Here is a 57,671-nt window from a genome sequence, read left to right as displayed (position 1 = left end):
TGACCGTCTGGCACGACACGGCCGACCAGGCGCCACGGGGAGCCGTCGGTCGCAACGCTCGTGGGGCACCTGTCAGGCCGGTGGTGCGGTATCGCGATGTCGCTGTCGGAGTAGTTTGACGTGAGGGGGCACTTCGCGCCGCGCGTGCAGCCGTTCCGCTCCGCTGTGAACACGTGATAGACGTCCGGGGACGTCGGCAGGGCCGTGCGGAAGAGCGCCGAGACCCTCCTGCCGTAGGCGTCGGGGCTCTCAGTGCCATACCGGCCGTGCCAGAGGTTCACTCCGTACACGAAAGCCGACCGCGCCTCCCGCTCGACCCGCCAGCGCAGCCCCGAACCGTACTGCGGATTCAGGGGGTTGGCGCGATCGCCCGCCGGTACGGCACCCTCCATGTCGAATACGGATTCCCGCACCCCCGCGAACGCCTGGGGGACGGCGATTGCCCAGTGGGCAGATCCGCGGTCGTCGAAGCGGAACGCCTTCCGGTGCTGGTGCTGGGTTCCGGGCTTACGGTGCTTCGTCAACGGCTTGTTGCGCTTCATGGGTGGTGTACCTCGCTCCTGGATCTGAAGGCGGGTGTATCCCGACTCGACACGCCAAGGGGATTGAAAACGGGGGAAGTTCACGACCCGCAAGCAATAAAGTACACGCCTATCTAGAGATAGGCAACGCTTCGTGGTCCTTGGTCATACTTCCGGGCAAGGGTGAGCGTTCCACGGCCCCGGGGGCCGTGGAACGCCGCTACGGCTACTCGGTGCCGCTGGACGAAGGCTCGTCGGCGCGGCGCGTCCGGGTAGTCCCCGTCCTGCGTCGCGGCATCGTGAACGTGAAGACAACCAGTGCCGTCACGGCCACCCCGGCGGCGGCCACACCCTTCCCCGCGCTGTCCGCCTCGTACAGCCAGACGCTGCTCAGCGCGATCACGGCGCTGGGCAGGCCGAACAGGATGATCCAGCGCCTCCAGGCGTGGCGATTAGTGCTCTGTGTACCGCCGACCTGCATGAGTTCCTCCTGAGTTGTTGAGCCGGCCGCCGCCGGTGGGTGGCCGGCGGGGCCGGTTCGGTGCGAGCGCACCGAACCGGCCCCGCGCGGATTAGAAGCGCAGACTCTGCCCGTCGAAGTGTGCGCTCTTCGGCAGGACGCTGTTCGGCAGAATCCCCGAAACCACAGGTGAGTCCAGGCCGGGGACGTCGGCGAGCGAGGTGTACCGGTCCAGCGGCTTGGCGGCGATCCGGCTCTCCTCCCACTGCTGGCCCACGGTGTACCCGAAGCCGAGGTGGACGTTCAGGGTGCGCATCGTGGCGAATCCGAGCCGCTCGTAGTAATCCTCCAGGCCTGTACGGAAGTTCAGGGTGAGCAGTCCGTATCCGGCGCGGGTGAAGCGCCGTGCGGCGTGCTGGACAAGTTCGGTACCTACGCCACGACCGCGGTGGTCGGGGTGTGCCGCTACGGCGGAGATGTTGCCGATGCGTTCGAGCAGGCTGATCAGGGGGCCGCGCAGCGCGGGGTGGTCGAGACCGTCGTGCATGTAGACCCAGTTCGGAGCGCCGCCCAGGAGGGCGCCCAGCGGCCTGCCGTCTCGATCCTCGGCGAGGATCGCAAGGGAGCGGTGGTGCGACAGGGGGCCCGAGGGGGGTCGGCTGAGTGCCTGGCGCATGTCGTTGAAGTTCGTGGGGTCCTTGGCGCCTTCGGGGTCGGCGGCAGTCGCCAGCTCGATCACGGTATCGATGTCCTGCGGTCCGGCGTCGCGGATGCTGATGGGTGGACGGCTGCGCTTGGCTTTCATGGAGGGCTCCACGGGGTCCCGGAGGCGCGTGGCCTCGATGTCACGGGGGTCAGGAAGGGGGCGGGCGCTGACGCGGCCCGACGACTGAAACCAAATTACACGCACACATAGAGATATGCAACGCCTGATTGTTGGGTGTGCCCTTCACATGGTCGGCGCAGCGTCGGCCTGTTCGAGGATGCTCCCCTTGAGTGCGGCTTCGAAGCGGTCCCGGGCCAGTCTGCTTTCCACGGCTTCCTCGATGGCTCGCCAGACCAGGCCTTGGGCAGGGTCCTGAGGAACGCGTGGCTCTCCTCGGTTGCCTCGGATCGCCGCGACCTTGTCCCCTTCGGGCGGACGGGACCTGTGCACGAGAATGCAGGTGGGCGTTCCGTGTCCAGGGATATAGACCCCCGAGGTGTCGATGATCCACCGGGCGTCGTAGCGCGGCAGGAACTCCTCGATGTACCGCCGGCCGAACTCCCGCTTCATGAATGCGTTCGAGGTCAGCTGGGCCACATAGCCACCGGGGGCGGCCAGGCGCTCGAGCATCAGGGCCGTGAACGGTAGCGCCAGGGAGTACTTGCCCGTCGCCACCTGCGGATAGGCGGCGCGGACGCGGTCGCGCACGAAGGCGTTCTTCGGCGTGATGTACGGCGGGTTCGCCACGCACGCGTGGTAGGCGCCGGCGCGCAGCAGGGGCTCGTCGACGTCGAGCAGGGAGTCGGCCGCGGCCACGTTGACGGGCCAGTTGGGGAGGGCGTCGAGCCGGATGCGGAGGAGGGCGGCGGAGCTCGCCAGGAGTCGGTAGGCGGTCAGCGCGGCAGCGTAGGGGTCCAGGTCTACCCCGGTGACCGCGGCCAGGGCCCGCTCCACGGCCTGGGGCCCGTCCCCGGACAGAGTCCGGCGCCGCCCCCGGAGCGGCGGGACGCGGACCCTGTGGAAGGCGGCCATGACGATGTGCCCGGTTCCGCAGGCGGGGTCGATCATCCGGGCGTCGGCCGGTCCCCACTCCTCCATCGCCGGCTCCAGGGACAGCCGCAGTAGCAAGCGGGCGATCCACGGCGGGGTCTGGCACAGGGCGCGGCCCTTGCGTGCCTCCTCGCTGAGCAGCTGATAGGTGTCGCCCAGGGCGTAGCCGTCGACCAGGTGCTCGTCCTCCAGGCCGGGGTGGCCGGCCCAGAACTCATCGACGGCGGACCAGACTGCGGCCCCGAGCGGCTGCGACCACACCGGCAGCACCGCGGGGTTGGCGAACGGCGCCAGCGCGGGGTGGCAGGACGCGAGGGTCTCCAGGGACTTGAGGAGTCCGTCCGGTCCCGGAGGGCGCGAGTCGAGGGGGAGCAGGCCGTGGTCGTGGGCGTGCCGGGCGAGTCCGCCCGCGTGGATCCACAGGGCGGCGGACCGGCGGTCGCCGGTGTCGCGGGCGACCTCGGCGGTGAGCCGGTCGTAGGCGGCGGCTGGCAGGGTGCGGCTGGTCATGACCCCTCGCTGGGGGTGAGATGCGGCTTCCGCTCGCCGCTCATCTGGTTCCACACGGTGGTGAAGCTCTTGCGGGCCTTGTCGTGGACGCCGGCGGGAGCGATCGCGTAGAAGTCCTCGACCGCGCCGTATGTCTTGCCGTCGGGGCGCATCCGTGTGCGGACTCGGTCGATGCCGAGGCCGTGGGCGCTCGTGGAGTGCTCGACGGGCCGGCCCAGGGCCAGCGCGGCGTTGCGCAGGAAGGTGCCGGCCTCGGCGCGGGTCCCGGTGCGCACGGTCTTCACCGACCGGAACACGGTGCCTTTGATGCTGCTGTCGCGGCACGCGGGCTGGTCGCACCGGTCCCCGTGCTCCTGGCGGCACGTCGGGCGCCGGCCTGCGGTGTAGGCCCGTTGCACCCGGTAGACCGCCCAGTCCTCCTCGTCGAGCCGTGCCCCGAACTGTCCGAGGGCTTCGGTGTTCTGGTCGTCGGTGACCCGCCGGAACAAGGTGTCGTCCTTGTACAGGCTGCTGTTTTCGTTCAGGGCCATGGACACGTACTCCAGGCGGAGCACGCGGGCTGCGAGGTCGGGGTATTTCCGCAGCCGCTTCAGGTGGTCAGGCTGAGGTGAACAGACCCCAGAAAAGGGGCATACCGGGCAGTATGATTTGGCTATGTCCACGCCGAGCTGTTCCTTGACGTACCCCTGAACCGTCTTTCGGTCCCAGCCGAGGCGAATCAACGGAAAATCCAGGGCGAAGGCCGCATGCCCCGTCTTCGCGTCCCGCTGCGCCTGGTGCTTGTTGGCCTTGACGGCGCGCTTGTGTTCGTCCGCGTTGTAGCCGAAGAGCTTGCCGACGGTCTCGCCCTCCGCCTCGCTCTGTTGGAAGGACTCGATCGCGAAGGCCTTGAACTTCTGCGCGCATTTGTGGCCCCCGGAGTACTGGGGGACCGTGCCATTGGCCTCCAGTTCGTCCATGAGGGTCCACCTGCCGCGGCGGAACTGCTTCCAGGGCTGCCTGGTGTCGGAGAGCACCTGGACGCCGGCCTCCTCCAGGTGCCCCGCCCGGGCCACCTGCACGTGCCGGATGCGCCGGGCACGCAGCAACGGCAGCACATGCTCCTGGACGGCCGCGATCGTGTCCGGAAACTCGAAGCCGGTGAGCGCGGTGATCACGGAGAAGTCGGAGAAGTCCTCGGCGATTCCGAAGCGGACCGGATCGTTGAGGATCGCCAGCAGAAGGGCCGTCGAATCGACGCCCAGGCCGTAGGCGAGCGACTTACGGGACGTCGAGCGGAAGTCCTCCAGCGCATTCGCAGAAGCCACCTGCAATACGGCGCCCGAAGGGGAAGGCGCGGGAACGGGTGTGTCGAACAGGGTCAGAGACATGAGACGTACCAAAGGGATCGGGCGGGGGCGAGCCGCGCGGGCTCGCTCCCGCTGGGGGGAGTCAGGTCTGGGGCGGGCGGCGCCGGCCCGGGGTGTCGCGTCTGCGGATCCAAACGAGGTGCACCGCGAGTCCTACGTGGCTGCGCGGGGCTCGGGCCGGGGGCGACGTACAAGCCTCCGTCTGCGTGAACGGGGGGATCTCAGGCGCCCGGCGTCCGCCAGGCCTGGGTGAGCTTTCGCCGAAGGTCGGATTCGTACTCATCGGCCTCCACCCCGTGGACCCTCTCGTAGGCGGCAAGGTCTGTGGGACTGGCGATGTGCTGCCCAAAGTACTCAGGGAATGCCTGTGAGAAGAGGCGCATGTAGAGGTGTGCGGCGCCGGAATTGAGCGGGGCGGGCAAGCTGCTTTCCATGAGCACCGCCATCATCTCGGCGGCCGTCGCGGATCGGGGGTTCTTTCCCTCGGCGAGGCGGTCAAGCAGTTCTGCGGCGTGGGCCCGGTAGAGCCGCTCGGAGGTGTGGAACCGGTTGTGGGTCGGCCGCAGGAGAGGGAAGGCGCGCCAGATCGCGCCTTGACCGCTCTCCTGGTGGCGGTGCTGGGCTGCCTCGATCTCCTGCTCTGCCCACCCCATCGTGGCGGCGAACGGAGCCAGCTGCGTGTCGAGGCTTTGCCGGATGTCGCCAACGGCCTGCGCTGTAGTGGAATTTGCGGTGTTCACGGTGTGTCCGTTCTGATGTCGGTGGAGCCCGACCCGGTCCCACCCGGCAGGCGGGAGCGGGCGGCACGGCCAGAGGCGGACGGGCCGCCGGGAGGACCTGCATCGCGCCCCTCGGTGTAGGCGGCCGACGCGTCCCCCTCGGGGTCAGACCTGCGGCGGAGCGGCGCGCACGGCGGCAACGCCCGCGCGGGTAAGCCAGGGGCGGTACTTGGGGCCGGTGTGACCGTCGTCGCCGTCGTTGGGCTGGACGCCGCCGCCGGTGTCTCGGTACTCGACAAGTCCGAGCCGGGCCAGGGCGACGGCGGTCGGCCATCCGACCTCCGGCCCCAGCGCACCGTCTTCGTTGGCGGAGTCGATGGCGGCGCATTGCGAGCTGTTCAGGAGCGCCCGCCGCCCTGCCCCGGTGATGATGTACGGTCCGCCGCCCGGATCGTCCTGAGCTGCTGCGGGCGCCAGCCGGTATCCGTCGGCGTCGTCGCGGTAGACCAGATGGTCGTCCAGGTAGACCTGGAGCGTCGCGCGGCTGCCGACGGACGTGAGGTGCCCGTCCGGGTGTCCGCACGCGGCACGAAGGTGTTTGGGCGCGGGAGGGTACGGCGCGCTGGTCATCGCGTTCTCTCCAGGGCGAGGACCGGCCCCGCGATGGCGGCCGCCCCCTGCGGGCTCCAGGCCGACGGCTTCGAGTTGCGACAGCCGGAAGGCCCCTCGCAGCATGTCGCGGCGCGCGGGTTGATCCACTGACACAGGGGGCACGCCCACATCAGCCCGGCAGAGACCGCCGCCGAACGGATCGCAGTCTTCTGGCCGTTGTCGCCGCCGGCCAGCAGTTCCTCCAGCACCGTGGGGTGCGGGGCGCGTGCGGTGCTGTCGTCGAGGACGACGGTGTCCTCGACGACGATGCGCAGCGGCACGGTGTCGTCCGGGCGGACGACGTGCTCGGGGTCGGCGCTGTCGAGGTGCACCGAGACGCGCACGGCGCCGTCCACGGGGTCCAGGTAGGTGAAGACGACCACGCCGGCTACTTCGACGCATGCCGGACCGTACTCGTCTGCCGGGTGGAAGACCGCGGCCCGGTTCAGGGCGTCGGCCTCAGCGGCGCCGGGAAAGTCGAAGTCCAGCGGTACGAGGCGGGAGCGCTGCGGTCGGGTGAGGTCCTCGGCGTAAAGGTCGTAGCCCTCGTCCGGCCGATCGCCCCGGCCCCGACCGTAGTAGAGCTCGATGGCCTTGACATTGTCGGCCGGAGGCTGCTCGGGGATGCCCTCCTGGCTGCTCAAGTTGTCCCAACTGCCGCGGACGTGGTCGGCGAGCTCGGCGATCGCAACTCCCTCCGTGGAGTAGGGGGCGGTCTCGTCCGCGTGGCGGTTCCAGATCCGCAGCTGCCAGATCTGCTCACCCGGGCGGGGGCCCAGAAGCGCGGAGACGGCCGGGGAAGGGTCGCCGGTGGCCTGGGCCACCAGCTCAGTGCGCGCGCGGGAGGACAGCTCCCGGTACGGCTGGGAGAGGCCGGCGGCGGCCGGGGAGTCGGCCAGGGTGGCGGCGATCCGGACCAGGGATTCGATGTCGGATGGGCTGAAGCGTTCGGCGATCATGGTTCGTCCTCGTCGAGTCAGGGGCCCGGCGGACACGTGGGAGGCGGGCCGCAGTGGCCGCCGGGCTGAGAAGGGGTTTGCGCCGGGCAAGGCCCGGGCGGGGTCGCCTGGCTACAGGCGGAGGTGGTCTCTGGAGGTGCGCTCGGGGCCGATCTGGATTCCGCTGAATTGCGGGTGGTCGCACGGACTGGTGCTGTCGCCCACCCCGTTGAGATAGACGTGAAGGAGTTCGTCGCGCGACTGGACCGGAGACCACAGGCGCCCGGCCGTGCACCGGTCAAGTTCGTCGCACGGGTGCGAAGATGCGGCCTCGAAGTGATCGGCGTAGCGAAGGTCCAGCCGGTGGGTATCGACCGAGAGCCGGGCGTAGGTGTGGCGGCGGTCGCGGTGCTCAACCGGGACGAGGTAGTCGGCCACGAGCCCGCCGAAGTGCTCGCGTGCGCTCGCCATCATCCGGGCTCGGGCATCGGCCTCGTGGTCGCCCCGGAGGAGGTCGGCGAGCGGGTCGCCGTACGGGATGGGCGAACCGTCCATCGCGAAGCTCCCGCACGTCGGGCAGCTAGCGAAGCGCATCCCCGCGCCCTCGCAACAGGTCGAGAGGCGTTCTCCACAGCAGCGGCAGTGATGGCTATCGCGGGCCAAGTCGTTGGCCAGGCGCATCCGGCAGAAGGGGCACTGGAGGCTACCCGTGGTCCGGTCGTGAGGACGTCGGGGGGCGGGCGGAGCGGAAAGCTTGTGCGTCGGACAGGGCGGCATGGGAGAGCTCCTCGCGGAACGCGGGACGAAGGAAAGGGCCAGGTCCTGAGGTGGGCGGCGATGTGAGCCAGCCCCGACCGGTAGTGACTACAATACAGGCAATTGCAGAGTTAAGCAACGCACATGATGGAGTTGTCCGCTTCGGCTGTGGTGAAGAAGGCCGACAGCAGCGATTCGCACAGGTGCCGGACACCGCCCTGCTCCCACTGGGCATACGTCTCGGGAAGCGAGGCCGACCACCACCGCACCGCCACGACATCTCCCTCGATGCCGACCGTGACCCCGTACCCGTCGGATCGGCTCCAGTCGGCCATCCGCGTATGAGGGGTGAGGAGTTCGACGACCGCCGCGTTCCGATGGACTGTTGCTTCCTTGGCGTTCCGTGCGGACATCCGTACGGCGCTGGCTTCCGCCGGGGTCACCGGGCGGTAGACGGTGCTGGTGCCGTCGGCCTCGGAGATGACGATGGCCCCGCCTTGCGCGGGAAGGACCCTCTCACGGCCGGCCCTGGCGGCCAGTTCGAGCAGCTGCGCGTCGGAGACGACGGAGTCCTGCCGCTTCCCGGGAACCGCGGACGCCCGGTAGCGCTCGCTCTGGACCAAGTCCACGGCGTGGCGGACGTCGAGCATGGTCCGCGCGAGTTCGAGTCCGCCCGGTTGGCCGTGGGCAGCGAAGCGCGCGAGCTCGCTGTGGATCCGGGCGGCCTGCTCGGCGGAAGGTGCGGTGTCCTCACTGCCGGTCACCTCCCGGAGGATGAAGTCGATCATCTGCGCCACGTACGGCGCGGTGAAGGCGGTACGGCGCAGCAGCCGCAGTTCCAGCTGGCCGTACGTGCAGGGAGTGGCTGGGTCGAGTGTCGAATGCATGGGGGCGCCCGTTCTGTGCTGGGGATCAGTGAGGTGGGGTGGGCCTGGGCGGGGACTGGGCGCGGAGGAAGTCCGTCCAGGCGTCGTGCTCGGCCTCGGTGAGCACGGGGACCGGGACGATGGGGGCGCGCCCGAAGCACTGGTCGCAGGGCAGGACGTCGCCCCCGCCGGCGCCGGCGCCGGTGGTTTGCGGGCCTGGGAGCCAGGTGCCGCACAGCGCCGCGATGTCCGGCGCGGGCGGCTGAAAGGTCAGGTGCAGCTGCTGGCCGTCGAGCACCGGACGGATCTGAACGGCTGGCGGGATCTTGGGCCCGGAGCCGAAGTGGCGGGCGAGAAACCGCAGCACCTGCCCTTGGGCGGCCTGCTCCCGTTCGCTGAGCGTCCGTATGTCGGAGGGCGGGCCTGTGACCGTCCGGAGGGGCGGTCGAAGCTCTGCGGTCAGGCGCACGGTGAGTGCCTGCGCCTCGGCGCGGAACGTGGTGGCATCGCCCCGGGGGTCGTGGCTGCGAGGGCCGCACCAGAGCCAGGCGGCCGGGACGAAGACGGCGAGTTTGGCCAGGAGGCTGTAGGAGCTGTTCACGGCCCAGGCGAGGTAGTCCGGGCAGGGGTGGTGTGAGCAGGTTCCGGCCGGGGCCTGGCACAGGCGCAGCTCGAAGCGGATGCCGAGCGCGGTCGCCTGGGTGCGGACGATCCCGAGTTTCGCGGTTCCGTCCGCCGGCCGGTTCCGGTACCACCAGGCGGGTTCGGTGCCCAGCAACGGGCCCGGTTCGGTGCTGGGGCCGGCACCCTGCGCCTCGGCCGCCCGGGCAGCGGCCAAGGAGGAGTACGCCGAGAGGATACGGCCGTCGTCGATCAGGAGGTAGGTCATGGGGACTTCCTGCTGGAGCCCGGGCGTGGGCCGAGCCCACGCCCGGGGAGCTGGCGCGTCAGTGCGCGGACTTCGGGGACGCGGCGGTCAGGCTGCCCTTGGGCGCCTTCCTCACCGAGACCTCGCCGCCCTTGGGCAGCTTCTTGGTGCCGTCGACCAGGTCCTTGAATCCCTGACCGGCGCGGAATCGGGGCACCGAGGTCTTCTTGACCCGGACCCGCTCGCCGGTCTGCGGGTTACGGGCGTAGCGGGCCGGACGATCGACCTTCTCGAACGAGCCGAAGCCTGTGACCGAGACCCGGTCGCCCGCGACGGTCGCCCGGACGATCGCGTCCAGTACTGCATCGACGGCATCAGTGGCCTGCTGCTTGCCACCGAGCTTCTCGGTGACCACTTCCACGAGCTGTGCCTTGTTCATGTCGGAACTCCGTTGCCTGCGAGTGGAGGACCGGAGGGCGCCCGGCGGGCGCCCTCCGGTGGGGATGGGTGCGGGAGGTTCAGCGGCCGGAACGGAGCCGGAGGGTGCTCTCGTAGTCGGCCAGGCGGGCCTTGGCGATGACCTTGCGGTCGTGGGTGCGCAGAACGAGGCCTTCGGGGCGTCGCCCGGCCTCGCTGTCCAGGGCCACGTTGGTCGCCGGGATGCGGGAGGTGAGGAAGGCGTGCATCGCCTCGATTCCGGTCGGCACCTCGGAGGCCGGGATCGTGCCGAGACGGGGAGTGAGTTCGATGCGTTCCTCGGAGGCCAGGTCCTGAAGTTCCTCCTCGGTGAAGAACTGCTGCCCGTCGTGTTCCCGCCAGGTAGCGACCTCGGACGGGGTGAGGCCGAGGACCTCCCCAGGAACGGTGGCTGCGTCGAACATGCGGAAGCCCACCTGGCCCTGCCCGCTGTACTGACCCGCGTTTCGGCCGATCTTGCCGCCGTAGACCTCCAGGTACAGGACGACGGCCTGGGCGCCGCCGCCGCCCGGGGTCCACAGCGAATCTGCGACGGGCCGAAGCGCCTCGACCAACCCGTCCTTGGGGTTCGCGATCAAGTCGCCGCGTGCATGGAGGAGATGTTCGCGGGAGCCGATGACGTAGTCGCCGTTGGAGAAGGCGATGATCCGGGCGTTGGCACCGTCGACCTTCTCCGTGACGAGCACGTCCTCTTCGAATGCATCGACGACCTTCTCCGTGAGCGTGCCCCGCTGGCCCCGCTCGTGGAACGTGAGGATCGAGGGGTACTTGGTGGCCGAGTTGAGTGCCTCAAGGCTGAGGCTGCGCATGTCAATCATGGCTACACGGACTCCAGTTCAGGTGTGGCGAGCCGCCCGAACGCGGCTGCCGGAGAGGGAGGGGGATGTCAGCCGTTCAGCGGCTGCCTCGACCCAACAACCAATAAGCTACACGTCATTACAGAGATGTGCAACGCATATCGTCGGGTTGACCAAATGGGTGGTGCTGTGTCAGGCTGACATAACGACAGCGGGTTGCAGTGCCTGGCGAGTTCACGCCGCGCTCCCCGCAACAGTGCTCACCCTCGCGCCCTCCGCGCATCCATCCCGGGAGAAACCGTGAAGACGTCCGCAGCCCCGTCCGCCCCCACCCAGCAGACCTCCCCGGTGTCCGGCATCCAGGCCGCCAACCGTGCCGCCGGCGTCCTCATGGGCGCCGCGACCGGTGACGCCCTCGGCGTCCCGTACGAGTTCGCGGCCCGCCTCACCGACGACCAGCGGCCCGCCATGATCGGCGGCGGACTCGGCCCCTACAAGCCGGGCGAGTACTCCGACGACACCCAGATGCACGTGTGCATCGCGAGTGTCGCCAGCACCGGCGCTGACCTGACCAGCCTCCCCGCCCTTGACCAGATCGCCCGCAACTTCCAGCTGTGGCGCGAGAGCGGGGCCACCGACATCGGCGGCCAGACCAGCGCCGTGCTCCGCGTGGCGAAGCGAGGGGTCGGCTCACCGTGCGAGCTCATGGCAGCGGCAGCCGACGCCTACACCGCCCGCACCCGCTACAGCGCAGGCAACGGGAGCCTCATGCGGACCGGCATCGTGGCACTCGCCTACCTTGACGACCCCACGGACATGGTCAAGGCCGTCACCCTGGTCAGCTCCCTGACCCACAGCGACCCCGAGTGCATCGAGGCGTGCATCCTGTGGTGCTCGGGCATCCGCACCGCCGTCCTCGAAGGCACCTTCGACGGCGTCCGCCAGGGCCTCAACCTGCTCCCGGCCGACCGGCGGGACCTGTGGGCCGGACGGCTTGACGAGGCCGAGAACAACCCGCCGCACCACTGGCCCTCGAACGGCTACGTCGTCACCGCCCTCCAGGCGGCCTGGTCGGCCATCACCCGCACCCCGGTCCCCGAACTCGCACCGGAACGCGGGTCCTTCCCCGCCCAGCATTTCCAGCTGGCCACTGAGGCGGCCGTACGGGCGGGCAACGACACGGACACCGTGGCCGCGATCGCGGGCACGCTGCTGGGTGCGCGATGGGGACTGTCGGCCATTCCGCTCGCCTGGCAGCAGGCGGTCAACGGGTGGCCTTCCCTGACCGGGCCCGACCTTGTCCGTCTGGCCGTCCTGACCGCCCGCAAGGGCTTCGACGACGCCGACGGCTGGCCCTCGGCCCCCCGGGTGGAGATCCCCGCCTACGCCGGGGAGGCCTACGTCCTTCCCCACCCGCAGGACCCGGGCGTGCTGCTGGGCAACCTGCCCCTGACCGAGTACCAGGGCGAAGCCCCGGTCGACGCTGTCGTCTCGCTGTGCCGGGTCGGGCAGGCCCCGATCCTCTCCGGCACCGACGTCGAACACGTCCGGGTGTGGCTCGTAGACAAGGAGGGAGCCAACGCCAACCTCCACTATGTCCTCGACCAGACCGCGCGCGAGATCCTCCGGCTGCGCCAGCAGGGCAAGCGGGTGCTCCTCCACTGCGTCGCGGGCCGCTCCCGGACCCCGGCCGTGGCCGCCGCCTACAGCACGCTGCTCGGCACGCATCCCCAGACAGCGCTGGCCCAGATCTACAGGGAGCTCAAGCACTGGACTCTCCTGTCGCACTGGCAGCTGCACGATGCCGTATACGAGCTGGTCGGATGCACCCCGTACCGCCCCCGGCCCCGCCTCAGCTGGAGCCGCAAGCCCCGGTAGACCGGTGCGCTGCGCGACACGAGCCCCGGGTGTGCGTTGGGCTACTTGGGTTCGAAGTTCCCGGGTCCGGGTCGGCTCAGGACGAAGGCGTTCACCGTCCGGCGGTACCAGTGGTAGGAAAAGACGCGCGGTGTACCGCCGTCATCCGGCGCCCGGTCGGCGTACGGGATCTGGCCCCGGTTGTGGTAGGCGGCCATGGTGTCGCGCAGCACGGGCTCGCCACGCGTGGCATTCCCGAGGATCGTGCCGAAGTCGTCGATGTCCAGCAGGTCTTGGGGGTCGCCTTCGGGCAGGGGGTTGAGCAGTACGGGGCCGGAGCCGGTGAACGCGGCCCATACGTGCGGGCGGGCCTTCTCCACCCAGGCGTCCACGTCGTCCTGGTCCCACGCGCGAGGGCGCCGGCGCCTCGGCTCCGGGAAGCCCGGGCGGACTGCCGTGTCACCTTCACGCTTCTCCGTGACCGTGATCCAGCTCGCCACGGTTCCGCGTGGCACCCCGAACCGCTGGGCGATCTCCTCGACCTCCAGCTCGACGGGCTCCTCACTCCCCGAACGGCCCTTGCCCCCTGACGGCCGTGTGGTTGCCGGCCCGGTCGTGGCCGGCGTCTTCGCCTCGACAGCAGGGGCGGCGTCTTCCGCCACTGGCCGGCGCCGGCTCGTAGCCCACGCCCGCGGCCGGTTGGCGCGCACCCACTCATCCACCGCGGCGGCGTCGTAGCCGGCCGGATCAGTGCTGGCCTCCGGGAAGCCCGCGGCCTGAGTCCACGACCCAGCGGTGCGCCCGATGACGCCGTACTTCGAAGAGATCCCGGAAAGAGTCAGGGTTCCCCCCTGCTGCACGGCGTTCCCTGCCGGCGCAGCAGGCTGCTGCGTGACGGAGGTCTGCTTCGCCTCCGGCTCCTCGGCCTTGGTCTGGCGCCGCATGCGCTGGCGGGGCCGGTTCACCCAGTCGTAGGCGGTCTTGCGGAACCAGCGGCGGTCAGGCACCTCGGGCCGCTGTCCATCCCCGGGCAGGCGATCGGGCTGGGGCATCTTCCCCTTGGAGAGGTAGCCCCGCAGGGTGGGCGTGGGTACGGGCTCCTTCCGGCCGAGGGCCGTCGCCTCGAACCTGCAGATGTCTGCGAGCGACACGAGGTCCCGGTCGCCGCCCTTGGGCAGCCCGAACGGATTGTCGGAGTCCTGCCCCTTGGCCCAGTGGACGGGGAAGTTGTCCTTCAGCCAGGCATCCACGTCCTCGGCGTTGCGCACCAGGGTGTCGCCGACCATGCCGACGGTCCAGCCCTCGGGAAAGCCCGGCATGGAAGTCCAGTTGTAGACCTGGGTCGTCGCGACCGTGTAGCGCGTCGCGATCTCCTCGACGGTTACAACCGTCTCTTCCTGCTGTGCGGCGTCGGCTGGGATCACCGGTGTCACTCCTTGTCGGTCCGGCGGCGAACGCCGGGGCGGCGGCCCCGCGGACGGAGCAGGTCGTAGATGGATCGGGGATGAAGCTGCCGGCACCGCCGGCTCCTTTCCTCGCCGGCCCCGGATCGTGCAGGGGGACAGGCGAACCTAAAGTACAGCCCATTATGGAGATAAGCAACAAGGGGTGGTCCGAGTGGACCAGCTATAGCGGACGGGCGGTGGGGGGGGGGGGGGGGGGGCCCGGCCCCCCGCCCGCCCCCCCCCCCCCCCCCACCGCCCATTGGTCGTCAGTGGACGAGTTCAGGTGTCCTCGTCCTGGCTTTCTTCGCAGCCATCCTTTCGTCCTGGTCACGCTGATGTTCGCCGAATGTCCAGTCGCCTTGGAGCTTGAGCAGATGGCGGATCCGATTGGCCGGGATTCCGACAAGAGGCGACTCGCTGAGCACCGAAAGGAGGTCGGACTCTGTCTGATCTGAATATCCGGCGACAATGAGTTTCTCCACATCGGGAAACACGTCGGCATGCCGCTCGGTCGCTAGATCGATGAGGTGGTCCTCGCGGCCGCCGAGACTGTAGCACCAAAGGAAATTTGCGGGCGGCTCGGGCACCACAATTCTATTGAAGCGGCTGATCTCCTTGGTGTAGCAGTAGAACCGAACTCCGGGAGAGTTCTCCATGATGCGCATCCATGCGAGAAGGTAAGAGTCCGAATAGAAGTCTCCAGAATCGTGCAAGCGAATCCACTTTCCGGAATACCGCTTATGGCTCAGCTCCTCCGTCATGCGCTCCTCCCATTCCTTCGGGGAGTCCTTGCAGAGAAGGAGATTTCTAATGTGAGCCGCACGCACGTTCTTAAATCTGTAGGCTCCGACCCTGGCGTAGCAGAATTTCTGGCAAATGCCTGCCTGTTGGCATACATTGAAGTTGCTGCCATCGGGAAGTTTTACGGCAAATGCTGGAAGGGTCCAGTTGAAAATACCCTCCTTCCGTAGTTCTGAGTTCTGAGTCAGAAGCCATTTCCGGGGGCTCTTCTTCGGTGCGCTGGTGTCGGTCATGAGTCACTTCTCCGCGTCGGGATGGGCGGGGGCAGGTGAGGTGGTGAACCGGCCGGGGCAGCCGATGTGCGGCCGGAGGCATGCGTGGACGCCGAGTGCGGTGACGCCGCCGTCGGCCCGCGCCATCAGCGCGAGCCCCTTAGCGATGGCGTTGCGTCCGCCGGCTCTCTGGCTGCCGCCGAACTGGGCATCGTCGCCATGGGCGGTGATCAGGTCGACGTTCTCTTCACGGAGCCGGGCGATCTCGTCGTCGGGCAGCTCCCGCATCTCCGCGATGAAGAGCGGGACCATCAGGAGAAGCCAGTTGGTCCAGTTCGGCGGCGCCGCGGTGGGTCGGTCGGTGGAGGCGACCACCAGGCCGAAGGGGCCGTGATGCTCCGGTTCGGAAGAGCCGCTCGCGTTGTTCATGACAGGTGTCTCCGGGGGGAGTGCGCCGGCAGGAGGTCGTTTCATGCAGGGGCGCCCCCGGCTCTGTGCGAGCCGGGGGCGCCGGGTGGAGCGGGAGGAGCGGGCAGAAGTCAGGCGCCGCGTGCGGAGCAGACGGCAGTGTGGGCAGGGGAGTAGCGGAATCGGGGAGACCCGCCGAGCGCGGTGCGGGCCTGGAGGAGGTAGTCGCCCAAGTCCTCGAGCGAGTTGATCCCCTCGGTGGGGACCGGCTCGTCGCAGCACGGGCACGAGGCGACGACGTCGAAGACGAGGCGGCGACGGTCGTCGTACGAAGCCAGGAAGTCGAGGCTCCTTCCCGCGAAGGGGATGGACAGCGCGACGGCGCGGTAGTGCCGACCGCTAGCGAGAAGGGGGTGGAGGGCGTCGGCCCCTGTGCGAATGGCGACCGGAGTGCTCAGTGAGTCCAGGCGGAGGCGGTGGCGAAGTACCCGCGCCACGCCCGTGGCCTCGTCCTTCTCGTGGTGCACGGCCGGATCCGTACCGGCCGGGAGAGCGCTACCCGTCCGCGCACGCTTCATCGCGGCGTCGGCGGCGGCGGACTCGATGTGGTTGAAGGACGGAATCATCGTGCTCGGCATGTCGGCTCCGAGTGGGTTGAGGCGCGGGTGCGGATAGCTGTCGCTGGCCGTCGGAAGCCCGTGCTGGTGATCAGGGCCGCCAACGACAGCCCCGGGACGGGCGGATGCGATCCAGCCCGACACGAGTTACTGTACAAGCAATATCAGAGATAGGCAACGTTCATTGGTCGGGTATGCGTGTGCCCCCGTCCCACGATGCTGATGCGGGACGAGGGCACACACTGGGAGAACAAGGGTCAGACGGAAGCCAACTGTCCGACTTGGTCGAGCAGGAGCTGCGCCCGGACGAACGCGGAAGCCTTGTGGCCGTACGACGGCACGACCAGGTGCATGGTCTCGTGGGCCAGGGCGCGGTCGGCTTCCTCGCGCGTGGTGATCACCTTCAGGTTGATGGCCAACAGCGGCACGGTCAGCCGCGCATGCTCGGGGCCTGTGTAGATCTGGGCGGCGTAGTTCGGGTAGAAGTGCATCCCGGTGGCCGAGGCGTACGCCTGGAGGTCAACGACCAGATGGAAGGGCCGGCCGGAGACGAGAGCGAACTGCTTGGCCCGCCGGCGCAGCCAGGCCTGATCGACCGGGAGCTGCCGCTCCTGCTCAGGCAGAGGGCTCCGCAGCGCCGCGTGGCGGGCGTCGGTCCGCGGGTGCCCTCGGTGCACTGTCATGACGTCCTCCTCTCGTTCTGGTTCTGGATGGAGCGGGCGAGGTCCAGCAGCGCCTCGGAATCAACGCCGAAGTGCGCGGCGATCCCGTCCAGCACGGCGCCTTCGAGTACCGGGGCCGGCGTGCCAGCGGCCTGGACGACCGCCGCGTGGGCCTGGAGGACCTCTTCCTCCTGGACCTCCCATGTGGCGGCCAGCTGCTGCGCAACCTCGAGCCTCAGTGTCCGGGTGTGGCCGTTCTCAAGCATGGCGTAGCCGCTGCGGGTCAAGCCCGCTGCGGCCGCCGCGGAGGCCTGGCTCTGCCCGGCGCCGCACCGGAGGTCTTCCATGGTGGTCGCGTGCCCGGGGCGCAACTCACCGACCGTGCTGGAGAGCGCGGTGGCGAACACATCCAGGGTCTTCCATTCCGGCGTGCGCCGACCGTCCTCGTAGGCGTCGATCAGGGAAGCCCTGGTACCAGTGGCCCGCTCGAGGTCGTCCACCGACATGGAGCGGCGTTCGCGGGCAGCTCGGAGCACCGCCCCGTCGAAGCCGCGCACGCCGCGTCGTCTTACTGCCACGCTGTTCACCTCCCAGGTATGCCGTGCCGGCTGGTGGGCCGGCCGGTGTCCCGCGTTGCTGGGGACGTGAAGGCCATCATGCCAATACGGCTGTCGGCCCCCGCCGGGCCGGCGGATGAAGTGCTCAGGCATAGCGTCCCTGCCAGGAGTCCGCGTCCAGGCTCCGCAGCGCCGAGACCTCGTCCGCTGTGAGGCGGTTGGTGAATTCGTCCCAGCGAGTCAGCTCCTCCAGCTCGGCACCGTCGGCCGGCTCGATCCGGGCCCGCTGGCCGGTGACGAGGTCCATCTCGACAGCGCATTCGACGACTTGCGCGCTCTTCCACTGCAGGGAGCGGCGCCGTGCCACCCCCAGATTGAACAGGTACCCACTCCCGGTGTCGCCGCCGCCGAACACCGGCCGTATCCACACTGTCTGGTCGTCGTCCGTGAATCGGTGGTGCCGGGCGAGGGCGGCACGGAAGACCTCCTCACCTTCGGGATCGAAGACGATCAAGCGCGCGCCCGCGTCGACCGGGTCTCCAGTGGTGCTGTGCTCGCCGGCGATGAGGTCCGAGAACCGCTGCCGCCACTGCTGTGCTGCTGTCATCGTGGAACTCCTCGTATCAATACTTGTTCAGGCACAGGACATCCTCGACCGGCTTCCCGCCGAGTTCGGTGATGCCCCGAGCGGAGAGCGACGAGAGGATCGAGTCCCGCTCGCCGGCGGACCCGCACACGATTCGGCTGGGGGCTTCGGCGCCAAGCAGGTCGATGCCGTTGCGGAACATCACCTCGTTCGAGTCGCCGCCGAAGCCAGCGATCTTCATCGGGTCCCGGGTGATCGCAGACTTGCTGTAGTTGTGGTGGTCTGGGTTAATCGCGCCGTAGTGGTCACCGGCGTAGGCGTAGTAGTCACTGCGCCGCATCAGCACGCTGGGGTCGTCCCAGATCAGGGTGCCTCCGCCGTAGTAGCCGCTGTCGCTGTTAACGCGGAGGAACACGGAGTTAGCGCCGCCAGTCATCTTGTCTGACTGCTCGCTCTGTCCGATGCCGCTGCCGATGCCCATCACGGCGCGCTTCTCCGTAGACGCGAGGACACCCGTGCCCAGCAGGCTGGCGATGTCACCGCTGCCGATGCTGTGTGTCAAGGCCCGGCCCGTGAATGCCGACTGGATCTCCTCGTGTTTGCCGGTCACGTCGAAGCGCGACCAGGTCAGCCACCTTCCGTCCGTCGTGGGAGCCGGTTCGTAGCCCGGGCTGGCCGCCAGTTCGGAGCCGTTCGTGAAACCGCTGGCCTTGGCGACCGCGTCGCGGACCACCTGGACCTTCATCGGCAGCACCTTTTGGGCCGCTTCCAGGTGGATCCGTTTCATCTGAGTCTGCAGGTCGTCGCTGTCGAGCCCCATCAGGGACTCCATCCGCTGGTGCACGATCTCCTGAACCTGGAGGTCCTGGAGACCCTGGGCAGTCTCCATGGCCGCCTTCATGCCGGCCGCCTTCTCCAGCTTCTGTGCCTGGATGTTGTTCGCGAGGTAGGTCCACTCGCCCTCGGCCGCGGTCATCGGCTTGTTCATCAGGTGCAGCTGTTCCAGGCGCTCCACGAGCTGTTCGCCGTTGCCCGCGCCCTGGGGTGCGTGGACTTCGAGCTGTCCGCGCAGGGAGTACTCCGTGCTCGACGGGTCGTTTTCCTTGTAGGGCCGGTAGACGGCCTTCCAGCCGTCACCCATGTCGATCTCGTACTCGGTGCCGTTGGCATGGCTGCGGGTGACGCCGTCCCAAGAGCTCTGCCCCGTTTCGGAATCCAGGGCGGCCTTGATCCGGCTAGCCTTGCGCGCTGTCGCTACGAGCGTCCCTGGCTCCGGCTCGCCATCGGACACCTGGACCTGCTTGGTGACCATCTTGGTGCCGGTCACCTCGTAGGCGTCCATCCATGGCATCGGCGTGCCCCCGTTGTCGATCTTGTCCTTCACTACGTCCAGCTGGTCCAAGTAGTGCTGGGCCATGGCCTTCTCGGCCTCACTGGTTCCTGGGTCGTTAAGCACCGCGGAGACCGCGTCGACGGCCTTCTCGTGCTTGGCTATCGATGCCTCGGACATCGGGAGTTCCTGGTTCAGCTTGTGCTGCACCGAGGTGACTGCCGTCTTGGTCAGCTCGGCCAGCTTCATCTTCTTGTCGAGGTCGAGCCGCCCCTTGACCTGCTCCTCGACCTCAATCTCCTCTGTGTGCGTCCCGGCGATGCTCAGGGCGTCGAGCAGCCGGTCCTCGGCGTCCTCGGAGATGTGCGCGAGCAGCACCTCGCGCGGGCCGTCCTCGGAGTCGTACGCGACGAGCGTGGCCTCGGAGTTGATGAAGTCGGGGCCGCCCACCAGGAGCGGCACGCCGGTCGGCGCGCCGACCGGCGGAGCCGCCGGCACCGGGGTCAGCGGCGGATCCTTCTCCTCCTCCGGCTCATCGAGCTCTTCCGCCAGAGGCGTGGCTTCGTCACCCGCCGGGACATCACTGTCGGCCTGGCCGGCCTCCTGAGCGGTGGCCTCGCCGTCTTCCTGAGCCACCTCCTGCAGGGCGGCTTCCCCTTCTTCGGGCTGAGCGGTCGCCGTCTGGGGCATCTCCTCGGCTTGGGGACTATCGAACTGGTTGAACTGCTCCTGGAGGAACTCATCAACATCAGCCTCCAACTCAGCGAGCTCGGTATCCGGCCCAGCAGAAGCGTCCGCTTCATCCAAGACCAGCTGATGACCGGATGCCTGGGGCTCTTCACTGACGGGACCGGCCTCGCTGCCGACGATGCCTCCCTCATCGGCCAGCACGCCGCCGAGCTCCACGGGCGCCGTCGGACTCTCCGCGACCGCGGTGGGACTGACGGCGTAGCTCTGGTGGCTGGACTTCGATCCGGTTCCCATCAGCTACCTCCATGCTTGAGGGAAGCCCCGGAGGGCATCTTCAGTTCCTTGACGAAGAAGTTGGTGAAGCTCTCACGCAAGGTGTTCTTCCTCTCGACTGCGTGGTCCAGGAACGCTCCGGCGATCTGCTCGTGCGTGACCTGGGACTGGGGGATCTTCAAGGCCTTGGCGGCGCGGCTGCGCATCTGCGGCACCCACGCGACGCCGGATTTGGCACCTTCGTGGGCGGTGGCGTGCAGGACCGAGCGGAGCTGGGTGTCCGGGATGGACTCGAGCTTCTTGATCGCCACGTGTGCGGCCGCCGGGGTGACCTTCACGCCCTTGGCGAGGCCTCCGCTAAGGGCCGCCTGGTACAGGAGCTGGTGGACTGGTGTGAAGCCGCCCCCGCCGCTGGGTGCGTAGTCCACCGACAGCTTGTCGCTGCCGAAGTGTTTGAAGGCCTGGCCGCGGTCGATCTGCACCACGCCGCCTGACGGCGTCTCCAGCCAGTTGTTCTTGTGGCCGTCATGCTCACTGACGAGCCAGGACCCGGGGTGGGACTGGATGATCGCGTCGACCTGGCTCTGCGTCCACTGGCTGGGGTTGCTGCTGAAGGGCTTGGCGCCCTGGAGCATGGGCTGGATGGAGCCGGCGGTCCCGTTCGTCTGCTTGTGGGCGTACACCGGCACGGACGGCACGCCGCCCAACGACAGGACATGCGAGGCGCCTGCCTCTGCGTGTCCGAGCGCTCCGCCGTGGTTGTGGTCGGCCTTGAACAGCCACTGGCTGCCGTCCGGGGCCGCATGAATGGTCTTGGCGTACGTCCCGCCGAGGCTCGACCCGCTCGTCCCGGCGCCGAAGGTCCACGCCGCGACCTCCTTGTCGTCAAGGCGTTTCGGTACGTCCTGATGGGTGGCCTTGGCCTGCTGGACCTGGGCCATCATCGCCTGGACGTTCGCGTTGAACGATCCAGGCTTCGCGGGCTTCATCGCCTTGGGCGGCTTCGACGCCTTCGGGACAGTTGGAGCAGTCGGGGCCGCCGGAGCCGTCGATGTTGCCGGGGGCCCAGAGGCGGTCGACGCTGCCGCAGGCTCCGGTGTCGTGGCCGACGGTGTGGGGGCCGGGGTTGCGGATCCGCCGCTGGGGCTGGAGGGCAGGTTGCTGGCCAGCGCCTGGACAGCCTCGTCGGAGGCCAGCTCGCCGCCCGGATTCGCCGCGTGTGCCGTCGCGGCCGGGGCCTTGACGGCTGCCTTCTTCGCGACTGCGGCCGCGGCCTTCTCCTTGATGGCGGCCTGGTCGTACTTCGGGTTGAAGCTGGCCGCGATGTAGTTCTGGACGTGGGCACGGGAGGCGCCGGCGCTGTTGTCCATCCCCATCTCGCCGGCGACCACGCGCAGGTCGGCGAGCTTCTGCTCCTTGGCCCACGCCTTGAAGTCGGTGGTCAGGCCGTCGGGTTGTACGTGCTTGTACGCGCTGACGCCGGGGTGCGATGCGAAGGGATCGCCGCCGTCGGAGTGCTGGCTCTTCAGGTACCAGCCGAAGACGCTGTGCTGAACATCCTTGAGTTCGCTTGCGTTCTGCGCCCACGCGGTGATGGCCTGCGAGGCCCCGGGCTCCCCCGCAGGGGGCAGCTTCAGCAACTCCCCGCCCTCAGGTGCGAGGGCGGAGTGGGAGGCGTAGGCGGCGTCCAGCTTGGCGAGCTGCTCCTGGCGCGTGACCGCGAGGTCCTTGAGCGACTGTGCCTCGGCCTCCGGCGTCGTCGAACGCATCAACGTGACGACTTCGCGCGCGGTGAGGTGGTTCGCCTCGGTCTCCGTCAGCGCACCCGACGCGACGGCTTCCTCGACGGCCGGCCTCACGTCGTACGGGTGCAGGGAGTGGGCGTTGAGGGCCTGGTCGACGAGGAGCTTGGCATGCGCCTTCCCCTTGTCCATCTGCTCGCCGAGCTCGGGGCAGTCGGCCGTCGCCAGCTTGTCCTCGGCCGCGAGCATCGCCTGCAGGGCCTCGCCCTGCTTCGGGCCGGCCGTGTACTTCGCGTCGTGGAGGTAGGTGTTGACGGTCTTGGTGATCGCCCCGGCGGCGGCCTTCGCCTCCTCCGGCGTGGCCGACCAGGACCCGCCGCTGGGTACAGGCTCGAGCCCCGCGTGGTCGTGGTACTCGGCCAGGGTCATTCCGCCGACCGTTTCGCCGGCCAGCAGCTGCTGATACCGGTTGTGGGCGGCGGCCTGGATCTTCTCCTTGGATGGGATGCCGTCGGGGTAGGCGGGGTCGAGCCAGTGGACTAGGGCGTGCTGGCCCTTGCCGGAGAGCCCGACCAGCGCCGGGTGCTCGAAGCCCTTGTCGGTGGCGATCTCACGCAGGTCTTCGTCATCGAGGGAGGTGAGGAAGGCTGTCGTCTGGGCCTTGAGCGCCTTCGTGTGGGCCTCGATCTCCTCCTCAGAGGCGCCGGCCGCCTTCAGCTTCTCGATGGCCTCCTGAGCTACCTCGACCTGGCCGACGAAGAGCTTGTAGCGCTCCACCGCACCGTCCAGGACCTCGGTGTCGGAGTCCGCGAATGACGGGTCGGCGATCTCCTCCATGAGGTTCATCGCCACCAGCAGGTTGGACTTGGCCTGGATCTCCTCGTCCGACATGGGCTGCACCGGCGCCGCGGCCACCGGCTGCTCCTCCGGTGCCTCGGATGCGGTGGTAGGCCCGACGGCGTAGGAGGCGTGGCTGGACTTGCTGCCCGTGCCCATCAGACGTCACCCCGCGGGGGAAGGACAGGGATGACCTCGGCGAGCAGGTCGTTGATGACCAGATCGGCGGCGTGGGCGAGGTCGAGCGCGCCGTCGGGCACCGGCACGGGCTCGATGGCGCAGATGCCCGACTGCACGGTCCAGTCCGCGATGTCGTCGAGGGTGGTGCTCTCGCCGAGGCGCTCACGCCACGGGTCCGCCGCGTCGTAGACGAGGGGGATCCATCGCACGACGCGCGCCGTCGGCTCGTCGGCGCTGTCGAGGGCGAGCACGGCGACGGGGTCCACGGGCAGGCCCAGGGCAGGGTGCCAGACCAGCAGGATCCACAGCCGCCAGGCCGCGGACGTCGGAGTCGTGCTGGTCGCATCGGCGGCCGGTGCGCCGGGCTGGTTGACGTCGGTCGACATCGGGGCTCCTCCCATAAGGGGTCTCACCTGCTACAGGTGTGGGAGGAGCCGCCGGTGTGACAGTTCGGGCGAATAATTTTTCAGCGGGCCGGCAGAAGTGAGGACATGTACTGGACCGTCGCGGCGAATGCGTCCTCCGGCCGGGCGTGGACGTCTTCACGGCCGTTCGCCGTCATAACGGCGCCGTGCAGGGCGTACTGGTGCGGGTTCTGGGAGATGAGGGTCAGCCGGGAGCCGAAGAGGTCCACCATCTCCGCGATCCGGTTGGCGCGGGACAGCCCGGTGAGGAAGACGGGCATGTCGTCGGGGAGGTTCGCGGCCAGCCAGTGCAGCCCGGGGCGCTCCCAGCTGTCCCAGGTCGCGTTGTCCCGCACGGTCTGCACGTTGATGGCGATCGCCGGCGGCGGCGCGTCCTCGATCCAGGACAGATACCGCTCCAAGTCCTCCAGCCGGAACCAGTACACGTTCGGGACGACGGGCACGCCGGCCTCGGCGAACTCCTGGGCCAGGAGCAGGCACCGGCGCATGTTAAGGAGGTGCTCGGTTCTCGGCCAGTCGCCGTAGATCGAGTAGTTGCAGGAGAGCACGAGGTCCCACTGCTGCTCGGCGATCCGTTCGACGAGACGGTCGCGTTGACGCCTGGTCCAGAAGGCTTCGACGAGGGGGTCCTCTCCGTAGCCGACGAGCACGGCCTTCTGGTGCGGTTTGAGGTCCAGGGCCTGGTGCGCGGTCTGCTCGGTGAACCGCTTGTACAGGGTGTGGGTGTCGGGGGAGAACACTCTGCGCAGTCCGACCCCGTAGGCCGGCCAGTTCAAGCTGGCGTCGAGTTTGGTGACGGAGGAGCCGTCGGTCATGGGGATGAACGTCGGCAGGTCGGGAAGAGCGCCATCGATGCTGATGTCGTCGAAGCTCAGGGTGCCGCCGACGTCGGCCATCCACTGGGCAATGTCGGTCCGGCTGCCGCAGCGGATCGGGCACTTTCGCGTGACGCAGGCGTTCGCGGGCGCGTCCGCTTCTGTCGCCGCGCACCCGCAGAACCGACAGTCGGAGTTGGTGCCCGAGCACAGCGGTTCGACGGTGGCCGGTCCGCCCCGGCCGTCGGGTCCGGCGTAGAACGCGCAGGCGTTGCAGTCGCAGCCGCGCCCGGGCAGGGGCACGCCGACGGTCGGGGTGGGAAGGGAGATCAGGTTCATGCGGCTTCGGATCCTTCGTGTGTCGCGCCCGGGTGGGCGGCTTCGTCTTCTAGGTGGGTGCTGAGCTCGCGCAGGGCCAGGCGCAGGGAGCCGCGGTCGTAGCGGGAGATCTCCTTGCCGGCCCGGACCTCGACCAGCAGGCTCCGTACCCCGTCGAGAGCGGCTTTGATGACGTCCGTTGCAACGTCCGGCTGTTGCACCGAGGGCGCCGCTGCCGTGTTGCTCTCGGAGCCCGCTACCGGGGCCAAGGGCACGGCGGAGGGGTCCGGGGCCTCGCCGTCTTCCCGTGGGTTTGGTTCGGACGGGTCGAGCTCCGTCTCGGGGTCCTCGGCCTTGTCCGCGTCGGTTGTGCTGGCAACGCGCATTAGTTTGGCGCGGCGGTCGGCGTTCGCTGTGTCCTGCCGCTCTTCCGCCTCCGCGATGATCTCGTCCGGCCCCAGGCCAGGCTCTTCCAGGCCGACGTTCACGGCCGTGGGCAGGAGGTGAAGGCGCTTGGACGTCTTGAGCGCGGCCCAGATTCCTTCAGCCGCCTCCGCTCGGCCGTTGCGCAGCTCGGCGTACCGGATCCGGGTGTTCAGCCGGATCGCCGCCTCGTCCATCTCCTCGGTGAGCTCACGCGGCAGCGCGCGGAAGGCGCGCACCAGCTCGCCGGCTTTGCGCTCGTTGAGCTGGAGCCCGAGCCGGTTGAGTACCTCGCTCCACGGCGCGGCACACGAGCTGTCCGTGCCGCGGATCTTCTCCAGGGCCTGGAAGCGCTCAGCCGGATCCGGGATGGCGTAGACCTCCTGAGGGACAGGCCTGCCGGACTTCAGGAGCTTCCCGACGAGGATGGCGCACCGCTGGTACAGCAGGGCGGCGGCCTGCTCGCCGGGCCGGAGGGGTTCACGGGCGAAGTTCTCGACGAACCGCCACATGTGGCGCTCTTCGTCACTCAGGGGACCCGGGCAGACGACCGCGGGAAGGGCCGCGAAGTGGGGGTTGTCCGGCCTGTTGGTCGCCCCCCAGCGCATGGCGCGCAGGCGGCGCTCGCCGGTGACAAGCCGGATCGTCGGGGCCTTGCCGTCGATGATGATCTCCTCGGCCAGGACCGGCTCCAGGAGGCCGATCACGGACATGGAGGAGATGAGGTCAGCGAGTTCCGACGGCGGAAGCGAGTCGGAGGGGTTGCGGGCGTGGGCCTCGGTGAACGGGGCACCGACGCCGCGCAGCGGCAGCATCTCGAATCGCCGCTGCCGCAGCTTGACGCTGCGGTGCAGGATCTCGGTGAGCCGGATCATGCTCCCGCCGTCCGGCGGAGCTTCGAGCGAGGTACTGGTCATCGTGCTGCTTCCTTCAGGGCCGCGTCCGGCGGCCGGCTACTTCGTGGCGAGATAGAAGTCGGTGGTGGCCGGCCGGTTGGCCGGGGTCCCCCGCAGAAGCGGGGTGAAGATCGGCGCGCAGGGACCGTGCTGCTGGAGCTGCTGCAGGGTGGTGACGCCGATGGCGATGTCGTCCTTGAGCCGGTTGAGCCGGACGTCGGCTGCGACCCGGGTGTAGAGGTCGTCCGTACGCGCGGCCAGGCGCTGCGGCCGCCGGTCCGGCTCGCCGTGCCGGGGCGGCGCGGCGTCCAGAACCACCAGGACCCTGGGGAAGACGGGGTAGTTGTACATCCAGGCCGGACGGGTGGCGTTGGGTATCCGGCGTGCCCGGTCGGGGCTCTGGGGTACGTACTCGTACAGCCGGCCGTAGGCGTGCAGCTTCGCCGCGAGACGGGCGGAGGTCATCGTGGCCCGGTCCAGCTCGATGAAGAAGCTGAGCATGGTGCGTCGGCCGCGCTCGACGTGGACGTAGTTGAGCACGGCGTCGCTGATGACGTGGTCGTCCTCGAAACGGCGCTGGCCGTCCCTGATCCTGTTGGCGACCTCGGGGGTCCAGTCCAGCGGGCCGCACTCGTGCCCGAGGCGGCGGGCGTGCTCGGCGAAGGCCACGCCCACGTCGTTGACTGCGAGCGTGTGCGCCTGCCGAGCTCCCGCCACCGACTCGGGCGTGACCCGGTAGGGGCGGCTGGGGAGCTCGGCGGCCTCCTCGACGGACTCGGCGCCCGAATCGGTCAGGAACCACAGGTAGGGCTGGCTCTGGATTCGCCCCGGCCCGGAGCCGCCGCCCTGTGCCCGGACCCGGTCGACCAGGCCTGCCGACTGGAGATCGCCGAGCTGGCCGAGCAGGTACACGGGGCGAGCTGGCCGCTTCTCCGGCTCGGTGAGCAGGACGTGAAGCTGCTGGGTGGACAGCACCCGGTGCTGGTACAGCATTTCCAGGGCACGGCGGGCCATGGTGTGGAAGCTGCGCGTGCGAACCGGAGCCGTGGCCGGTTCGGCAAGGTGCAGGGTCATCCGAGCCTCGACTCATTCTGGTTGGGGTTGAGCTGGTGGACGTTGCCGGGGCCCTCATCGGCTGGGGTCTGGCCGCCGCTGACGACGGTGCCCCCGCTGTCGTGGACACGCGGCTTCGACGAGCCTTGGGCCGAGTTTCCGCCGTCTCCCGCCGGGCCGTTCGGGCCCTCCGCGGGCTTGGCTGCCGCCTCACCCTCCGGGTCCTCGGGCGGGAGTTCGGGGTCCTCGGAGTCGATGTCGTCCGGCGGCACGGGGAGGGTGACGATGAACTTCCGCAGCCTCTGGTCCAAGCGGCGCAGGTCGGTCAAGATGTCGCGGACCGGCCGGCGCTGGAGGTTCTCGTTGATCGCCTGCTCCAGCCGCTCTTCGTTCTGCGGCCGGTAGTAGTCGCCGTAGAGGTCCTCGACGGAGGCACCGCGGACACGGAAGGGATCAGTCTGGCCTCCGCCCAGGGTGACCGACATGACGTAGTTGTACCGGTCGAGCTGGGTGATCGTGTCGGGCGAAACCTTCTTGCCCCAGCGCCGGGCGACCAGCGTGGCCTCGTCGATGTCGGACGCGGTCGTGGAGAGGATCGACAGGTTCTGCAGCAGGCCCTGCCGGGTGGTGGGGGTCAGGCGCTGCGCCATCTGCGTCATCGCCAGCAACTTCACGTTGAACTTGCGCAGCTGCTCGGTGATCTGGGCCAGCGTCCCCTTCGAGGCACCGTCCACGCTGGTCAGCTCGTCGACGAAGGAGAAGAAGTCACGACGGTCCTCGGGGCGGGTGTCGCGCCGTGACAGGCCGGCCCGGAACAGGTCGTAGATCAGCAGGGAGCTGATGATCCGGTCGACGTCGCCCGTTCCCGCAGGACACACGAAAACGATCTTGGATGTGTCCATGGCGTGCCGGATGTCGTACGTCGACCGGCTCGACCCGAGGAACGCTTTGACCGCGTTGGAAGACGACAGCCGCTCGATGATGTTCGTGACGACCGGAGTGGCCTCCTTGGCGTAGGAGGGGAAGACGTTCTCCCAGAAGTCGCGGATGTCCTTGGTCAGGTAGGGCAGGACCTTAGTGCGCCAGACCGCGTCGGTGAGGATCGTACGGATCTGGAAGACCGTCGGCGCCAGATCCGGGCGGCCCGCCCGGCACACCTGCCACGACAGGTAGACCAGGGACTCGACCGCGCGGGTCAGGATGGTCTTGGCGCGGCCTGCGGAGTCGGACCAGTTCAACGCGGCCGCGAAACCGGTGACGATGTACTGGACGATGTCGGGGATCTCGGCCTCGCGCCGGCGCTCCATGGACAGGGGGTTCCACGAGCCGACCATCCTGTCGAGCTCGGGAGAGGTCAGGTCGATCGCCCAGATCCGGTCGGCCAGCGCCTTGTGGGCGAGGTAGGGCCGCGCTCTGGTCCAGCCGTCGCCGTGGGGGTCGAGGAAGAGCACCCCGAACCCGTTGTGGGCCAGTGCGATGGCCTGCACCAGCGACATCTCCGTCTTGCCGAAGCCCGACTTGCCCAGGAACAGAGCGAACAACAGGTACTTCAGCGGAACACCGGCGAGGCGCTCCCCGCCGCCGGGCTTGGAGACCCAGCCAAGGGGGAGCAGACCGCGCTGGCCCGTCCACGTGGGCAGAGCGGCCGGCGGCGGCGGGACGACGCCGCCCGAGCGGGCGATGTTGGCGGCGCTGTTGTTCTTGGTCGGCGGCTTGAGCAGGCCGGCGATCTCCTCGGCGGTCACCCAGGAGTTGCGGCGCGGGGTGAACAGCCCGGTCTCGAAACGGCGGTCGAAGCGGCTCCGGTACATCCAGTGGTCGGCCCGTACACGGGTGATGCCGAGGTGGAGGCCGACGGGGCGCAGGTGGTTGTCCCCGGACCACGGCTCCAGAGCCGCGAGAACCTGGTCGAGGAGCATCCGAGCCCGGTCCGCGTCCCGGGCACCGGTGCGCACGAGCAGCTGCAGGGAGAAGACCGGCTCGGACCCGGGGGCGAGCTTGCCCATGGCGGCCTTCAAGTCGGTCATGCGGTGCGCGCGCTGGGCGCCGGACGGCTGGCGCCGCTGGTTCTGGCCCTGGTTGCCCTTCATCTCGGTCGCGATCTCGGACAGCACCGAGGACATGTCGAAGCCGAAGCGGTTGGTGCGCTGCGGCATGCCCGGTATCGCCGGTCCGTCGGCGGGGTTGCGGCGTGCCTGCGCCAGCAGGCGCCGCCGGCGGCTACTCACCCGGGACGGGGCGACGGGAACGAGGTCGAGGACGACGTCGGCGCTTTCGCCGAGGTCCTCGCGGACGTCGGCGACAGCGTTGGCCAGTGCCTCAAGCGGGTCCGGGGTGAGCGGGACTTCGCGCAGGGCGAGGTGGTCGGGCAGCGCGAGGGCGAGTTCGGCCCGTGCGTAGTGCATCTTCGGGCCACGGCTCACGGGGCCGGCCGCCTGGGGCTTGGCAAGGTCGACCGGCGGTGCGCCGGTCAGTTCAGGTGTGGTGGTCATGATCGTCTTTCTGTGGCAGGTCAGGCGGCGGGCTGGGTGCTGGAGCCAGGCTGGACGCCCAGACGGATCTGGGGGCGTTCGCGAGCGGGGAGCCCGCCGGACTCGGCAGGCCGCATTTCCACCTGGGCGTACCCCTGGTGCCGCAGCACCGAAAGGGCCTTGGCCGGGCCCTCCACGCGCATGGACAACATCCCGCCGGAGCAGGTGAAGCGGATACGGACAGCGGTGCCCCGGGAAGAGGCGAACAGCCAGCGCGAGACACTTTTGTGGGCGCGGGTGATCTGGTGGGCGAAGCGGACCACCTCTTCCACCTTCGGGTCGAAGCCGGTGGTCGGCAGCACTTCCAGCGCTGCGCGCTCGGTGAACGACCCCCTGGACAGGAACCAACGGCCCGTCCCGGCGGCGGCCCCCGCCCCCACGACGAGCAGGGCGACCCACCAGGCGTTGCTCGCGGCCCAGCCCACCAGCCGTTCGGCGTGGGTGGGGAGGTCCTGGATGACGACGAGCGCCTCGTCGATGAGATCGGTCGTGTTCACCGTCCACCGTCCGAGACCGGGCGGTGCGACGTCCGGCCAGTGGCCGAGGCGAGGAGCAGGGAAGACGGGAGCACGAGGGACCTCCAAGAGCAGACGGGCTTTCATCTGCTACAGGTGCAAGGACACGGCTCGGTGTGACACTCGGGGCGAAAATTTTTTCGCCTGCGGTCACGCAACCCGCCTCAACAAGCTGGGTTATGCGATGTGGCGCATGGCGATGATCATGGGCGCCCATTCGCTGAGCGGCCGTATTCGAACTGGAGAGCCAGTCTTGGGGGCTTCGATGACCTCGCCGTTACCGATGTACATCCCGACGTGTTCGGGGCCGCTGGGGCCGGGCCGGGAGAAGAGGAGATCGCCGGGGCGGAGTTCCGAGATGTTGTTGACAGCTGATCCGGAGTGGACCTGGTCGTAGGTGACCCGGGGCAGGTTGACGCCGGCCGATCCCCACGCGTACTGCATGAGGCTGGAGCAGTCGCAGCCTCGGTTCCGGTCGTGGTCGAACGGCGGCTCGCAGTCGCCGCCCCACTGGTACATGGTGTCCAGCGCTGTTTTCGCCGTGGCGATCGCCTGTGCGGCTCCACCCGAGCCCGGGAGAAGCGGCACGCCTCCCTTGCCGTCGACGGCGGCCCACTTGGCGGCGAGCTCGCGGATTTCTTTGACGTATCCGCGGGTTTCCTTGAGGGGCGGGATACCCCCGGCCTTCTGCACGGCGTAAGCCCCGGCGTTGTACGCGGCCAGCATGTTGTCGGTCTTGTCGCCCGGCACATCCTTGACGTCTTTGGCCAGTGAACAGTCGTAGGCCATCTGGGCGGGGATGGCGTCCTTGGGGTCCCAGACGTCCTTGTCGCCGTCGCCGTCCCCGTCGACCCCGTGGCCTGCCCAGGTTGTCGGGATGAACTGCGCGATCCCGTCGGCTATGGGATCGCCGGATTTGGGGTCCACGGACTGGGCAATCGGATTGAAGGTTGACTCGGTGTAGAGCTGCGCCGCGATGAGCGAGGGAGTGATCTCGGGACAGCCGTAGGCACCCATGTTCTTGAGGATGAGATCTCTGACCCAGTCGGGGACGGGGGCATCCTTGGCGATTCCTCCGCCGAACCCCGCGTTGCCGAGGTCGTCCGAGCCCTCCTTGTCGGCAACGGCCATGGCGACGGCGATGACGGTAGCGATGATCACGCCGATGATGACGGAGCCCAGGCAGCCGAGGGCTTTCAGCACGGTCTTCACGGACGGGCCCTCGTCACGCGAAGGGCAGTGCGACGACGCACCACTTGCCGGATGGGTCGCGTCGCGCCTCCAGCGCGACGTGCTCCTCGTCGCGAGTTGGCTGCGTGCCTGCCGAGGTGACGGTGACGGTGTAGTGCACGCGCAGGTAGGCGAGGTCCGGGGTCGGGGCGGGTGCGCCGTCGGGGATGAGAACGTCGGTGACGGCGGCGGTGACCTGAGCCTGGGTATCGGACCAGCGCTTCCACTGCCTCGCAGTTCCAGACGTCGAGGCAGAGAGCTGTCCAGCCAGTGCGGGCGATGCAAAAGCGGCGGCACGTCGTCCGGCGTCCGCGTAGGAGGCGTCCTTGCCCTGTCGGGCATCGTGACTCGACCAGGCCTCTACGAAGACGCGTGCGAGAGTGGAGAGCTCGGCGGGGACTGCGGCGACAGGCTCATCGCGCGCTGCTGTGTCAGACGGCGAAGGTGTGACAGGTGGTGGCGGCGATGGTGTAGTGGCCGGGACTGTCACTGGCCCGGTGGTGGGCTTCGGTGCCTGGGGATTCGTCGTGGCGGGATTGCCTCCGGACGGCCACACGAGAAGGCCAACACCGAGGCCGGCGAGCAGGACAGCGGTTGCTGCGATCGCCGCCGTGCCGAAGCGGCTGTGCTGTTCGCACGTGGATTTCGACATGAGGGTCCCCCGGAAGCTGGTCGGTGTGGTGTGTGTGGGCGAGAGGGGTGAGGGCCGCTTTGGCGTACTGCAACGGCCCTCACCGGCCTGTCAGCTGGTCGACCTCGGCGGTCCGGCGGGACGCGTAGCGACGCGACGTACGCGCTGCGGCGCCGCCGAAGCAGCCTTCTTCGGGGGCTTCGAGCCGCCCGAGGGGGCGGCGCTCGTAGGTGTTGGCGGCCCGGCTTGAGCCGCGGGCGCAGACGTGGCGGGGACGGCCGGAATGGCCGCAGGGCCCGATGTTGAGCCGCTCTTCGATGCGGCGGCGGCGCCTTGCCCGCCAGCACCCGTCATGGTGATCTTCACCGGTTTGGGCGCTGTCTTCGGGGTGGGCTTCGGCCCGGTTCCCGTCAGCTTGTTGGCCGCCGGCTGAGTGCCGGCCTTGGGCTGGGCCGCAGGGGGCTTCGTGCCGGACTTGGCCTTCGGACTCAGGCCTCCGGGCACGCGGGGAGCGGTGGCAGCGGATGTTCGCTTGGACGGGGTGGTGGGGGAAGCGGGTAGCAAAGGCTGTGCCAGGCCGATCTGGGCGTTGGCGGCGTGCCGGCCAACGAACCTCGTCGCGGTGGCTGTGTTGCGCACGTACTCCTGGCGGAACGCCCTCGCCTCGCCGCGCTTCTTGTCGACGCGGGCAGCAGCCCGATTCTTTGCCGCGATGAGGTCGCTCCCCACCGCAGTCGCCCGGGTTCCCGCGCCCTGAAGCCCCCGCTTCGTCGCGGCGACACCGCGCGGAATCCCAACGGGAGCTCCGATGGTGGCCATCAGACCGAACTTTCCGGCCTTGACTCCGTACTTGCCGGCTATCAGCGCGGCCTTGCCGGTGGCCATGGTGGCGCGTCCGCCGCGCGTCTGGGACAGCTTGTTGGTGGCGGCAGTGGCGAGCCGCTTCTTGAGTGTCTGCTTGGCCGCGTTCTGCAAGGCCAGCTTCCCCGCGGCGGCAGCGCCGCCCGTGCCGACGACCGCGGCCGCGTTGCCCGCTATTCGTGCAGCTGCCCTGAGCCGGCCGCCCTTCTTACCGCCCTGCGGAGATCCAGTCCACAGCTGCTTGGCGGTGCGTCCGATCGCGCCGAGGGGCTTGGTGACCTTGCTGGCCTCCCCGCGGGCTTCGCCCCACACCTGCTTGAGGCCGGGGGCAGTCTCGGCGAAGCGGCCGTAACTGCTGAAGACGGACTGACGACTGCCCCCGACGCGCGCGTTGTGGAGTCGGCGATTGAGGTTGACGGAAATCTGCCGGGCCGTCTCCTTGATCTTCTTGTGGCCGGCCAGCCCGGCGATGGCGGCGATGTCGATCGAGATGAATTTGATCGCGAGAATCGATCCGGTCTTTGCCTTGATGAGAGCGAGGATTATCAGGATGAAGATCGCCAGGAAGAGGATGGCCAGCACGACAGAGAGTGCGGCTTTGGTGATGGCGGCGACCCAGCGCCACAGCACCGCGCGGCCGCCGCCGGGAAGGATGCCGGCGCACAGCGCCCAGTGCCCGCGGATGCCTTCGAATGCAATCCAGCCCTGGGCGACGAGGAAGCCGCCTGCGACCAGGCACATCAGGACGGACACGATGATGGCGGCCAGGGCCACGAAGATGGCACTGAAAGCCATGTCTGCTGAGGCCTTCTTGGTTTTCAGGGGCCCCTCTTTGGTCCGCTTGCAGATCTCACTGAATTTGTCGCTGGCTTTTCCGACTTCTTCAAGGCTGGTCACTCCAGGTACTAGCGCTTGAGGACCAAAGAGCACTTTGCCGGACTGTGACCAGTTGTATTCGACGAGCTTGTAGTCGGCGAAGGCCTTGGAGCATTCCTTGTCGAAGACCTCGCCGTAGAGCATGAGCTGTGTGGGCTTGACGATGAAGGCGTCGACGAGGGCGTCCGTGATGGGCTTGCTGACGGTCTCGGGGTTTGCCTGGACGGCCTTCGGGTCATTGCTCAGCACGAGGCTGGAGACCTGCAGGGACAAGTCCCTGGCTCCTCCGATGAGTCCGTTCTTTGACAGGAGCATGGAGTTCCCGCCCGGGCTGGGCTGGTCCTGGGTGCCGAGAAGGACCTGGGCCGGGGAGATGAGCAACGTAGTGGCGACAGCGGCGATGACGAGGGACATGCCAGCCTCGGCGAAGCCGCGGGAGCGCTGTTTGAACATGATGTGCCAGCCCGCGTACACGGCCGCGAACGTCAGGAACAGCCCGGGCAGGCCTAGGCGATTGATGACTTGGTCCCGGATGGTGCTGGCGATCTCATCGACCGGTTTCACCAAGACCTGCGCCAGGCCGAAGTCAAGGGCCCACTTGATCAGCCAGCAGGCGAAGCCGATGAACCACTTTGCGACGCCGAAGAAGAACTGGGCCAGCACGTTCCAGATCTTCAGGTCGATGTCGTTCCAGTCCCCCGTGTCGGCCCTGACCGTGTACGCGCTGATGGGGACGCCGTATTCATCGGTCACGTTGAAGGGCTGAAGCAGCCCGTCGCTGGCGTCTTTCGGCGGCGTTGTGGACTGAGGGGTGGGAGCCGGGGTAGCGGGGGCGGGAGCGGCAGGAGCAGCCGGTGCCGGGTCGGACGGCGAGGGCGAGGGCTCGGCGAAGGCGACCGTAGTGCACAGGGCCATGAGGAGCGTTGCCACGATGACCATCAGCCACCGCAGTCCCCGTCGAGGCCTGGTGCTCTGGCGGCCCGGCGAGACGCGGGCGCTCATGCGTAGCTCTCTTCAAGGAGAGCGGTCTCGTCCTCGGTCGCCTGCCCAGGCGTGGTGAGGATCGCGTCGGCTGCATGTTCGTCGGCCGGGATGAGGACCTTCATGCCGCCGATGCGCCGGCGCAGGTCCCGGTATATGCATTCGCCGGCGCGCAGGATCCGCTCGGTGTCGGAGAGGTTGATCGGGCTGAGGTTTTCGGTGATCAGCTTGATCATCTGCTCGTCGGTGGGGTCCAGGTCGAGGAACTCCAGGCAGCGGGCAGCCAGCGTCTTGCCACGGTGGCGGAAGACGAAGACGTGGGAGAGCAGGGCGCGGATCTTGTCGCCGATCTCGCTCTTCGGGCCGATGTCGTAAGGGTCGTGGGATCCGGCGAAGGCCCCGGCGAAGTGCTTGCGTCCGTCGGCGATGAGTTCCAGGAGGAGGTTGGAGCCTTCGGCGCTGGAGGTGAGCCACCAGCACTCGTCCAGGAAGACGCCACAGAACTCGTTGGGGTTGGAGAAGGCAACCTCGCGGCAGAGCGCGGTGATCAGGTACATCAGGCGCCAGCCCATGCGCTTTTCGATCTCAAGGCTGGGCAGGCGGTGCTCGGAGAGCTCCTCTTTGGTGGGCAGGCCGATCCGGTCCACGGCGAAGACGATGGAATCGGCGTCCGTGATCTGCACGACCGGCAGGGTCGGGTCGAAGATGACCCTGCCCAAGTCCTTCTTGGCGAGGGCGCGGAGAGTACGCACGAGTTCCGAGGCGGCGGCGCGGACGTTGTTGTCGTTGGGCTCGTCGGGGTCGGGCGTCTTTGCGCGCAGGGCGAGGTTCTCGACGAGGGCGGTCATGCTGGGGTTCGGCCCGAGCCGTGTGGTCTCGATGGCCTCGGCGAGGGTGACGCCCTCGATGCTCATGGAGCCGATGTCCAGGAGCGGTGTCAGGAAGCTCTCGCAGTAGCGGGCGGCCCGCGGTCCGCGAAAGACCCGCAGGGGGTCCAGGGAGATGCCGGCGGTCTCGTCGACGCGGATGATCTGGGTGCTGCCCGGGCAGGCAGAGGCGAAGCGGGACCACTCCTGCTGCGGGGTCCGGTCGATGACCAGCGCACGGCCGCGGCTGCCCACGGTGTTGGTGCGGTGGCCGGTGGACAGGATTCCGTACATCGCGGACTTCATGGCCACCGACTTGCCTGACCCGAGCTCGCCGACGAAGGCGGCCGAGGCGGAGGCGTTTACTCGCGGTCCGTGGCTGAAGTCCACGAGGACGGGGCGGACTCCGCCGCCGTTGAGCTGCAGGCCGTAGAGGTTGCCGGTGTCGTCGCCGAGGGCTGCGCCACAGAAGGGCAATGCCATCGCGAAGTCGCGGGCGAGGAGGTACTGGGTGTAGTCCATGACCGGCTTCGGCGTCGGCACGCCGGGCAGCATGGCGTGGAAGAGGGCCTCCTGGTCGCCGACGGGACGGGTCATGGTGTAGTCGTTGCCGCCGAAGTGGTTGGCCAGGGCGGATGCCTTCTCGTTGGCCTCGTCGGGGTCCGCGCCCCACACGCAGGTCATGACGGTCGCGCGTATCTCCACCTCGGTGGAGGAGGCGGTGAGCCGGTCGCGGTACTCGTCCAGCGCGAAGCTGGCCTTGTCGAGGGAGGCGGGGACGCCGGCGGTTTCACCGTCGTACTCGCCGCGCTGATGGGCCAGCTCACGCTGCTGCCGGCGGCTCCTGGGCTCGGCCTTCGATCCGGACTCGATGTGCAGGCGGACCGCCCAGTCGACGGCGAATCCGAAGTCGTCCAAGGCGGAGAGGTACTCGGAGCCGGGGAAGACGAACGCCTCCGGCATCTCGGAGAGAACGGAGAAGGCCTGGTAGCTGTCGCCGTGTTCGCTGGTCGCCTTCAGGTAGCGGTGGCGGAAGGGGTTGGCGGGCGCCTTGGAGACGTTGTCGCTGCGGCCGCCCTCGTCGAGGATCACCTGGGTGTGGGCGGTAGCGGTGTGACCGCGGCCGCGCAGGGCGCGAGGGGTGCCTTCCTCCGGCAGCATCGGCTCGCTGATGCCGCGGCGTGCGCTGTGACCGTAGATCCACAGGATTTCGCTCTCGGTGGCCGGGCGTAGCTTGATGCCGGTGGGCCAGGAAGCGGAGAGTCGGCGGGCCTGGTTGAAGCGGATTTCCTCTTCGGACCGGCTCACCGGCGGGACCGGCAGGCCCAGGGTGGCCAGCAGCTCGGCCTTGGCGGCGGAGGCGGTGGCCTTCGCCGTCTGCTTGAAGTCGGCGTTCACCAGCGGCATGGCGATGAAGTCGACGCGCCCGGTGAGGTCCCACTCCTCCAGTTGGTCCAGAACCTTGAGTGAGAGGTCGATGTAGTCGGGCGACTTGTCGAGGTCGACGCCGGAGGTCATGCGGGTGACGACCGAGGCCGCGTCGACCTGCGGGCACAGCGACAGCAGGAGGACTTCGCCGCGCAGGCTCTTGAACAGGGCCTCCAGCGCGTCGAGGCGCTCTCTCTTTGTCGCGCGGGAGGCGTGGGTGTAGTTCTCGCTGTCGACCTTCCATACGCCCCACACCGCGGCGTGCTTGGTCCAGATCAGGTGGCCGCTGATGTGCCGGATGGGCAGGCGCATGGCAGGTCCTTTCGTGGTTCGTGGATCGGTGGTTCGAGGGGCTCAGCGCTCGTCGAGCGAGGCGAGCAGGGCCTGCAGGCCGGTTCGGGCCGGCGGCCGGGGGCCGGCCCGAGCCGCAGCGGCGACTGCGGCCGGGACGGGCTGTAAGGCAGGTGCGGGCTGTGGGATGCGCTGACGCACCGGTGCTGTCGCCGCAGGCTGCTTGACCACGGCTGGGTTATCCGCCGGCGCCTGGGCTGTAGCCGCTTCGAGGAAGCGGACCGTGCACTGGCCGGTGGCAATCCGCGACCGGGTCCGGCGCTGGGGCCGGCCGCCGAGTCGGCCCCCGGGCGGGGCGGAGGCGTAGACCATCAGGCTGCGCACCGCTCGGGCGGGGTCTCGCCCATCCAGGCGGGCGTACCGAAGGATCCAGGCCAGCCCCCACGGGACGGCGATCATGATGAGGGCGTTGCCGATGCCGAAGTACGCCCACAGCTGCCGGGTTAGCACCAGCAGGAGGAACGTTCCTGCCATGGTCACGATCTGCGTGATCGTGTACGGGCCGCCGGGAAGACGGCCGGCGCCCGGCAGTTTGCCGATGACCAAGGGGTGTCGGCGTGCCCGGGTGTAGGAGTGGCCGACCAGCTGCTCTTCGTCGGCGCTCACTGGGCCGGCCCGTCATCGGTGGCCGGGAGAGCGAGGACCTGGACGGTGTGGGTACCGGCCGAGTTGATCTCGGAGCCGACCTTGCTCTGCAGGGACGGCATGTTGACGATGCCCCACAGGACGAGGGCGCCCAGGAGGAAGGCGACGGCGGTGGCCACCCAGGACTTCGTCCTCCAGTAGGCGCCGATGATGGCGACGATGACCATGACGGCGGCAACGGCCTTGACGAGGTTGCCCACCGCGGTGGTCTTGGTGTCGGCCCAGGTGAGGATGTCGCCGGCGAGGATGACGGTGTTGGGGTCGGTGGTGTGCACGGTGGTTCTCTCCGTTGGTTGTTGGGATCAGGAAGCCGACGGCGACGGCGACGCAGGGGTTTGGATCTCTGCGGGAGCCGGGCTGCCGGAGTTCAGGGAGGCGGTCGGTGTGGGGACGACCGGGTTACTGCCGGGCTGCAGCAGGGGCGCGGCGCCGAGCGAGGCGACTTCCCACCGCCCGCCGCGCGATCGCAGCGTCAGCGCGTAGGTCATCGGGTGGTCGGTGCCCGTGGTGTCCGTGGCCGCGACCTTCGCCAGCACCTGCCTGCTCTTGCCGTCGCCCGGTACAGCGCTGTCGGAGGCCTTGGCGGAGTCGTCCGAGAGCTCGGTGATCTTGACGCCCGTGTACGGGGCAGGGGCCACGGGCAGCAGGACGACGCCGGGCGAGGTGTAGCGGGTGAGGTCGCCCTTGCCTGCGAGGTAGGCGCTGAGGAATCCGGAGACCGTCTGCGTCGCGGGGTCGGTCGGGTTGCTGCCGCGGCTGGTCGGGTATCCGAGAGCGCTGGGGGTGAGCGAGGCCGGAGCAGCGATCTGGGCCGGAAGAGCGGTGGCGGCGTAACCGAGGACCACTTGCCCCTGTGCGGCGCCGCCGGCAGCCGGAGTGCCGAGGACCTGGACAGGGACCTGGAAGTACTGCAGGCCTGCGTCGGTGACCGTGCCCTTGGCATCCTTGTTCGCCACACGGGCCGCGACCGTCACGCTCCAGTACCCCGGGCCGACTTCGTGGCTGGCCACGGCGACGGTGCGGCTCGAGCTCCGCGAGCCAGGAGCGCTGGTCAGCGTGACCGAACCGGAGTAGTACGGCGCCAGGATCTTCTCGCTGCCCCGGCCTGCCTCCAGATACGTGGCCACGAACAGCTGGGCAAACCCCGACGGACCCGTGTCGGAGGCGGACTGGGTGACCGGGGCCACCGGAGCCGGAGCTCCCTGAGCGGTCTCCGAGGAGCCGAGCAGGCCTGCGAGACCGAGCAGGGGGCCCGAGGCGATCAACACCCAAGCTCCGGCCGTCACCAGCTTTGCGATCCCGGATAGACCCGCACTGGTAGCGGTCCACCCGGTTTCCAACTCCCCGGTATCGGATGCGGCACTTGAAGGCTGCCCGTTGGCTCCCGCCCAGTCGTCGACCTTGTGCTCCGGGCGACCATCCTTTCGCTGGCGCCGCTTCATGCCGCCTGCCGCTCGGGCCGGGCCGTGATGACGGTTCGGATCCGCTCCCGCAGCTCCTCGCGGGTGCGCTGGAGCCAGGGCATCCTCGACCTGCTCGACGTCCTCGTCCCACCAGTCCGCCTCGACGAGCTGCTCCTTGCCGGCCTTCCGCTGGCGGCGGACCCGCTTCACGAAGCCCTCCGGGCGGCCTGGACGGTCAGGACGGTGGAAATCCGCTCCTTGAGTTCGTCGGGCGTGCGGGCGAGCAGGGCGTCCCAGGAGGCCAGAGCCGGCTGTGACTCCTGCTCCAGGAAGGCCTGCATCTGAGCGTGCAACTGGCGGTCCATCGGGCGGCTCACCAGAGCGGCGGCGATCTTGGTCAGCTCGCGCGAGGCGCGCGCCACTCGGGCCTCATCGGCATCGAGGAGCTTTCGGCCGGTGTCGGCGCTGGACATCGTGGTCACGTCGGTTCTCCCAGAGGCGAGATGGGTGGAGGCGGACTGAGGTGGGCGGCACCGCTCACCGGGGCTCTCGGTTGCTACAGGTGTCGGAGAGGCGCGCGGTGTGACAGTTCGGCCGAGGTTTTTTCGGAAAATTTCGCGGTGCCGGGACCCGGCCCCGCTCCGGACGCCGTAACAGGGCGTCACGCCGCGGCGAGGTACTGGGTGAGGTCCGCCTTGGTGCGCAGCTTGAGAACGGCGCGCGTGGCGTGCTGACGCAGCAGGTTTCCTTGGGGACCCATGGACCGAGTGCTCATGTGCCGCTGCTCGGGACGCCGCGAGGCCGACAGGTAGTAGCGGGCGATGCGTTGGGCGTCCTGTTCCTCCAACGCCTCGATCTCCACGGCCCACAGGAGCAGCTCGAGGACCTCCGTCCGTGCCTCGTGCCGGGACAGCGTCGGTTCGTCGACCTCGACGAGTTCCATCTGCGCCGCGCGCATCAGCAGGTCGGCGAGCTCGGCCGTGTCGTGCGGAGTAGCCGGGTCCTCGCTGGCGACGACGTGGGCGTACCGGGCGTGGCACTCGGCCGCCGCGAGCGGCGCCACCTCAGCCGCGAAGTCCTCAACCTCCTCCCCGTCGTCGGTGTAGGCGGCGATCGTGCGACGGGTCAGCTGCAGGGTGTCGAGTGCGAGGTTGTTGTAGATGCGCTGCGGCCGGCGGTCCAGCGGGTAGGTCCGCACGACCTCGAAGGCGGCGCCGAAGACGGCTGCGCACACGTCGTCCCACGGCAGTCCTGTCCGCCGCTGGGTCTTGGCCATGAGGACGGCCTTGGGCAGCAGGATCCGTACAGCGATGCGCCAGGCAAGGTGGCTGTCGAATCCGGTTCCTCCAGCCCGCTCGACCAGGAGGTGCATCACGCGGTCGTGGTTGTCGGAGTCCCCTCGGCGGTAGTACCCGGAGATCGTGTCGACGACGTCCTGGGGGGTAGCGGCACCGGCGAGCACCGGGTGCTGTCCGGCCCATGCGGTGACGTAGTCGGCGGCCCGCAGGTCCCGGCACAGCACGTCCCAGTCCCGGTTCATCAGGGTGATCGTGTTGTAGCGGGTCACGGACTCGGAGGAGCCGAGCGCCGGGGTGAGCTGGGTGGTGGCCACGTCCGTGTCCGTCCTTTCGCCGTCTGATCTCGATGGCGCTCACACTCCCCAGGCCCCCCTTGACCGCGGTCTGACGGCGCCATGGGCGGGCCGTGGTCAAGGGGAAACGGGACCTCGGCATCCGGTGGACCCGCTGGTCAAGGGGTGGGTGGTCAAGGGGTGGAGGAGTGGCGGTCAAGGGGTGAGGAGTGCAGCGAACGTGAGTGCAGTGCCCTCGCAGGGCCCCGATCGCGTGCACTCCCGACGCACCGGTGCACCACATCGGTGCGGTGCACCGCCATGCCGTACTGGGGAGGCACGAGCCCGTGCATCGGATGTGGGTGCCGGCATCCGAGATCAATGCCGAGTCGCACAGGGCGGTGCACCGCACCCGCCCCCGGTGCATCCAGTGCCCGCATTCGCCTGCCCGAGAATGCACCGGCACGGCGGGGGCCAAGCGCTGCTGGAGCACGGATGCCGCGCGGGAGGCCTGGCGGACGGCCGGGGAACGCCCCCGTACGCCGGTGCGCCGACAGATCCGAACCGAACCAACTCGCCATCGACATCGGACCGCGGATGCCCTTGCCGCCGTCCCGGGCGGGTTTCCCCTTGACCAAGGCGCTGGTCAAGGGGAAACCCGCCCTGGACGGACCTTGGTCAAGGGGTAGACGCGGCGCTGGTCAAGGGGTTCGTGCAGGGAAGGGCTGGTTTGCCGCGGAACCTGGTCAAGGGGGCGGGTGCAGCGGGCCGCTGTCGGCTGCCCTCGGAGCGACTGGTGGAGGCGGCGGTCAGCAACCCGGCACGTTCCGGGCGCGGACGGTCGGGCGACGGGGCGCTGATGAACAACCGACGGACATGCACTCGCGCCGGGAACACCGGCTTGATGAATCCGGTGCGCTGCACCGCCGACCGACGATGCACTGCACCGCGTGATGGCGGGTCCCACGATGCAGAGCATCGTCACGATGCTCTGCATCGCCCACGAAGCCGGATGTCCCGCATCGGGTGCACCGAAGGTGTGCCCGGCGATGCAGTGCACTGCATCGCCGCAGAGTGCATCCGATGCTCTGCATCGCATCGGATGCCGGTGGCCGCATCCAGACGAACACCGGCTCTCCGACATTCGGCCGATGCAAGTCCTGCGGTGCCCGATGCTCGGTGCTGGTGCACCGGGAACACGCCCTTCGTCCGCGAACGGGACCGGTCACGCGGCCTGGTGACCACCACCGGCGGATGTCGCAGGTCCCCAGAAGGCCCAGAGCTCCAGAGGGGCAACCGGTGTCAGTCCGCTGTCCCCGAACCAAGCCGACACATCCGCGCCGGCAAGAGAATCCCAGCACGGTGTTTCCCCTTGACCAACGAGCTGGTCAAGGGCAAACAGATCGAGGCCACACGTCTGGTCAAGGGGTGGGCGCCACCCTGGTCAAGGGGTCGCGCAAGGCCGGCCACTGGATCCCGCAGACGGTCGCTCGCCCAGGGCTGGTCGACCTCTGATGGACATCCGCGTCGCGCGCCGGCATCGGATGCAGTGCATCGGATGCCAGCGGAGAGCGGCAGTGTCCCGGTGGACGACTCCGCGGTCCTGACCCGATGCGCGTCTCGGCCGCCGACGATGCGCTGCATCGTGCTCGCCGAACCCAGTGCACGGTGTCTCCGGACCGGGCATCGCCGTCGAGTACTCCCGGGCACCCAGTGCATCGATCAGGCGCCGTCACGATGCCCTGCACTCCAGCTGGCGCGTCCGGCACCGCACGCACAGCCCTGCAGTGCCGAGAGCCGGGCGGCTACATCCGTCACCGTCCCAGCCGATGCAGGCCTCCGGCATCGCGGTGTGTTCCAGCGGTGCTACTGGTGCACCGGCCTCCTCCCGTCGGCAGAGTCGGCAGAGAGTGTCCGCGACCACCTGGTCCAGTTGGAGAACGACGCAACCGCACCCTCGGCACTGGCCGCGGGGAACCGTGGGGGCGGCCGGTGGCCACGCGCGGCCGGTGGGTGCAGGACTGCAGGGGGCGGACTCATCAGGCAGCCTGTCGGCGCGGCGCCGGTCCTGGCCGATCTCCTGGCACACCGAACACCGGCGGCCACTGCTCCACAGCACGCCGGCCTCGCAGTCGAAGATCCCGCAGCCCCAGTGGGGCAGGCCGACGCCGAGCAACCAGCGGCCGGGATCCCGGATCTCGTCGCTCATGGTGCGCATGTACCGGTCGGTGAGCCGCTGGCGGAGCCGGGCATCGTCGATGCCCGCGCGCAGCTGGCGGCCGACCTCGCGGGCGATGCGTCGCTGGACGTAGACGGTGGTCTGCCGGAAGAGCAAGTGCACGGGCTCCAGGACGTGGTGGATGCGCGGACTGATGGTCATGCCCGGCCGGATGTAGGTCCGGTTCGACGTGGTCAAGGGGGTGGTCGAAGGGTTGGTCAAGGGGGAGTGGTTGCCATCCGCGCGCAGCGCGAAATCGTCCCCGGCATCGGTGCGAGGCAGTTGCGCAGCTGGGTTTTCCACAGCTTTACCTACCTGTACCTCGCCTACGGCGGGTGGGAAGGGGGCTCGCTCGTCATCAGGTCGGTCAGTTCTAGGTTCTTCCCTAGTCGCGAGCCATCCCGCATCAGCCGAGGAACCCGATCCCTCGTCAGACGCAGAAGTCGCTCCCGGTGCCGAGTCGGTCGAGGAGGGTTGTCCACAGGGCGTCGCGCTGGGGTCGGGCGGGATGTCGTGGGCGATGTAGCGGTGGCGGCCGCGTGCACCGGCACGCCGCTCCACCGTGATCCAGCGCGCGGCCTCCAGCTCGTCGACGATCTCGCCGGCGGCCGCGGTGGTCAGCGGCTGTCCGGCCCGTCGACCGCTGTGGTGGTGGAGCGACCCTGCGATCTCCGACTCCGTCAGCGGGATCCGCTGGGCCTGGGCGTACGCGATGAGCGCGTAGGCGCGCAGTTGCCGCGGGGTGAGGTCCTCGGCCACCGCCACCGGGAGCCAGACGAACCGCTCGGTCGCGGCCATGGGCCGGGTGCGGCGCAGCGCAGAGGTGCCGCACCCGCCCCGCAGGGAACGACGGATCGAGGACAGCTCAATGACGCCGTCGGGCCCGGGCTGCCGCAGCTGGGTCATGCCGCGCTCGACGGAGGCCTTGGACAGGCCGAGATACTCCGCGATGGTCGCCGTCGCCGCCGTGCAGCCCTCGGGCCGGGACGCCAACGCCGTGATCTTCACGTACGTGCTCAGCGCGACGTCGGCATAGTGAGGCGAGGCGACGAGGCGCATGGGCACCTTCACCCGCTGACGCCGCGTCGGGCGCACGGCTGCGCCCGACGGCGCCGGGTTGAGGGGATCTGCTGCTGTGCTGGGCACGCTTCTCCTGACGCACCGGTGCCGCGGAAGCGACAACCGGGGTGCGCTGGGTCTCGACGGTGTCTCCGGCGGGCGGGGACACACGATCTGGGGTCTGGCCAGGGGCACTCGGACGGAGGCGAAGGAAACGGGCCCTTCAGTTCCTACGGGTGTCGAAAAACCCGACGGTGTGACAGTCGGGCCAAAGAAATTCCTGGCGAGCCTGTGACCTGCAGGTCAAGGGGGTGTCCCAGGCGGCAGCAGACCCCTTGACCAGATGCCGGCAGAGCCGCTGGACAGGCGCCGTCGGCGATGACGGCAGGCCCCTGGTCAAGGGGTGGGGGCCGGAGCTGGTCAAGGGGGGATGTCCCGGCCCGGGACCAGGTCGCCCCCAGCGCGTGTCGCCAGCCTCACGAGCGGCTACGGGGAGTCGCGAAAAGATCACGGATGGGCGAAAAAGGGCCGGCAACCGCGGGCGCTGGTGGCGTCCGAGCTGACAAAGGGCATGGCTGTGCTGCAAGATGGACCCCGTTCTCCCGGGTCGCCCGGGAAACGACGAACCCCCTCGGGGGGATTGCTGCTGGATGGCAGTGATTGCCGGACCGATTCGGTCCGGTCTTCGCTCGGACTGGGCCGCTAACCCGGATCTGAGCGGTGACGGCCGGCGGAGGAGCGCTAACTCCGAAGCCGGCGGGAGGGGCGAGGAGCGGCCTTTGCTAGAGGCGCCCGCCCGGAACTTCTAGGAGATCATCGACTCCCCTTTGCCGGGGGTTGTGCGTACCCGTACCGGACCGCGCCGACGAACACCCGCGGTGCCGCGGACGTCGCGCGAAGCCCGCCCGGCGTCTTGAGCTGCATGCAGGTGCACGTCATGAGGGAACCGCCTTCTCGGTTCACCGGGACCTGACTGGACGCTGTGCGTCTGGGGCCCGCGGGTGAGGCGTAGTGGATCAAGCCGAAACCACCCTATCCCGTACGGGGCGGCGTGCACATGTATTGCGGCTTGCTGTCACCGAGCCGTATGTCGGGCGCGGTAGTTCCGCGCCAAGCGGCAGCAGTTGTATGAAACTCCGTTAACTGTTGCTATCCGTAAGGATTGTGACTCTATCTGCCCGCACTACCGTCAACAGGTATGAATTCGGGCGTTCATCGGCATAGCCCACCCTTCGGATCTCCTGGACCGTCAGGCCGTGGCCCCTGAGCAGCCTGTTCTCCTCTGCTGTCGCCGGCCGGGCCGACCAGCGACTGCTGTGTGCCGTCTCGAGCTTCGCGCCTCCGGCGAGGAAGGGCGCCACGGTGACGGCGTGCTCGCCGCCGGCGCTGCGGACTGCGGCCGCAGTGAAGAGGGTCTGCAAGGCCCAGGGTGTGCCGGCGTGGAGCAGGACCGCCTGGGCTTCGAAGAGCCGCGCGGTCGGGCGCAGGGTCAGGGCCTCGGCCGCCTGTGAGTTGACGGCCTGGGCGCCGGCGCGGAGATCGCTGTAGCCGAGGTTGTCGCCGTCGGCCGGCCACAGGTGGCCGTCGCGCGACAGCCGCACCTCCAGGTGCGGGAAGGGCTGAAGCACTCGGGTCCGGCGCCGCGGGCTCATCTCGACCAGGCCCTCGGCTTCGAGCAGCCGCAGCGCCTGTCCCATCGTGTTCTGTGCGACGCCGTACTTCTCGGCGAGCTCCCGCTGCCCCGGCAGGGTCTCTCCGGGGGTGAACGTGCGCGCAGTGATGTCGGCGCGCAGCGCCGCCGCGGCGTGTTCGTGCGGGTGATGGGACGTCATGCGGACATCTTGCCGTACCAGCCACTGCTGGCCCGGTTGCCTGGTCATCGGCTCCGTGCCCTCCTCCTTGACGTGATCCGCATCGGCATGCATGATCTGACGCAACTGACGCAATCAGTTAAGTCAGATGGGGCGTGAAAAAGCAAGCGACCCCCGGGGCCTGGTACCCCCGGAGGTCGCAGCGCCTCATCCCGCCAGTCACAGGAGATGAGAACGCGTGAACATCATCATGGCACCCCACCCACCGGCCCGGAGCCGGGACCGTGAGACGACCGAAGCCGACATCGCCCAGTACGTCGCCGACACCGAGCCGCTCGACGTCCTCGTCACCGGCGGCTACCTCACCGGTACCGACGGCCGCCTCGTCGCCCGCAAGTTGCGCGCCCCTCAACTGCACCAGGCGCTCGCCCTCTCGGTCTGCAACGCCGTCCAGCCGGACGTCGAGGACTTCTACCAGGAGGACGACGAGCCGGACACCGACTGGCGCCAGCGAGGCGCCCGTACGGTCCGAGACCACTGCACCGTATGCCCAGTCCGAGCCGCGTGCGCCGAACTCGCACTCCGCGACAACGACATCGCCGGGATCCGCGGCGGCCTGCTGCCGGAGGAACTCGACCGCCGGCAGCAGGCGGAGACCACGACCCTGGCCAACGCCTGCGCCGAGGACGACCGCGCGGCCAAGGAGCAGTGGGACCGCATCGACGCCGCGGCGGAGGTACAGCGGCTCGCCCGTCAGTACGTCGGCGGATCGGTCCCCGTGGCCAAACGGGAGGACAACCGCCTCAAGACCGGCAAGGCCCTCCGCCGACGCGACGCGCTCGTCACGGCCCACCGCCTCACCACCGGCTGGACGGAGGCCGCGTGAACCCCGTCGAAGACGACCGCGCCCACACCCGTGCCCTGGTCAGCGGCCTCGCCCACCGCGACGACGTCCTTCTACTCCCAGTCCTCCTCCCGGCCGGCGCCCCGGCACCGAGCATCCACCCGCTGACCGTGCTGCTCCTGGCCCAGCTCCGCCAGGTCACCGCCGAGCGCGACGCCTACCGGGACTGGGTCACCCAGGACCCAGCCGCACCCGTCGACGAACAGCTGCGCGCTGACGTCGCCAGCGACCTCGCCAGGAGGGATTCCCCGTGACATCCGACCTCGTCCCCGGCGGCGTGGCCGCGCTCGATCTGCTCAGCAGCTGGCAGTTCGTCGTGGGGGCGCTCGTCCTGACCATCGGTCCGGCCATCGCACTCCGCCGCCGCCGCATCGCCCTGGCCGCACTCACCGAAGCCGACCGTGCCGCTGGCGCCGACCGCCGAGGACGACGTATCGAGGACATGCTCACCGTCGTCATCGCCGCAGCCGCGGCCGCCCTGTCGGCCACCGGCTTGCGCAGGGTCGGCCACCACCAGATGGGCCTGAACAGCCCGTTCGACTTCCTGCCCTTCGTGGCCCTGGACGTCGCCGCCATGGTGTGCGGCCGCCGAGCCCGCCGCCGCGCCCGCGCCGGCGAAGGCCCGGGCCTGTCCGGAACACTCTTCTGGATCCTCGCCGGCATCAGCTCCGTCTTCTCCGCATCCGAAACCACCTCCCTCCTCGGCGCCGCCGTCCGCGCCGTGTGGCCCGTCCTGGCCGCGGTCCTCTGGGAAATCGGCTCGCTCGAGGAGCGTCGCGCCGCCCGCAACAGGCACGGACGCCCGGACCGCCGCATCGCCCTGGTGCGCCTGCTCCACCCCGTCGAGGCCTTCCGCGTCGCGCTGCTGCTCGCCGCCCGCCAAGACCTGGCCCAGGAGAACGCCACCGCCGAGATCCGCATCTCCCGCGCCGCGTACCGCTGGTTCCGCCTGCGCCGCGCACAGGAGGGGGTCAAACAGGCCGGGGGGATGACCCGCTGGGCATACCGCCTCGCCGAGCTCCATGCCGACACACGCGCCCAACGTGCCAACGAACGAGCGGGATGCTCCGACACCCATGTCCTCGAGCAGGTCGTCGCGCGAGTGCAGTTGCGGGTACGCCTGAGGGACATGGCGGGGATGAACCTGAGCAGGGCCACCGTCTTCGAGCAGATGCGCGGCACCCTGATCGGCGCCATCCCCACCATCCCCCCGCAGACGACAGCACCTCATCCCCCCGACCCATCCCACCCGCAAGCCGATGAAAAATCGCAGGTCGGGACGGGGATGAGCGGTGACAGGCAGCCCCACGACAGCCATGACGGCAACGGCGCACCCGAGCCCGACCCCCACGAGGACGCGGAGGGGGATGAGCCGGTGACGATCGACCACAAGACCGACGCGGAGGTCATGGCCACCTTCGTCGAGACCGTGCCGCGCGGGGATGACGGCACCTTCAGCTGGGGCATCAACAAGTCCGCCACAAAGCTCGGCATCGGCAACAAGCGAGCGAAGCGGCTCCTGGACTCGCAGCGCGAGTGGCTGCCCGGGGCACTCCGCGCCCACGCCGCAGCCAGCAGCGACATCGGCCACGGCGTGGACCTCCTGGACCACTTCGACCAGGCCGTCGCCGTCGCGAATGACCCCCAGCCAGCTGCCGCCGCCCGAACCCTCCTGCTGACCGCCCCGGGATCCGCCGTGGAGCAGCAGTCCCTCGACGAACTCCTACTCGGCCTGGCCCCCAGCGACCGCTACGCACAGCTCGGCAACGGTCTCCTCGTCCCCGCCGGCGCCGGCGCCCGGCAGTCCTGATCCGATGTCCCGCTCTGCAGGGCGCCCCGAGGCTGCCCGCGAGCACCACCGTGAGGACCCATCTCATGCCCGCCACGTTCGACGAGCACGTCAACGAAGCACTCGCCCTCATCGCCGCGGACCGCCGCCCGGCAGCCCGGGCGCGCACCACCCAGACCGCCCGCGCGCGGCAGGGGACCCGGCCCCGCCTGATCCTCGTTCCGCACCCCGACGCCCACGGGAAGTCCGAGCGATGAGCGACACCCCCTCCAGCCGCGGCCGCCGCGGCCGCACGCGGCGCGCCCGGCGCCCCGCGCCGCGCCCGGACCGGAACCACTCCGCGGGAGCCGACGAGCGGCTGATGCGCCGGATGCTCGCCAAAGTTGGCGCACGCCCGTTCGGCCATAGCGATCCCCTTGCCGACGACACGGAGGTCGCACACCCGAACCCGGCCGCACCTGCGGAGCCGCCCGCGGAAGCGGTACCCAGCGCACAGCCCGGAAGCGAACACCCGTCCGCAGGGACACAGCACCCGGCCACGACCCTTACCCGCCGAGGCGCACCCCGCCTCCCCGACTGGCGCCTGCCCGACAAGCCACAGCTCACCGCCCACGACGAGCAGGACCTCCAGGCGGAAGAAGACCCGGCGGACGAAGAGCCGGAACAGCCCGTCCTCGGCCTCCGCGACCGTGTCCGCGCGTGGGCGCGAACCAACGCCCCGAACAGTGCAGCCACCCACCGCCCCGAAACCGCGGAGGCACAGGAGGACAGCTCTAGTGACGGGGAGGAGAGGGAGGACGAGCAGGACACCAGCAGGAACCCGCGCTCAGGCAGCGGACCGCGCAGGGCCCGCGCGGGACGCAGCCAGAACTGGACACGGCGCCCGCGGTTCGCGGCCCCCGGAGTCGACCAGATCATCCGACCGGAGCGGGAGCGCCGCTCGCTGATCGAAGTGATCCGCGCCACTCCGGCCTACGTCATCTGGCTGCTCTACTCCGGCAGCGCCCTGGGCGTCGGGTTCTGGCGCGGTGGACCCCAATGGGTCCGCGAGGGCGTCGCCTTCCTGGTCAAGGAACACCCCACCCTCACCGACACCTACAGCCTCACCTGCTACGGCATCGCGGCCGCCGTCCTGCTCCTGGACTACCGGGCACGGAAGTGGATTCTCCCCCTCGCCTGGGCCGCCCGGATCCCGACCGCCTGCCTCGTCGCGGGCGTAGCGATGTACGGCGACCCCACCCCGATCTCCCAGATGACGCTCTGACGCCACCGCACCCTGGAACGGAAATACCCACATGAGCTTCCTCACCGGCGTCGGCGTCTTCGGTGTCGCCGCCATCCTCACCGTCGTGCTGTGGTTCGGCACGAAGGACAACGAGGGCGGGAAGGCCGGCCCGCTCCCGTGGTGGGCCTGCGTCCTGCTTCCGGCCCTCGCCGGCGCCTCGTTCGTCGCCGCAGGGTTCCCCTTCGACATCATCTCTTCGCTTGTGAACGACATCATCGGCCTCGTCGGCAAGGCCTTTCCCAAGCTCACGATGCCAGCCCTGGCCGGCATCCTGCTGGCGCTCGCCTTCTTCAAGAAGCTGAGCCGCCGGGGCTTCGCCATGCTCTTCCTCGTCCTCTTCTACGTCGCCTCAGGCGCGGGAGGACCGTGGGGCGAGCTGGCCAACCGCATCGCGGCGATCGCACAGAGCGTCGGATCATGAGGCCGGCCCCGCACGCCCGCCTGGCCCCGGACCCCGACCACGCGCCCGGCCCGGAGACGCAGGGGGAGCAGGCCGCCAGCCCGGGCGGGGGCCCCGCTCCGCGGCCGCCGGCTGCCGAGTGCGGCAGCCCTCTGGAGCCGCAGGGCCCGGAAGGGGAGAGCAGTCCCCTGCGCGCCCTGACGATGCCGGACCTCCGTCCGTACGTGGTCCTGGACCGACGCACGGCAGCGGACCTCGGCTCGCTGGCGGCCGAGGCCACCCGAACCGTCAGCCGCCGTACCACGCGGCGTCTGGCCGGCGTCCCCCGCTGCCTGTGGACACCCCTGCGCACCGGGACACGCGTCCTTCTCGTGGGGGTCCGGGGCTGGTTCACCGGCGACATCGCTCCGAAAGCGTCTCCTGTCGTGCGTCTGATTGTCGCGCCGCTTCTGGTCGTGTACGCGGCGGCGCACACCCTGGCCACCTATCCGCTGACCCCGCTCGTCGCGCTCCCGGCCTGGGCGGCCGCAGCTGTGATCGCGGAGAGGTGGGCGGCCGCGCACACCACAGGCGGCCGCGAGAGGAAGACTTCGGCCAAGTCAAGCGGGAGTGCTCGGACATCCTTCACGGACCGTTTGGCCGAGGCCTTGACTCCGCCCACCTCGGCGTCACCCTCCGCCGAGCCGTCAGCCAGCTCCCCCACGCGGGCCACCCGGGAGGGGAACACGGAAGAAGGGTCTGCTCGGCCCCCCACAAAGACCCCGCAGGAAGAGCCCCTCACGGCCCTTCTCCGCGAGCTGATTGGGATGGACAACGGGGTCCACCTGCAGGACCTCCGGCCGGCCATGCGGGACCGGCTTCCCGGGCTCCGAGATGCCACCGACGAGCAGCTGCGCCAGACCCTTCTCCGCGCCGGCTACAACCCGGCCCGTAAGTTCCGGGCCCGGGGGCACGCGGGGAGGGCCGGAGTCCACCGGGACGAGCTGCCACCACGGCCCTCTCCCACGGATTCGCCCACCGCGCTCTCCGGGTCGCTCTCCAGGGGCGGAGAGCACTGCGGACCTGCACACTCTCCACCCGCGGAGAGCCGCGGAGAGCGGGGCGGAGACCGAGCGGAGAGGCGAGTCCGTATCGTCCCGGACCCGGCAAGGGGCCCTTCGGCATGGCGCGTTGAACACCTGGAGAAGTGAAGGGGACAGCTGGGGGAGGGCCCGCGCCCCATGCCGGGATCACCGAAACGGCCAACATCCGGAGGACCAGGCCGTGACACCAGGAGCGTGTTTTCATGGCACCTACGATCACATGCGTTGTGTAACTCTGAGATTGTATGTAATTTCATTCCGACGAAAGAAAATCCTCCGCAACTGTCACACGCGGCTCGCGCACAACACCTGTAGCAGACGAGCGCACCTACACACGCCCAGGAGACTGTCGTGCCCACTGCCCGCACCATGATGATCAGCTCGGCGGCGGCCGCCGCCCTCCTCCTCACCGGCTGCTCCGGTCAACCCGTCAAGCACGGCGAAGTCATCGACAAGCGCGGCCACGCGGGTTACTGGATCCCGGAATACGAGAACCTCTACCGCGAGAACTGCACAACCGTCCGTTCCAGCGCCTTCACCATGTCCCTCCCCAGCGGTACAGGTGGGACCGCCGGAGGTAAGAGCACGACGTCCGGGAAGACGGGAAGCAGCGGGTCCACGGGCAAGACCGGGTCGTCGTCCAGCTCCTCCGGCGGCACGAAGCCCGGAAGCAAGTTGCCTGGCTCCAGCGGAAGCACCACCTCGGAATCGTCCGGCTCGGCCACCGGTGGAACTCAGCCCACCAAGCGTTGCGACCAAGAACTCGTCGGCCGGAAAGAGACAGGCCGACGGTGGGAGCAGCCCAAGTGGGAGCTCAAGCTCAGCGACGGCGACCGCACCGGGTGGATCAAGGTCTCCCAGACCAAGTACGACGACACCGACCTCCACGACCGGATCTGAGCCCCGTCCCGAACCCGGAGACCGACACATGGACCCCAAGCGGCAAACAACCGTGAACAACCGGCCCCGCTACGCCCGATTCGATGACGACCCACTGCCGCGCGACCAGTTATGGCAGCGCGACGCAGCCCAGTAGCAGCACAACTCCCACTCCCGCAGGGCCGGCGTCCACTCGGCGCCGGCCCCGCGCCGACGGAACCGCCCACCGACCACGCCCCGCTGCGGCCACCAGAAGCCTGCCACGCACCACAGGCCGCCCAGCACACCTGGACCACCACTCGGAAGGCCTGCCCATGACCATGCAGCCCGAACACGTCGTCACCGCGTACCACCGCGAACGCCCCTCCATCACCCGGCTCATCCTCGAAGCCAGATGGGCCTTCTTCCAGCTCGTGTTTGCCCTTGAACACGACCCCGACGGCGAGTCCGTCCCCACCATGCGACGCCAGAACCTCCTCCACCTCGGCGCGCTCACCGACATCCTCGCCCTGCGCTCCCAAGACCCGACCCTCCACGAATCCGCCCGAGACCAAGGCGACTTCCTCCGCGAGGTCGACGGGCTGACCCGCGACGACCACCCTCTCAACGCCCACGACCACCTCCGCACCCAGTACGGCCTCTTCCACGGCCACGACCACGGAGCCGTCTACGGAACACAGCCGCCCGCCTCGGACAGACCACACCGCCAACTCCCGATCTATCCCGACGGGCCCCGACTGCTGCACCAGATGTGCGACACCTACGCCTGGGCCACCCTGGGGCGCTGCCTGTACTTCCCGCCCGTCAACGTGGCGGACGAGACGCGGCGGCACCTCATTACCCGCGGCCTCATCCTCGACTGGGCCGCCGCCGCGGCCCCCGCCGACACAGCCACCGCCGCGGCGGCCGCCACCGCCGGCCACGCCCTGCGGACCCTCGACGGCCGGCCCACCCTCAACGACGACCTCGCCCGCGCTTACCTCCTGGACTCCTACCGCGACCTCTACAACCAGGACGAGGACGACGAGGAGTCCCCGCACCCCGCTGGCTGCGCAGGAGGCTGCGACGGCACCGGCGAGGTCCTTGCCGTGCTCACCTGGGAATCCCATGGCGACGGCCTCTACGTGCCCGTTCACCAGGAGCCGATCGACTGCTTCGGAACCAGCTCCGTCGGCCACGCCCCCGACTGTGCGACCTGCGACGGCCACGGGTACACCCATACGCCTGGCTATCGCGGCCTCTGCTTGGAAGGCCGAATCCCGGAGGAGAACGGACCCAAGGTGGCCGTCCTCCCTCCGCAGGGGTGACCACCCCTGGTGAAGTGACCACGGCCCCGGTGCCGACGGCGAGCAACTCCGCCGGCACCGGGGCCGTGGTCACATCCCTGCACGACTGCCGACCGCGCTACGGCCGGAACCCTGGACCAGGAGCCACGGAGAAATCTCCCCCTGACTGGAGGGGAGATTTCTCCCCCCCATGAATGCGCCACGGAGAAATCTCTCCCCTGATGCCTGAGCGCGAGGCTCCAGGGCAGGAGGGAGACTTCTCTCCCCCGTCGCGCAGTGCCGGGGAGGGGAAATCTCCCCACCCCCACACGCGTCCAGGGACAGAGGGGTGATTTCTCCTCCCCGATCCACGGGACCGGGGAGGAGAAATCACCCTCCCCGGTTCCGCCGGCCATTCACGTCCAGCCCCCCTCTACCGCAGGTTGCTCTACGAGTTGCTTTACGAGTTGCTTTACGAGTTGCCTTACGAGTTGCTCTACGAGTTGCTCTACGAGTTGCCTCTACGTCATGGACTGCAAGGGGAAAATAGCAGGTCAGGGCCATGGTCAAGGGGTGCTAGTCACGCCGACTACTTCTCTACGAGACCCCAAGGGCTATGAGGGCCCAGCGAAGGTGAGAGGGACAAGGGGCGGAGATGGACAGAGACGGGAAGACGAACAGAGAAGGGACGGACGGACGGGGAAGGACGGAAGGACGGACGGACGGACGGGGAAGGACGGACGGAAGGACGGACGGACGGGGAAGGACGGGAAGAGGGACGGGAGGAGCGAGGGCAGGCAGACGGCACGGAGTGGATAGGCGATACGACGGAGCCAGTTAAGGCGAAGAAGAGAACAAGCGAGGAAGGGAAGGACCGAGCAGGAAGGAAGAGACGATCAACAGGACAACGCAGCAAAAGGCCAGAAGAGACCCGAGGAGACGAGACCAGGGTGGCGACGACCGATTGGGGAGGAGTAGCCACCGAGGAAGCAGGACCGAGGATCGGGCGACAACACCGAGTGCCAGAGGCGGCCCGGCCGGTGCAGCGGCACCCCCACGCGGGGGCGTTGCATAACCCGAGAAACGCGAGTACCCCGCTCAGCAAATGCTGAGCGGGGCGGGGCGGGCGGGGGGCCGACTACGAGGCCGCCCGGATCATGCGCCACGCGGCGGCGCGTCCAGTGGCCTTGACGCGTTCCTGGGCCTGGACGCGTACGGCCTGCGTCTTCACGAACGCGGCGGCGGCTGCCGCGTCCCCCCGCGCTGCGCGGGCAAGCAAGTCCATAAGAGGGTCAGTGTGCATGGGAATATCCCTTCGTCGGCGGATCAGATCTGCGGGTTGTCTTCTGTCCTCAGCACAGGGTCAGCGGATTCGGACGAGAGGTTGAGCCCGGCCGTCTCCAGAGCGGCGACAACCTGCGCCCGGACGCCGCCGTCCTCTCCACCGGTCCACGGGGCAGGGGAAGTCGAACGCTCCGCCTCGGTGGAGTACCACCACCACACCGAAACCTGGCTACCGGCGGTGTGGACGTACACGCCGCTACCCCCGGGATGCATCCACCGGGCCATCTGGATACCGGCGGCCCTGAGCACTTCGGCCACGCCCTTACCGAGCCGCGCGTTTCCATCGATCTTGGCGCGGTTCTCCTCCATGATCTGGGCCCGGTCGTCCGCCGTGGCGGGCCGGTAGTGGGTGGTGGTTCCGGTCCGGCCGTAGGTGATGGTGAGAGACCCGTCCACGTGGCGCTCCGTGGTGTTGGAGTCGTGTTCGGCCTGGGCGTGAACGTCGCGAGCGTCGCTGATGCCGCGTCCACCTGTTGAGCCGTTGTACTGGTACCAGCGGACGTCGAGAGTCGCGAGGTGCGTCATGGGAAGTCCTTCGGTTCTTCGTATGGGTGGGGAGCGGGGGCGGGCGCGCGGCGCGCCCGCCCCGTGGGCCGGTCGCTAGAGCCAGAGCGGCGAGGGGCTGGTGAAGCGCTCGATGCCCGGCTGGCAGCCGTACGAGCTCGGCGAGAGGTTCCGCAGAGCGGAGAGTTCGCCGTATGCATCGCAGTTGACGCAGGTGGCGCCCCGCTGGTCGCCGTTGGCCTCCAAGTCGCAGACCTTGAGGAGGTGGGGCCGGGTGAGGTCCGGCGTTGCCACCGTGGAGGTGATCAGGTCGGACGAGGGCTGCGGAGTGGTCGTGGACATGCGGTTCCCCCAGGCGTGCGATCGGATGGAGTGGCGGCCGGCGATCCGCGCGGCCTCACAAAAACTAAGATACCTGATAATTCAGAGATATGCAACGCTAGTTGCGCCGACGGGACTCGAACCCGCGACATCGCCCTTATAAGAGGCGCGCTCTACCAACTGAGCTACGGCGCAGCAGGGCGGCCCGCCCGTGCCATCCGTGCCCGCCCGGAGCCCGTTGGGGAGGCTGGGACGACAGGGACGGGGCCCGTATCCCCGGGGGGCCGGACACGCGAGCCTTCCCCCGGGGAGAACTTGACTCGGGCCGGTGGCCTGGGGCCGGCTTTTGCCGTGGCGTTTCGGGTGGCGCCCGCCCCAACCCCCCGGGGGTGGGGGGTTGGGGGGCTGGGGCGGGTTGTGGGGTGGGTGTGGGCGGCCCTTGGGGGGTTGGGGTCGTCCGCACCGTGGTTGGGGGTTTAGGCGGCGTTGTAGCCGTTCAGCTTTTCGGTCAGCTCGGCCTTGCGGAGCTGGAGGATCTTCATCTGGGCGTCGATCGCGTCCAGCTCGGGCTGGATCTTTTCGGCGCGCTGGGTGTTGAGGAAGGCCGCGTACTGCTTGGCGCGCTTGGGGGTGTTCTTGTCGCCCTGGTAGATGGTGACGAGTGCGGTGATGAGGTCCTGGACCCGCTTGAACGTCTCGGTGGTGGCCTGGAACGAGGACGTGCCGGTTTCGGTCTGCGCGGCGCGTACGGTGCGGGTGATGTTGATCTTCGGGTCGGTGACCGGGGTCTCCGCGTCCGGGTCGGCCACGAGGTCGGCCGGGTTGACCAGCTGGTGGCCGATCACGTAGGGGTCGTGCTGGCCGCCGAGCATCGGGACGTCGGTGCGCTCGTGGCGGTCCGTGCTGCCCTTGCCGAACTGGATGTTCAGCAGACCCGGGACGGCCGGGGTCAGGTCGTAGTCGGGGTGGACCACGACCGAGCCGATCGCCAGCGCGTTCTCCCCGAAGACCCGGGTCAGGTTGTAGACCGTCTCGCCGTTCTCGTCGGTCTCGACGGTGTAGCTGTAGTTGGAACCGGCCTGGGTCGTGAACGTGGCAGACATGAAGTTTCCCTCCATAAGGGCGAGTTGGTTCTCGGCCGGTTCTTCGTACCCCCGACCTCGTGATCACTACAATACACACGACTCCAGAGATATGCAACACCCAAGGGGGATGCCCCCCACAGCACTTACTCAGACCAGCCACCATCTAGGAACTTCACCCCCGCCCCACCCCCACGGTCCAGCCCCGGCCCCGCACGCGACCACTCAGACTCACCCCCGGGACTCACTGCGCCCCCGCATCCCGGAGCACCCATCCCGCACCCATGGGCGCGAATCTAACGGCCCCGGAATGCGGTACGGTCCATCCGGACGCGAATCTAACGCCATCCCCTCACGCGCCCACCGGACGCCCCCGGATCTAACCCCCCACGGGGGCGCCGAATCTAACGCCCCGCCAAACCTGGGAGCGAATCTAACGCCACCCGCGAAGGGCCACGGAAAGCCCCCTCGCGCCCCGCATGGACAAGCCCCTGCCCCACCCTTCCCCAACCCGCCAAACGCCCTGTAGGCTCACACCAGAAGCCTTACAGGGCAAGCCTCACTGCCCCGCACACTCCCCGGACAACCCGGGGATCGGATACCCCGTCAAATCCCGTTGCATAACTTGCAAATGACGGACCGGAACCCCTATACTGGGAACACACGGCAGGACAACACGGGTCCGGAAGAGAAACACCTACCGGACCCCGCGATAACCCGCCGAGAAACCACCGAAAAGGCAAGCAGGACAACGGGGCCCAACCCCCTCCACCTAGCCAGCCATTCGGTAACAGAAACCCCAGAAAACCGGAAGCAAGAAAACCCGCCGCACCACCCACCACCCGGCCCGCCCCGCGGGCCGGCTCCCCGGACGGCCCGAAGGGCCGGCCGGTCAGCGCTCCGCGCTGACCCTCTTTCAGAGGGCGCCCCGCGCCCTCTGTACCCGCTCCGCGGGTGTGGACAACTTTTTGTCCACAGGTTCGTCCACGGCTCTGTCCACCGGCAACCCACAGGTTTGAACCGGCCGTGCACAGGGTCGGCGGGC

The 57,671-nt window shown here is 69.1% G+C and carries 51 protein-coding genes, 1 tRNA gene and 1 pseudogene (1 of these 53 running past the window's edge); 10 read left to right on the top strand and 43 right to left on the bottom strand.

All coding sequences use genetic code 11. The features are described from left to right. Positions 1-542, bottom strand: the 5' portion of a protein-coding gene (locus ACIBEA_RS38910; protein WP_399268180.1) for a hypothetical protein. The gene continues 13 nt to the left of window position 1, outside the view; 542 of the gene's 555 nt are visible here — the first part of the coding sequence; it begins with the start codon at positions 540-542; the stop codon falls past the left edge of the window. 140 nt (positions 543-682) lie between these two features. On the opposite strand from ACIBEA_RS38910, the gene ACIBEA_RS38905 reads away from it, so the two are divergent. Then, positions 683-1,015, top strand: coding sequence for a hypothetical protein (locus ACIBEA_RS38905; RefSeq protein ID WP_399268178.1), 333 nt, complete (start codon positions 683-685; stop codon positions 1,013-1,015). Positions 1,016-1,093: 78 nt separating this feature from the next. Here the strand turns inward: ACIBEA_RS38905 and ACIBEA_RS38900 are convergent, their stop codons facing one another. The 11 genes and pseudogenes from ACIBEA_RS38900 to ACIBEA_RS38850 form a co-directional block, all read right to left on the bottom strand. Continuing rightward, the gene (locus ACIBEA_RS38900; protein ID WP_399268176.1) at positions 1,094-1,786 is read right to left on the bottom strand and encodes a GNAT family N-acetyltransferase; all 693 of its coding nucleotides are present in this window, start codon (positions 1,784-1,786) and stop codon (positions 1,094-1,096) included. Positions 1,787-1,930: 144 nt separating this feature from the next. Then, entirely contained in the window at positions 1,931-3,247 is a 1,317-nt protein-coding gene (locus ACIBEA_RS38895) for an Eco57I restriction-modification methylase domain-containing protein (protein ID WP_399268174.1), read from the bottom strand. Continuing rightward, the gene (locus ACIBEA_RS38890) at positions 3,244-4,554 is read right to left on the bottom strand and encodes a hypothetical protein (protein ID WP_399268172.1); all 1,311 of its coding nucleotides are present in this window, start codon (positions 4,552-4,554) and stop codon (positions 3,244-3,246) included. The genes ACIBEA_RS38895 and ACIBEA_RS38890 overlap by 4 nt, the downstream gene beginning before the upstream one ends. Before the next feature lie 263 nt (positions 4,555-4,817). After that, positions 4,818-5,336, bottom strand: a complete 519-nt coding sequence (locus tag ACIBEA_RS38885; protein ID WP_399268170.1) for a hypothetical protein — start codon at positions 5,334-5,336, stop codon at positions 4,818-4,820. A gap of 144 nt (positions 5,337-5,480) precedes the next feature. Further along, on the bottom strand, positions 5,481-5,945 hold the full coding sequence (locus ACIBEA_RS38880) for a hypothetical protein (protein ID WP_399268168.1): 465 nt from the start codon (positions 5,943-5,945) through the stop codon (positions 5,481-5,483). Then, positions 5,942-6,925, bottom strand: a complete 984-nt coding sequence (locus tag ACIBEA_RS38875; RefSeq protein WP_399268167.1) for a hypothetical protein — start codon at positions 6,923-6,925, stop codon at positions 5,942-5,944. Before ACIBEA_RS38875 ends, ACIBEA_RS38880 begins: the two co-directional genes overlap by 4 nt. Before the next feature lie 111 nt (positions 6,926-7,036). Further along, positions 7,037-7,459: a hypothetical protein gene (locus tag ACIBEA_RS38870; protein WP_399268165.1), complete on the bottom strand. Its 423-nt coding sequence runs from the start codon at positions 7,457-7,459 to the stop codon at positions 7,037-7,039. Positions 7,460-7,791: 332 nt separating this feature from the next. Continuing rightward, positions 7,792-8,547: a hypothetical protein gene (locus ACIBEA_RS38865; RefSeq protein ID WP_399268163.1), complete on the bottom strand. Its 756-nt coding sequence runs from the start codon at positions 8,545-8,547 to the stop codon at positions 7,792-7,794. 25 nt (positions 8,548-8,572) lie between these two features. Further along, positions 8,573-9,415: a hypothetical protein gene (locus ACIBEA_RS38860; RefSeq protein ID WP_399268161.1), complete on the bottom strand. Its 843-nt coding sequence runs from the start codon at positions 9,413-9,415 to the stop codon at positions 8,573-8,575. A 76-nt stretch (positions 9,416-9,491) separates the two neighbouring features. After that, positions 9,492-9,833, bottom strand: a pseudogene (locus ACIBEA_RS38855) (HU family DNA-binding protein); the annotation flags it as partial. A 79-nt stretch (positions 9,834-9,912) separates the two neighbouring features. Further along, positions 9,913-10,689 (bottom strand): RNA ligase family protein, encoded by a 777-nt coding sequence (locus tag ACIBEA_RS38850; protein WP_399268159.1) that lies wholly within the window; start codon positions 10,687-10,689, stop codon positions 9,913-9,915. 279 nt (positions 10,690-10,968) lie between these two features. Between ACIBEA_RS38850 and ACIBEA_RS38845 the strand changes: the two genes are divergently transcribed. Continuing rightward, a complete protein-coding gene (locus tag ACIBEA_RS38845; protein WP_399268157.1) occupies positions 10,969-12,546 on the top strand; it encodes an ADP-ribosylglycohydrolase family protein in 1,578 nt (525 codons plus the stop codon). Positions 12,547-12,587: 41 nt separating this feature from the next. On the opposite strand, the gene ACIBEA_RS38840 is transcribed toward ACIBEA_RS38845, so the two are convergent. The 26 genes from ACIBEA_RS38840 to ACIBEA_RS38715 all read right to left on the bottom strand — a co-directional run bounded on the left by ACIBEA_RS38840 (position 12,588) and on the right by ACIBEA_RS38715 (position 45,885). Continuing rightward, positions 12,588-13,949, bottom strand: coding sequence for a hypothetical protein (locus tag ACIBEA_RS38840; RefSeq protein ID WP_399268155.1), 1,362 nt, complete (start codon positions 13,947-13,949; stop codon positions 12,588-12,590). 287 nt (positions 13,950-14,236) lie between these two features. Continuing rightward, positions 14,237-15,004 carry a hypothetical protein gene (locus tag ACIBEA_RS38835; protein ID WP_399268153.1) on the bottom strand — a complete coding sequence of 256 codons (768 nt, stop codon included), beginning with the start codon at positions 15,002-15,004 and terminating at the stop codon, positions 14,237-14,239. A gap of 3 nt (positions 15,005-15,007) precedes the next feature. After that, complete coding sequence (locus ACIBEA_RS38830; RefSeq protein WP_399268151.1) at positions 15,008-15,412, bottom strand: hypothetical protein; 405 nt, start codon at positions 15,410-15,412, stop codon at positions 15,008-15,010. Positions 15,413-15,522: 110 nt separating this feature from the next. Next, positions 15,523-16,029, bottom strand: coding sequence for a hypothetical protein (locus tag ACIBEA_RS38825; protein ID WP_399268149.1), 507 nt, complete (start codon positions 16,027-16,029; stop codon positions 15,523-15,525). 236 nt (positions 16,030-16,265) lie between these two features. Further along, positions 16,266-16,691, bottom strand: a complete 426-nt coding sequence (locus ACIBEA_RS38820; RefSeq protein WP_399268147.1) for a hypothetical protein — start codon at positions 16,689-16,691, stop codon at positions 16,266-16,268. Then, positions 16,688-17,248, bottom strand: a complete 561-nt coding sequence (locus ACIBEA_RS38815; protein WP_399268145.1) for a helix-turn-helix domain-containing protein — start codon at positions 17,246-17,248, stop codon at positions 16,688-16,690. The genes ACIBEA_RS38820 and ACIBEA_RS38815 overlap by 4 nt, the downstream gene beginning before the upstream one ends. Before the next feature lie 124 nt (positions 17,249-17,372). Further along, positions 17,373-17,834, bottom strand: a complete 462-nt coding sequence (locus tag ACIBEA_RS38810) for a hypothetical protein (protein WP_399268143.1) — start codon at positions 17,832-17,834, stop codon at positions 17,373-17,375. Between the two features lie 16 nt (positions 17,835-17,850). Next, the gene (locus ACIBEA_RS38805) at positions 17,851-20,127 is read right to left on the bottom strand and encodes a hypothetical protein (protein WP_399268142.1); all 2,277 of its coding nucleotides are present in this window, start codon (positions 20,125-20,127) and stop codon (positions 17,851-17,853) included. Continuing rightward, positions 20,127-22,844, bottom strand: coding sequence for a hypothetical protein (locus tag ACIBEA_RS38800; protein WP_399268140.1), 2,718 nt, complete (start codon positions 22,842-22,844; stop codon positions 20,127-20,129). The genes ACIBEA_RS38805 and ACIBEA_RS38800 overlap by 1 nt, the downstream gene beginning before the upstream one ends. Next, a complete protein-coding gene (locus ACIBEA_RS38795) occupies positions 22,844-23,251 on the bottom strand; it encodes a hypothetical protein (protein ID WP_399268138.1) in 408 nt (135 codons plus the stop codon). The genes ACIBEA_RS38800 and ACIBEA_RS38795 overlap by 1 nt, the downstream gene beginning before the upstream one ends. 80 nt (positions 23,252-23,331) lie before the next feature. Continuing rightward, complete coding sequence (locus ACIBEA_RS38790) at positions 23,332-24,444, bottom strand: hypothetical protein (protein WP_399268136.1); 1,113 nt, start codon at positions 24,442-24,444, stop codon at positions 23,332-23,334. Then, positions 24,441-25,763 carry a hypothetical protein gene (locus tag ACIBEA_RS38785; protein WP_399268135.1) on the bottom strand — a complete coding sequence of 441 codons (1,323 nt, stop codon included), beginning with the start codon at positions 25,761-25,763 and terminating at the stop codon, positions 24,441-24,443. The genes ACIBEA_RS38790 and ACIBEA_RS38785 overlap by 4 nt, the downstream gene beginning before the upstream one ends. Positions 25,764-25,799: 36 nt before the next feature. After that, positions 25,800-26,816 (bottom strand): replication-relaxation family protein, encoded by a 1,017-nt coding sequence (locus tag ACIBEA_RS38780; RefSeq protein WP_399268133.1) that lies wholly within the window; start codon positions 26,814-26,816, stop codon positions 25,800-25,802. Continuing rightward, the gene (locus tag ACIBEA_RS38775) at positions 26,813-29,287 is read right to left on the bottom strand and encodes an ATP/GTP-binding protein (protein WP_399268131.1); all 2,475 of its coding nucleotides are present in this window, start codon (positions 29,285-29,287) and stop codon (positions 26,813-26,815) included. The genes ACIBEA_RS38780 and ACIBEA_RS38775 overlap by 4 nt, the downstream gene beginning before the upstream one ends. Before the next feature lie 20 nt (positions 29,288-29,307). Continuing rightward, complete coding sequence (locus tag ACIBEA_RS38770) at positions 29,308-29,823, bottom strand: hypothetical protein (RefSeq protein ID WP_399268129.1); 516 nt, start codon at positions 29,821-29,823, stop codon at positions 29,308-29,310. Between the two features lie 195 nt (positions 29,824-30,018). Next, entirely contained in the window at positions 30,019-31,053 is a 1,035-nt protein-coding gene (locus tag ACIBEA_RS38765) for an NlpC/P60 family protein (protein WP_399268127.1), read from the bottom strand. Between the two features lie 13 nt (positions 31,054-31,066). Continuing rightward, a complete protein-coding gene (locus tag ACIBEA_RS38760) occupies positions 31,067-31,723 on the bottom strand; it encodes a hypothetical protein (RefSeq protein WP_399268125.1) in 657 nt (218 codons plus the stop codon). 90 nt (positions 31,724-31,813) lie between these two features. Then, the gene (locus tag ACIBEA_RS38755; protein ID WP_399268124.1) at positions 31,814-34,192 is read right to left on the bottom strand and encodes a hypothetical protein; all 2,379 of its coding nucleotides are present in this window, start codon (positions 34,190-34,192) and stop codon (positions 31,814-31,816) included. Between the two features lie 245 nt (positions 34,193-34,437). Next, positions 34,438-37,026: an ATP-binding protein gene (locus ACIBEA_RS38750; RefSeq protein ID WP_399268122.1), complete on the bottom strand. Its 2,589-nt coding sequence runs from the start codon at positions 37,024-37,026 to the stop codon at positions 34,438-34,440. A gap of 42 nt (positions 37,027-37,068) precedes the next feature. Beyond that, positions 37,069-37,671, bottom strand: coding sequence for a hypothetical protein (locus tag ACIBEA_RS38745; protein WP_399268120.1), 603 nt, complete (start codon positions 37,669-37,671; stop codon positions 37,069-37,071). Next, positions 37,668-37,985, bottom strand: coding sequence for a hypothetical protein (locus ACIBEA_RS38740; RefSeq protein ID WP_399268118.1), 318 nt, complete (start codon positions 37,983-37,985; stop codon positions 37,668-37,670). Before ACIBEA_RS38740 ends, ACIBEA_RS38745 begins: the two co-directional genes overlap by 4 nt. Positions 37,986-38,012: 27 nt before the next feature. After that, positions 38,013-38,996 (bottom strand): conjugal transfer protein, encoded by a 984-nt coding sequence (locus tag ACIBEA_RS38735; protein ID WP_399268116.1) that lies wholly within the window; start codon positions 38,994-38,996, stop codon positions 38,013-38,015. 323 nt (positions 38,997-39,319) lie between these two features. Beyond that, positions 39,320-39,586: a hypothetical protein gene (locus tag ACIBEA_RS38730; RefSeq protein WP_399268216.1), complete on the bottom strand. Its 267-nt coding sequence runs from the start codon at positions 39,584-39,586 to the stop codon at positions 39,320-39,322. A 188-nt stretch (positions 39,587-39,774) separates the two neighbouring features. Then, positions 39,775-40,725: a hypothetical protein gene (locus ACIBEA_RS38725; protein WP_399268114.1), complete on the bottom strand. Its 951-nt coding sequence runs from the start codon at positions 40,723-40,725 to the stop codon at positions 39,775-39,777. Between the two features lie 1,690 nt (positions 40,726-42,415). Next, positions 42,416-44,047: a hypothetical protein gene (locus ACIBEA_RS38720; RefSeq protein WP_399268112.1), complete on the bottom strand. Its 1,632-nt coding sequence runs from the start codon at positions 44,045-44,047 to the stop codon at positions 42,416-42,418. Between the two features lie 1,052 nt (positions 44,048-45,099). After that, entirely contained in the window at positions 45,100-45,885 is a 786-nt protein-coding gene (locus ACIBEA_RS38715) for a GntR family transcriptional regulator (protein ID WP_399268110.1), read from the bottom strand. Between the two features lie 124 nt (positions 45,886-46,009). Here ACIBEA_RS38715 and ACIBEA_RS38710 point away from each other — a divergent pair, with 124 nt between their 5' ends. The 8 genes from ACIBEA_RS38710 to ACIBEA_RS38675 all read left to right on the top strand — a co-directional run bounded on the left by ACIBEA_RS38710 (position 46,010) and on the right by ACIBEA_RS38675 (position 53,417). After that, a complete protein-coding gene (locus tag ACIBEA_RS38710) occupies positions 46,010-46,657 on the top strand; it encodes a WhiB family transcriptional regulator (RefSeq protein WP_399268108.1) in 648 nt (215 codons plus the stop codon). Then, positions 46,654-46,929 carry a hypothetical protein gene (locus ACIBEA_RS38705; protein WP_399268106.1) on the top strand — a complete coding sequence of 92 codons (276 nt, stop codon included), beginning with the start codon at positions 46,654-46,656 and terminating at the stop codon, positions 46,927-46,929. The genes ACIBEA_RS38710 and ACIBEA_RS38705 overlap by 4 nt, the downstream gene beginning before the upstream one ends. After that, the gene (locus tag ACIBEA_RS38700; protein ID WP_399268104.1) at positions 46,926-48,485 is read left to right on the top strand and encodes a DUF2637 domain-containing protein; all 1,560 of its coding nucleotides are present in this window, start codon (positions 46,926-46,928) and stop codon (positions 48,483-48,485) included. The genes ACIBEA_RS38705 and ACIBEA_RS38700 overlap by 4 nt, the downstream gene beginning before the upstream one ends. Positions 48,486-48,550: 65 nt before the next feature. Further along, complete coding sequence (locus ACIBEA_RS38695) at positions 48,551-48,721, top strand: hypothetical protein (RefSeq protein WP_399268102.1); 171 nt, start codon at positions 48,551-48,553, stop codon at positions 48,719-48,721. Further along, positions 48,718-49,728 carry a hypothetical protein gene (locus ACIBEA_RS38690; RefSeq protein ID WP_399268101.1) on the top strand — a complete coding sequence of 337 codons (1,011 nt, stop codon included), beginning with the start codon at positions 48,718-48,720 and terminating at the stop codon, positions 49,726-49,728. Before ACIBEA_RS38695 ends, ACIBEA_RS38690 begins: the two co-directional genes overlap by 4 nt. A 31-nt stretch (positions 49,729-49,759) precedes the next feature. After that, positions 49,760-50,170 (top strand): hypothetical protein, encoded by a 411-nt coding sequence (locus ACIBEA_RS38685; RefSeq protein WP_399268099.1) that lies wholly within the window; start codon positions 49,760-49,762, stop codon positions 50,168-50,170. A gap of 1,412 nt (positions 50,171-51,582) precedes the next feature. Beyond that, positions 51,583-52,131 (top strand): hypothetical protein, encoded by a 549-nt coding sequence (locus tag ACIBEA_RS38680; RefSeq protein WP_399268097.1) that lies wholly within the window; start codon positions 51,583-51,585, stop codon positions 52,129-52,131. A 293-nt stretch (positions 52,132-52,424) separates the two neighbouring features. Further along, a complete protein-coding gene (locus ACIBEA_RS38675; protein ID WP_399268095.1) occupies positions 52,425-53,417 on the top strand; it encodes a hypothetical protein in 993 nt (330 codons plus the stop codon). Between the two features lie 1,096 nt (positions 53,418-54,513). Here ACIBEA_RS38675 and ACIBEA_RS38670 read toward each other — a convergent pair. The 5 genes from ACIBEA_RS38670 to ACIBEA_RS38650 form a co-directional block, all read right to left on the bottom strand. Continuing rightward, positions 54,514-54,660, bottom strand: coding sequence for a hypothetical protein (locus ACIBEA_RS38670; RefSeq protein WP_399268093.1), 147 nt, complete (start codon positions 54,658-54,660; stop codon positions 54,514-54,516). Positions 54,661-54,701: 41 nt separating this feature from the next. Then, positions 54,702-55,244: a hypothetical protein gene (locus ACIBEA_RS38665; RefSeq protein ID WP_399268091.1), complete on the bottom strand. Its 543-nt coding sequence runs from the start codon at positions 55,242-55,244 to the stop codon at positions 54,702-54,704. Between the two features lie 75 nt (positions 55,245-55,319). Further along, entirely contained in the window at positions 55,320-55,565 is a 246-nt protein-coding gene (locus ACIBEA_RS38660) for a hypothetical protein (RefSeq protein ID WP_399268089.1), read from the bottom strand. 101 nt (positions 55,566-55,666) lie between these two features. After that, positions 55,667-55,739, bottom strand: a tRNA-Ile gene (locus ACIBEA_RS38655). Positions 55,740-56,020: 281 nt separating this feature from the next. Continuing rightward, a complete protein-coding gene (locus ACIBEA_RS38650) occupies positions 56,021-56,647 on the bottom strand; it encodes a hypothetical protein (RefSeq protein ID WP_399268087.1) in 627 nt (208 codons plus the stop codon). Positions 56,648-57,671: the final 1,024 nt, after the last annotated feature.

Origin of the sequence: Streptomyces sp. NPDC051555 (assembly GCF_044454405.1) — a bacterium.
Classification (GTDB): Bacteria; Actinomycetota; Actinomycetes; order Streptomycetales; family Streptomycetaceae; genus Streptomyces.
The sequence above is the reverse complement of the archived record's forward strand: the minus strand, read 5'-3'. Positions and strand labels throughout refer to the sequence as shown.

Coding starts and splice junctions, on each gene's coding strand:
- ACIBEA_RS38900 (WP_399268176.1), bottom strand. CDS start 1,786: ATGAAAGCCAAGCGCAGCCGTCCACCCATCAGCATCCGCGACGCCGGA.
- ACIBEA_RS38895 (WP_399268174.1), bottom strand. CDS start 3,247: ATGACCAGCCGCACCCTGCCAGCCGCCGCCTACGACCGGCTCACCGCC.
- ACIBEA_RS38880 (WP_399268168.1), bottom strand. CDS start 5,945: ATGACCAGCGCGCCGTACCCTCCCGCGCCCAAACACCTTCGTGCCGCG.
- ACIBEA_RS38875 (WP_399268167.1), bottom strand. CDS start 6,925: ATGATCGCCGAACGCTTCAGCCCATCCGACATCGAATCCCTGGTCCGG.
- ACIBEA_RS38870 (WP_399268165.1), bottom strand. CDS start 7,459: ATGGACGGTTCGCCCATCCCGTACGGCGACCCGCTCGCCGACCTCCTC.
- ACIBEA_RS38865 (WP_399268163.1), bottom strand. CDS start 8,547: ATGCATTCGACACTCGACCCAGCCACTCCCTGCACGTACGGCCAGCTG.
- ACIBEA_RS38860 (WP_399268161.1), bottom strand. CDS start 9,415: ATGACCTACCTCCTGATCGACGACGGCCGTATCCTCTCGGCGTACTCC.
- ACIBEA_RS38850 (WP_399268159.1), bottom strand. CDS start 10,689: ATGATTGACATGCGCAGCCTCAGCCTTGAGGCACTCAACTCGGCCACC.
- ACIBEA_RS38835 (WP_399268153.1), bottom strand. CDS start 15,004: ATGACCGACACCAGCGCACCGAAGAAGAGCCCCCGGAAATGGCTTCTG.
- ACIBEA_RS38830 (WP_399268151.1), bottom strand. CDS start 15,412: ATGAACAACGCGAGCGGCTCTTCCGAACCGGAGCATCACGGCCCCTTC.
- ACIBEA_RS38825 (WP_399268149.1), bottom strand. CDS start 16,029: ATGCCGAGCACGATGATTCCGTCCTTCAACCACATCGAGTCCGCCGCC.
- ACIBEA_RS38820 (WP_399268147.1), bottom strand. CDS start 16,691: ATGACAGTGCACCGAGGGCACCCGCGGACCGACGCCCGCCACGCGGCG.
- ACIBEA_RS38810 (WP_399268143.1), bottom strand. CDS start 17,834: ATGACAGCAGCACAGCAGTGGCGGCAGCGGTTCTCGGACCTCATCGCC.
- ACIBEA_RS38805 (WP_399268142.1), bottom strand. CDS start 20,127: ATGGGAACCGGATCGAAGTCCAGCCACCAGAGCTACGCCGTCAGTCCC.
- ACIBEA_RS38800 (WP_399268140.1), bottom strand. CDS start 22,844: ATGGGCACGGGCAGCAAGTCCAGCCACGCCTCCTACGCCGTCGGGCCT.
- ACIBEA_RS38795 (WP_399268138.1), bottom strand. CDS start 23,251: ATGTCGACCGACGTCAACCAGCCCGGCGCACCGGCCGCCGATGCGACC.
- ACIBEA_RS38790 (WP_399268136.1), bottom strand. CDS start 24,444: ATGAACCTGATCTCCCTTCCCACCCCGACCGTCGGCGTGCCCCTGCCC.
- ACIBEA_RS38785 (WP_399268135.1), bottom strand. CDS start 25,763: ATGACCAGTACCTCGCTCGAAGCTCCGCCGGACGGCGGGAGCATGATC.
- ACIBEA_RS38780 (WP_399268133.1), bottom strand. CDS start 26,816: ATGACCCTGCACCTTGCCGAACCGGCCACGGCTCCGGTTCGCACGCGC.
- ACIBEA_RS38775 (WP_399268131.1), bottom strand. CDS start 29,287: ATGACCACCACACCTGAACTGACCGGCGCACCGCCGGTCGACCTTGCC.
- ACIBEA_RS38760 (WP_399268125.1), bottom strand. CDS start 31,723: ATGTCGAAATCCACGTGCGAACAGCACAGCCGCTTCGGCACGGCGGCG.
- ACIBEA_RS38750 (WP_399268122.1), bottom strand. CDS start 37,026: ATGCGCCTGCCCATCCGGCACATCAGCGGCCACCTGATCTGGACCAAG.
- ACIBEA_RS38730 (WP_399268216.1), bottom strand. CDS start 39,586: ATGTCCAGCGCCGACACCGGCCGAAAGCTCCTCGATGCCGATGAGGCC.
- ACIBEA_RS38715 (WP_399268110.1), bottom strand. CDS start 45,885: ATGCATGCCGATGCGGATCACGTCAAGGAGGAGGGCACGGAGCCGATG.
- ACIBEA_RS38695 (WP_399268102.1), top strand. CDS start 48,551: ATGCCCGCCACGTTCGACGAGCACGTCAACGAAGCACTCGCCCTCATC.
- ACIBEA_RS38690 (WP_399268101.1), top strand. CDS start 48,718: ATGAGCGACACCCCCTCCAGCCGCGGCCGCCGCGGCCGCACGCGGCGC.
- ACIBEA_RS38685 (WP_399268099.1), top strand. CDS start 49,760: ATGAGCTTCCTCACCGGCGTCGGCGTCTTCGGTGTCGCCGCCATCCTC.
- ACIBEA_RS38675 (WP_399268095.1), top strand. CDS start 52,425: ATGACCATGCAGCCCGAACACGTCGTCACCGCGTACCACCGCGAACGC.
- ACIBEA_RS38670 (WP_399268093.1), bottom strand. CDS start 54,660: ATGGACTTGCTTGCCCGCGCAGCGCGGGGGGACGCGGCAGCCGCCGCC.
- ACIBEA_RS38665 (WP_399268091.1), bottom strand. CDS start 55,244: ATGACGCACCTCGCGACTCTCGACGTCCGCTGGTACCAGTACAACGGC.
- ACIBEA_RS38660 (WP_399268089.1), bottom strand. CDS start 55,565: ATGTCCACGACCACTCCGCAGCCCTCGTCCGACCTGATCACCTCCACG.
- ACIBEA_RS38650 (WP_399268087.1), bottom strand. CDS start 56,647: ATGTCTGCCACGTTCACGACCCAGGCCGGTTCCAACTACAGCTACACC.